Annotated in this window: 48 protein-coding genes, 1 tRNA gene and 1 riboswitch (1 of these 50 cut by a window edge); of the genes, 31 read left to right on the top strand and 18 right to left on the bottom strand. The window is 70.9% G+C overall.

Features of this window, described 5'->3' with window-relative positions:
- A protein-coding gene (locus tag ACIBU0_RS40590; protein WP_398828903.1) for an alpha/beta hydrolase family protein crosses the window boundary here: on the top strand, positions 1-1,127 show its 3' portion. 55 nt of this gene lie to the left of the window's left edge; only the last 1,127 of its 1,182 coding nucleotides appear in the window; its start codon lies beyond the left edge, outside the window; its stop codon occupies positions 1,125-1,127.
- Here ACIBU0_RS40590 and ACIBU0_RS40585 read toward each other — a convergent pair.
- Positions 1,108-2,652, bottom strand: a complete 1,545-nt coding sequence (locus ACIBU0_RS40585; protein WP_398828901.1) for an MFS transporter — start codon at positions 2,650-2,652, stop codon at positions 1,108-1,110. The two genes, ACIBU0_RS40590 and ACIBU0_RS40585, sit on opposite strands and share 20 nt — an antisense overlap.
- A 446-nt stretch (positions 2,653-3,098) precedes the next feature.
- Between ACIBU0_RS40585 and ACIBU0_RS40580 the strand changes: the two genes are divergently transcribed.
- Together ACIBU0_RS40580 and ACIBU0_RS40575 are read left to right on the top strand one after the other, a co-directional pair.
- Positions 3,099-3,887 (top strand): ABC transporter ATP-binding protein, encoded by a 789-nt coding sequence (locus ACIBU0_RS40580; RefSeq protein WP_398828899.1) that lies wholly within the window; start codon positions 3,099-3,101, stop codon positions 3,885-3,887.
- Positions 3,884-6,472: an ABC transporter permease gene (locus ACIBU0_RS40575; RefSeq protein ID WP_398828897.1), complete on the top strand. Its 2,589-nt coding sequence runs from the start codon at positions 3,884-3,886 to the stop codon at positions 6,470-6,472. The genes ACIBU0_RS40580 and ACIBU0_RS40575 overlap by 4 nt, the downstream gene beginning before the upstream one ends.
- A gap of 94 nt (positions 6,473-6,566) precedes the next feature.
- Here the strand turns inward: ACIBU0_RS40575 and ACIBU0_RS40570 are convergent, their stop codons facing one another.
- Positions 6,567-8,033 carry a DUF2079 domain-containing protein gene (locus tag ACIBU0_RS40570; protein ID WP_398828895.1) on the bottom strand — a complete coding sequence of 489 codons (1,467 nt, stop codon included), beginning with the start codon at positions 8,031-8,033 and terminating at the stop codon, positions 6,567-6,569.
- Between the two features lie 405 nt (positions 8,034-8,438).
- Between ACIBU0_RS40570 and mfd the strand changes: the two genes are divergently transcribed.
- Positions 8,439-11,969 (top strand): transcription-repair coupling factor, encoded by a 3,531-nt coding sequence (gene mfd, locus ACIBU0_RS40565; protein ID WP_398828893.1) that lies wholly within the window; start codon positions 8,439-8,441, stop codon positions 11,967-11,969.
- A 33-nt stretch (positions 11,970-12,002) separates the two neighbouring features.
- Here mfd and ACIBU0_RS40560 read toward each other — a convergent pair whose 3' ends face one another.
- Both ACIBU0_RS40560 and ACIBU0_RS40555 read right to left on the bottom strand, forming a co-directional pair.
- The gene (locus ACIBU0_RS40560; RefSeq protein WP_398828891.1) at positions 12,003-12,488 is read right to left on the bottom strand and encodes an SgcJ/EcaC family oxidoreductase; all 486 of its coding nucleotides are present in this window, start codon (positions 12,486-12,488) and stop codon (positions 12,003-12,005) included.
- A gap of 34 nt (positions 12,489-12,522) precedes the next feature.
- On the bottom strand, positions 12,523-13,119 hold the full coding sequence (locus ACIBU0_RS40555; protein ID WP_398828888.1) for a TetR/AcrR family transcriptional regulator: 597 nt from the start codon (positions 13,117-13,119) through the stop codon (positions 12,523-12,525).
- A gap of 115 nt (positions 13,120-13,234) precedes the next feature.
- On the opposite strand from ACIBU0_RS40555, the gene ACIBU0_RS40550 reads away from it, so the two are divergent.
- Positions 13,235-14,116 (top strand): hypothetical protein, encoded by an 882-nt coding sequence (locus tag ACIBU0_RS40550; RefSeq protein WP_398828886.1) that lies wholly within the window; start codon positions 13,235-13,237, stop codon positions 14,114-14,116.
- A gap of 346 nt (positions 14,117-14,462) precedes the next feature.
- Here ACIBU0_RS40550 and ACIBU0_RS40545 read toward each other — a convergent pair whose 3' ends face one another.
- On the bottom strand, positions 14,463-14,645 hold the full coding sequence (locus ACIBU0_RS40545) for an antitoxin (RefSeq protein ID WP_398828884.1): 183 nt from the start codon (positions 14,643-14,645) through the stop codon (positions 14,463-14,465).
- A gap of 202 nt (positions 14,646-14,847) precedes the next feature.
- Between ACIBU0_RS40545 and ACIBU0_RS40540 the strand changes: the two genes are divergently transcribed.
- The 15 genes from ACIBU0_RS40540 (at position 14,848) to ACIBU0_RS40470 (ending at position 31,521) form a co-directional block, all read left to right on the top strand.
- Positions 14,848-15,615, top strand: coding sequence for an HNH endonuclease family protein (locus tag ACIBU0_RS40540; protein WP_398829004.1), 768 nt, complete (start codon positions 14,848-14,850; stop codon positions 15,613-15,615).
- 89 nt (positions 15,616-15,704) lie between these two features.
- A complete protein-coding gene (locus tag ACIBU0_RS40535; protein WP_398828882.1) occupies positions 15,705-16,448 on the top strand; it encodes an N-acetyltransferase in 744 nt (247 codons plus the stop codon).
- A 189-nt stretch (positions 16,449-16,637) separates the two neighbouring features.
- Positions 16,638-17,270 carry a hypothetical protein gene (locus tag ACIBU0_RS40530; protein WP_398828880.1) on the top strand — a complete coding sequence of 211 codons (633 nt, stop codon included), beginning with the start codon at positions 16,638-16,640 and terminating at the stop codon, positions 17,268-17,270.
- Between the two features lie 38 nt (positions 17,271-17,308).
- Complete coding sequence (locus ACIBU0_RS40525) at positions 17,309-18,802, top strand: protein kinase (RefSeq protein WP_398829002.1); 1,494 nt, start codon at positions 17,309-17,311, stop codon at positions 18,800-18,802.
- A gap of 127 nt (positions 18,803-18,929) precedes the next feature.
- Positions 18,930-19,757 carry a glycoside hydrolase domain-containing protein gene (locus ACIBU0_RS40520; RefSeq protein WP_398828878.1) on the top strand — a complete coding sequence of 276 codons (828 nt, stop codon included), beginning with the start codon at positions 18,930-18,932 and terminating at the stop codon, positions 19,755-19,757.
- Between the two features lie 149 nt (positions 19,758-19,906).
- Positions 19,907-20,551, top strand: coding sequence for a SurA N-terminal domain-containing protein (locus tag ACIBU0_RS40515; protein WP_398828876.1), 645 nt, complete (start codon positions 19,907-19,909; stop codon positions 20,549-20,551).
- A gap of 102 nt (positions 20,552-20,653) precedes the next feature.
- Entirely contained in the window at positions 20,654-21,640 is a 987-nt protein-coding gene (locus ACIBU0_RS40510; protein ID WP_398828874.1) for a nucleoside triphosphate pyrophosphohydrolase, read from the top strand.
- Positions 21,641-21,682: 42 nt separating this feature from the next.
- Complete coding sequence (locus ACIBU0_RS40505; RefSeq protein WP_398828871.1) at positions 21,683-24,025, top strand: hypothetical protein; 2,343 nt, start codon at positions 21,683-21,685, stop codon at positions 24,023-24,025.
- Positions 24,022-25,302 carry a cytochrome P450 gene (locus ACIBU0_RS40500; RefSeq protein WP_398828870.1) on the top strand — a complete coding sequence of 427 codons (1,281 nt, stop codon included), beginning with the start codon at positions 24,022-24,024 and terminating at the stop codon, positions 25,300-25,302. Before ACIBU0_RS40505 ends, ACIBU0_RS40500 begins: the two co-directional genes overlap by 4 nt.
- A gap of 273 nt (positions 25,303-25,575) precedes the next feature.
- Positions 25,576-26,634, top strand: coding sequence for a transglycosylase family protein (locus ACIBU0_RS40495; protein WP_398828867.1), 1,059 nt, complete (start codon positions 25,576-25,578; stop codon positions 26,632-26,634).
- A 216-nt stretch (positions 26,635-26,850) separates the two neighbouring features.
- Positions 26,851-27,050: riboswitch (cyclic di-AMP (ydaO/yuaA leader) on the top strand.
- A 4-nt stretch (positions 27,051-27,054) separates the two neighbouring features.
- A complete protein-coding gene (locus tag ACIBU0_RS40490) occupies positions 27,055-27,744 on the top strand; it encodes a transglycosylase family protein (protein WP_398828865.1) in 690 nt (229 codons plus the stop codon).
- A gap of 242 nt (positions 27,745-27,986) precedes the next feature.
- Positions 27,987-29,273 (top strand): phosphopyruvate hydratase, encoded by a 1,287-nt coding sequence (gene eno / locus ACIBU0_RS40485; protein WP_398828862.1) that lies wholly within the window; start codon positions 27,987-27,989, stop codon positions 29,271-29,273.
- Positions 29,274-29,386: 113 nt separating this feature from the next.
- Positions 29,387-29,863 (top strand): septum formation initiator family protein, encoded by a 477-nt coding sequence (locus tag ACIBU0_RS40480; protein WP_398828860.1) that lies wholly within the window; start codon positions 29,387-29,389, stop codon positions 29,861-29,863.
- A gap of 35 nt (positions 29,864-29,898) precedes the next feature.
- The gene (locus ACIBU0_RS40475) at positions 29,899-30,417 is read left to right on the top strand and encodes a DUF501 domain-containing protein (protein WP_398828858.1); all 519 of its coding nucleotides are present in this window, start codon (positions 29,899-29,901) and stop codon (positions 30,415-30,417) included.
- Between the two features lie 132 nt (positions 30,418-30,549).
- A complete protein-coding gene (locus ACIBU0_RS40470; protein WP_398828855.1) occupies positions 30,550-31,521 on the top strand; it encodes an exopolyphosphatase in 972 nt (323 codons plus the stop codon).
- Between the two features lie 92 nt (positions 31,522-31,613).
- Here ACIBU0_RS40470 and ACIBU0_RS40465 read toward each other — a convergent pair whose 3' ends face one another.
- Positions 31,614-31,838, bottom strand: a complete 225-nt coding sequence (locus tag ACIBU0_RS40465; protein ID WP_398828852.1) for a hypothetical protein — start codon at positions 31,836-31,838, stop codon at positions 31,614-31,616.
- 558 nt (positions 31,839-32,396) lie between these two features.
- On the opposite strand from ACIBU0_RS40465, the gene ACIBU0_RS40460 reads away from it, so the two are divergent.
- Entirely contained in the window at positions 32,397-33,776 is a 1,380-nt protein-coding gene (locus tag ACIBU0_RS40460) for an NAD(P)/FAD-dependent oxidoreductase (RefSeq protein ID WP_398828850.1), read from the top strand.
- A gap of 250 nt (positions 33,777-34,026) precedes the next feature.
- Complete coding sequence (locus ACIBU0_RS40455; protein WP_398828847.1) at positions 34,027-35,325, top strand: class I SAM-dependent methyltransferase; 1,299 nt, start codon at positions 34,027-34,029, stop codon at positions 35,323-35,325.
- A gap of 80 nt (positions 35,326-35,405) precedes the next feature.
- Here the strand turns inward: ACIBU0_RS40455 and ACIBU0_RS40450 are convergent, their stop codons facing one another.
- A complete protein-coding gene (locus tag ACIBU0_RS40450; protein WP_398828845.1) occupies positions 35,406-37,940 on the bottom strand; it encodes an ABC transporter permease in 2,535 nt (844 codons plus the stop codon).
- Positions 37,940-38,710: an ABC transporter ATP-binding protein gene (locus ACIBU0_RS40445; RefSeq protein WP_398828844.1), complete on the bottom strand. Its 771-nt coding sequence runs from the start codon at positions 38,708-38,710 to the stop codon at positions 37,940-37,942. The genes ACIBU0_RS40450 and ACIBU0_RS40445 overlap by 1 nt, the downstream gene beginning before the upstream one ends.
- Positions 38,711-39,103: 393 nt before the next feature.
- Here ACIBU0_RS40445 and ACIBU0_RS40440 point away from each other — a divergent pair.
- From ACIBU0_RS40440 to ACIBU0_RS40430, 3 genes are all read left to right on the top strand, one after another.
- Positions 39,104-39,187 (top strand) — tRNA-Leu (locus ACIBU0_RS40440).
- A gap of 147 nt (positions 39,188-39,334) precedes the next feature.
- A complete protein-coding gene (locus ACIBU0_RS40435) occupies positions 39,335-40,510 on the top strand; it encodes a 4-hydroxybenzoate 3-monooxygenase (RefSeq protein ID WP_398828843.1) in 1,176 nt (391 codons plus the stop codon).
- A 214-nt stretch (positions 40,511-40,724) separates the two neighbouring features.
- Positions 40,725-41,618 carry a Bax inhibitor-1/YccA family protein gene (locus ACIBU0_RS40430; protein ID WP_398828842.1) on the top strand — a complete coding sequence of 298 codons (894 nt, stop codon included), beginning with the start codon at positions 40,725-40,727 and terminating at the stop codon, positions 41,616-41,618.
- Between the two features lie 82 nt (positions 41,619-41,700).
- Here ACIBU0_RS40430 and ACIBU0_RS40425 read toward each other — a convergent pair whose 3' ends face one another.
- The gene (locus ACIBU0_RS40425) at positions 41,701-41,931 is read right to left on the bottom strand and encodes a DUF4287 domain-containing protein (protein ID WP_030049879.1); all 231 of its coding nucleotides are present in this window, start codon (positions 41,929-41,931) and stop codon (positions 41,701-41,703) included.
- A gap of 94 nt (positions 41,932-42,025) precedes the next feature.
- On the opposite strand from ACIBU0_RS40425, the gene ACIBU0_RS40420 reads away from it, so the two are divergent.
- The gene (locus ACIBU0_RS40420) at positions 42,026-42,337 is read left to right on the top strand and encodes a hypothetical protein (protein WP_398828839.1); all 312 of its coding nucleotides are present in this window, start codon (positions 42,026-42,028) and stop codon (positions 42,335-42,337) included.
- A gap of 25 nt (positions 42,338-42,362) precedes the next feature.
- Here ACIBU0_RS40420 and ACIBU0_RS40415 read toward each other — a convergent pair whose 3' ends face one another.
- The 3 genes from ACIBU0_RS40415 to ACIBU0_RS40405 all read right to left on the bottom strand — a co-directional run bounded on the left by ACIBU0_RS40415 (position 42,363) and on the right by ACIBU0_RS40405 (position 45,916).
- Entirely contained in the window at positions 42,363-43,145 is a 783-nt protein-coding gene (locus tag ACIBU0_RS40415; RefSeq protein WP_398828837.1) for a hypothetical protein, read from the bottom strand.
- A 296-nt stretch (positions 43,146-43,441) separates the two neighbouring features.
- Entirely contained in the window at positions 43,442-44,662 is a 1,221-nt protein-coding gene (locus tag ACIBU0_RS40410) for an acetyl-CoA C-acetyltransferase (RefSeq protein ID WP_398828835.1), read from the bottom strand.
- A gap of 228 nt (positions 44,663-44,890) precedes the next feature.
- Positions 44,891-45,916 (bottom strand): SGNH/GDSL hydrolase family protein, encoded by a 1,026-nt coding sequence (locus ACIBU0_RS40405; RefSeq protein ID WP_398828832.1) that lies wholly within the window; start codon positions 45,914-45,916, stop codon positions 44,891-44,893.
- A gap of 168 nt (positions 45,917-46,084) precedes the next feature.
- On the opposite strand from ACIBU0_RS40405, the gene ACIBU0_RS40400 reads away from it, so the two are divergent.
- Positions 46,085-47,473 carry a cystathionine beta-synthase gene (locus ACIBU0_RS40400; protein WP_398828830.1) on the top strand — a complete coding sequence of 463 codons (1,389 nt, stop codon included), beginning with the start codon at positions 46,085-46,087 and terminating at the stop codon, positions 47,471-47,473.
- 390 nt (positions 47,474-47,863) lie between these two features.
- On the opposite strand, the gene ACIBU0_RS40395 is transcribed toward ACIBU0_RS40400, so the two are convergent.
- Complete coding sequence (locus ACIBU0_RS40395) at positions 47,864-48,307, bottom strand: hypothetical protein (protein ID WP_398828828.1); 444 nt, start codon at positions 48,305-48,307, stop codon at positions 47,864-47,866.
- 211 nt (positions 48,308-48,518) lie between these two features.
- On the opposite strand from ACIBU0_RS40395, the gene ACIBU0_RS40390 reads away from it, so the two are divergent.
- The 3 genes from ACIBU0_RS40390 (at position 48,519) to ACIBU0_RS40380 (ending at position 51,600) form a co-directional block, all read left to right on the top strand.
- On the top strand, positions 48,519-50,039 hold the full coding sequence (locus tag ACIBU0_RS40390) for an aromatic amino acid ammonia-lyase (RefSeq protein ID WP_398828826.1): 1,521 nt from the start codon (positions 48,519-48,521) through the stop codon (positions 50,037-50,039).
- Complete coding sequence (locus ACIBU0_RS40385) at positions 50,036-50,896, top strand: MurR/RpiR family transcriptional regulator (RefSeq protein WP_398828824.1); 861 nt, start codon at positions 50,036-50,038, stop codon at positions 50,894-50,896. Before ACIBU0_RS40390 ends, ACIBU0_RS40385 begins: the two co-directional genes overlap by 4 nt.
- A gap of 119 nt (positions 50,897-51,015) precedes the next feature.
- On the top strand, positions 51,016-51,600 hold the full coding sequence (locus ACIBU0_RS40380) for a hypothetical protein (protein WP_398828822.1): 585 nt from the start codon (positions 51,016-51,018) through the stop codon (positions 51,598-51,600).
- Between the two features lies 1 nt (position 51,601).
- Here ACIBU0_RS40380 and ACIBU0_RS40375 read toward each other — a convergent pair whose 3' ends face one another.
- From ACIBU0_RS40375 to ACIBU0_RS40355, 5 genes are all read right to left on the bottom strand, one after another.
- Entirely contained in the window at positions 51,602-51,976 is a 375-nt protein-coding gene (locus ACIBU0_RS40375; protein WP_398828820.1) for a hypothetical protein, read from the bottom strand.
- Between the two features lie 13 nt (positions 51,977-51,989).
- Positions 51,990-52,505: a roadblock/LC7 domain-containing protein gene (locus tag ACIBU0_RS40370; protein ID WP_398828999.1), complete on the bottom strand. Its 516-nt coding sequence runs from the start codon at positions 52,503-52,505 to the stop codon at positions 51,990-51,992.
- Between the two features lie 79 nt (positions 52,506-52,584).
- A complete protein-coding gene (locus ACIBU0_RS40365; RefSeq protein ID WP_398828818.1) occupies positions 52,585-53,373 on the bottom strand; it encodes a transcriptional regulator in 789 nt (262 codons plus the stop codon).
- Positions 53,370-53,762 (bottom strand): hypothetical protein, encoded by a 393-nt coding sequence (locus tag ACIBU0_RS40360; RefSeq protein WP_398828816.1) that lies wholly within the window; start codon positions 53,760-53,762, stop codon positions 53,370-53,372. The genes ACIBU0_RS40365 and ACIBU0_RS40360 overlap by 4 nt, the downstream gene beginning before the upstream one ends.
- Before the next feature lie 181 nt (positions 53,763-53,943).
- Positions 53,944-55,323: a diaminopimelate decarboxylase gene (locus ACIBU0_RS40355; protein WP_398828996.1), complete on the bottom strand. Its 1,380-nt coding sequence runs from the start codon at positions 55,321-55,323 to the stop codon at positions 53,944-53,946.
- A gap of 229 nt (positions 55,324-55,552) precedes the next feature.
- Between ACIBU0_RS40355 and hutU the strand changes: the two genes are divergently transcribed.
- Positions 55,553-57,223: a urocanate hydratase gene (gene hutU / locus ACIBU0_RS40350; protein ID WP_398828814.1), complete on the top strand. Its 1,671-nt coding sequence runs from the start codon at positions 55,553-55,555 to the stop codon at positions 57,221-57,223.
- Positions 57,224-57,671 lie beyond the last annotated feature (448 nt).

Below are 57,671 nucleotides of genomic sequence, written 5' to 3'. Positions count from 1 at the left end.
GACCGGCCCTGACCCTCCCGGCCGTCGGCGCGGAGTCCCCCTCCGCCGCAGCCGCTTCCGTCGCCTCCGAATCGTCCGCCTCCTCCGCCGCCGTATCGGCCCGACTGCCCCGACCCACCGGGACGCACGCCGTGGGCCGCACCACCCTCCACCTCGTCGACCAGGACCGGCCGGACCCCTGGGTGCCCTCCGCCGGCGCCCGTCAGCTGATGGTGTCCCTGTACTACCCCGCACGCCCCGGCACGGGCGGACCGACCGCTGCCTACATGACCCTCGAAGAGGCCCGGCACCTGCTGGAGCTGAGGAACGTCGCCGTCCCGCCGGAGACGATCAGCGGCGTCCGTACCTGGGCGCACACCGACGCGCGCCCCGCGCCCGGCAGGTTCCCGCTCGTCGTGCTCTCGCCCGGGTTCACGTTGCCGCGCGCCACGCTCACCGGTCTCGCCGAGGACCTGGCCAGTCGTGGGTACGTCGTCGCACTGGTCGACCACCCGTACGAGAACTCCGGTACGACGCTGCCCGACGGGCAGACGCTGCCGTGCGCCATCTGCGACGTGCCTCCCTCGGACAACGGCTCGGCCGTCGCCGAGAGCCGGGCCCAGGATGTCTCCTTCGTGCTCGACCGGCTTACCGGTCGCCATCCGGCGTGGCGGTACGCGCGCGTGATCGACGCCAAGCGGATCGGCATGGCGGGGCATTCCATCGGCGGCAACGCCGCCGCCGCGACGATGGCCGCCGACGCGCGCGTGCGGGCCGGTGTGAACATGGACGGCACCTTCTTCGCCCCGGTGCCCGCCACCGGTCTCGACGGCCGCCCCTTCCTGATGTTCGGGGCCAAGGACAGGCCACCGCTCGACACGACGTGGGACCAGACCTGGTCCGACCTGGACGGCTGGAAGCGCTGGCTCTCGGTCACCGGGGCCGACCACGGCTCCTTCACCGACGTACCGCTCCTCGCGGACCTGGTGGGCATCCCCGACACCGCACCGATGCCCTATCTGCGCTCGCAGGCCCTCACGCGCGCGTACGTCGCCGCATTCTTCGACCTGCACCTGAAGGGCGTCCCACAGCCCTTGTTCGACGGACCGTCGCCGGACAATCCCGAGGTCAGCGTTCGTCTTCCCTGACGACATCCTCGCTGAGCACCGGGAACCGTCTCGGCGCCAGCAGCAACAGCACCAGGAAGGCCAGCGCCGCCGCGCAGGACGCCCCCAGATACACGGCGTGCACCGCGTCGGCGATGGCCCGCCGGGTGGCCTCCGGGGCCCTGCCGCCGGAGTCCAGGGCCCGGGTGACCGAGTCCAGGTCGCCCGCCCCGCCGAGTCGCGACGCCAGCACGCCGTTCGCGACCGCGCCGAAGAGCGCCGCGCCCACCGTCTGCCCGGTCTGGCGGCAGAACAGCACCGACGCCGTGGTCGTCCCCCGCTCCGACCACCCCACCGTCGACTGCACGCCCACGATCAGCGGCAGTTGGAACAATCCCAGCGCCGCCCCCAGCAACAGCATCAGCAGCGTCGGCTGCCACGCCTGCCCGGGGTAGGGCAGGAACAGGAACGCCAGCAGGATCAGCGACGCCGACCCGACCCCCAGCATCGCGGTGTTCCGGAACCCGATCCTTCGGTACACGTGCTGACTGAACGCCGCCGACACCGGCCAGCTCAACGTCCAGACGGACAGCACGAATCCGGCCGCCACCGGGGCCAGCCCGAGCACCGACTGGGCGTACGTCGGCAGGAACACCGTGGGCGCCACCATCAGCAGCCCCAGCGCGCCCAGCGCGAGATTCACCGCCGCGATCGTCCGGCGGCGCCACACCCAGCCCGGGATGATCGGGTCGGCCGCCCGGCGCTCCACCACCACCACGAGCGCCGCGAGTGCGAGTCCCGTACCGAAGAGGGCGAGCGACGGTCCCGACAGCCATGGCCACGCGACCCCGCCCTGCACCAGCGCCGTCAGCAGCGCGCCCCCGCACGCGAACACCGCCAGCGCGCCCGCCCAGTCCACACGCGCGCGCGTGCCCGTCGTATCCGCATCCTTGCCGGCCGTGTCCCGCTGCGGCTCGTGCAGGTGGCGGACGATCAGCCACAACGCCACCGCCCCGATCGGCAGGTTGATCAGGAAGATCCAGCGCCAGTTCGCGTACGCCGCCAGGACCCCACCCAGGCCGGGGCCGGCCACCGCCGACACCGCCCACACCGTGGACAGCTTGGACTGGATCTTCGGGCGCTCCTTGAGCGGGTACAGATCGGCGGCCAGCGTCTGCACGGTGCCCTGGAGGGCCCCGCCGCCCAGCCCCTGCACGATCCGGAACGCGATCAGCGCCCCCATGTTCCAGGCCACCGCGCACAGCAGCGACCCCAGCAGGAACAGCGCGGCGCCCGCGATCAGCACCGGCTTGCGGCCGAAGGTGTCGGAGAGCTTGCCGTACACCGGGAGGGTCACGGTCACGGCCAGCAGATATCCGGAGAACAGCCAGGAGAAGACCGAGAAGCCGCCCAGGTCGCCGACGATCTGCGGTACGGCCGTGGAGACGATGGTGGCGTCGAGAGCCGCCAGCGCCATCGCGAGCATCAGGGCCGCGACCACGGCCGCGCGGTTGTCGGTACCGGTGTGCTGTGCGGTGTCGCGTATCGCGGGTGTCGTACTGCCCACCGGGTTCCCCTCGTTTTGCTGTCCCCTGCAACTATCTGCCGCGGAACAGCTTCCCACTTGACCCTCACGTTGCGGGAGGGCGGAGCCTGGATGCATCCGAGGGGGGAGACGACCCCTAGGCGGCCTCCACCGAAGGGTGGACAGCCCCTAGGGGGACCTCCGTATCAGGTCTCGGGGAGGGTTGGTACCGGCGGAGGACGAGACGCCAGGGGGGTCGTCCTTAACCTGGCTTCACGCCGCTGGGGGGCGGTTGACCGAACCGGCGGGGGTGGGGTTTTCCCCCGTACAAGACGGGGCTCGGCACCAGCGCGCCGGACCCCTCGCCGACGCCAGACTCAACGACGTACGACGACGTGGCACGACGCACCACTTCGCACGAACGACCGCAGGACGTACCGGCAGACGGCCTCGTACGTCCATCCGCTGACCGACATAGGAGACATACCGTGACATCGGCTGTGACCATTCCCAGGCACGGGGGCACTGGAGGGCGTACGGCCGTTGCCGCGCGGGCGCGGCAGGTCGTCAAGGCGTACGGGTCGGGGGAGACCCGTGTCGTCGCCCTCGACCATGTGGACGTGGACATCGCGCGGGGACAGTTCACCGCGATCATGGGGCCCTCGGGGTCCGGCAAGTCCACCCTCATGCACTGCCTCGCCGGGCTCGACACCGTCACCGGCGGCAAGATCTACCTCGACGAGACCGAGATCACCGGGCTGAAGGACAAGAAGCTCACCCAGCTGCGCCGGGACCGGATCGGCTTCATCTTCCAGGCGTTCAACCTGCTGCCGACGCTGAATGCCCTCGAGAACATCACGCTGCCCATGGACATCGCGGGCCGTAAGCCGGACCGGCAGTGGCTCGGGCGCGTGGTCGACACGGTGGGACTCTCCGACCGGCTCAAGCACCGCCCCACCCAGCTCTCCGGCGGCCAGCAGCAGCGCGTCGCCGTGGCCCGGGCCCTGGCCGCGCGGCCGGAGATCATCTTCGGTGACGAGCCCACCGGAAACCTCGACTCGCGCGCGGGGGCCGAGGTCCTCGGCTTCCTGCGGCGGTCCGTCGACGAGCTCGGGCAGACCATCGTGATGGTCACGCACGACCCCGTCGCCGCCTCGCACGCCGACCGCGTGCTGTACCTCGCCGACGGCCGCATCGTCGACGAGATGTACAAGCCGACCGCCGACGCCGTCCTGGACCGCATGAAGGACTTCGACGCCCGGGGACGTACGTCATGACCGTCGTGAAGACCTCCCTGCGCAACTTCTTCGCGCACAAGGGGCGCATGGCCCTGTCGGCCGTGGCGGTGCTGCTGTCCGTCGCCTTCGTGTGCGGGACGCTCGTGTTCACCGACACGATGAACACCACCTTCGACAAGCTCTTCGCCGTCACCTCGTCGGATGTCACCGTCAGCTCCAAGGACGCCGAGGACGAGGACGACGGCAACGGCACGGGCCGGCCCAACTCCCTTCCCGCCTCGACCGTCGAGCGGGTCGCGGCCGCCGACGGCGTCAAGAAGGCGGAGGGCGCGGTCGCCTCGACGAGCGTGACCGTCGTCAACTCCGAGAACAAGAACATGGGGTCCAGCACGGGCGCGCCCACGTTCGCCGGCAACTGGACCGCCAACGACCTGAGGTCCATGGAGATCACCTCCGGCCACGCCCCGCGCGGGCCCACCGAGGTCATGGTCGACGCGGACACCGCCGACAAGCACGACCTGAAGCTCGGCGACGAACTGCGCACCATCGCCGCCACCGGCGACATCCGCGCGCGGATCGTCGGCATCGCCTCCTGGAAGGTGACCAACCCGGGCGCGGCCGTCGTCTACTTCGACACCGAGACCGCCCAGCGCACCCTCCTCGGCGCCACCGGCCGCTTCACGCAGATCTCCGTCACCGCCGCGGACGGCGTCAGCGACGAGCAGCTCAAGCGGAACGTCGCCGAGGCCCTGAACGGCACGTCCGGAACGACCGGCGCGTACAAGATCCAGACGGCCAAGGAGAACGCCGACGAGAACCGCAAGGACGTCGGCCAGTTCATGGACATCATCAAGTACGCCATGCTCGGCTTCGCCGGAATCGCGTTCCTGGTCGGCATCTTCCTGATCATCAACACCTTCTCGATGCTGGTCGCCCAGCGGACGAGGGAGATCGGCCTGATGCGGGCGATCGGTTCGTCCCGCAGGCAGGTGAACCGCTCCGTGCTCGTGGAGGCCCTGCTCCTGGGCTTCGTGGGCTCGATACTCGGCGTCGGCGCCGGTGTCGGCATCGCGATCGGCCTGATGAAGCTGATGTCGATGGCCGGCATGAACCTCTCCACCGACGACCTGACGGTGAAGGTGACGACCCCGGTGGCCGGCCTCGTGCTGGGCGTCGTGGTCACGGTCCTCGCCGCCTATCTGCCGGCCCGCCGCGCGGGCAAGGTCTCCCCGATGGCCGCCCTGCGCGACGCCGGGACACCGGCCGACGGCAAGGCGGGCCGGGTGCGCGGTCTGACCGGACTGGTCCTGACCGGCGCGGGCGCCTACGCCCTGTACGCGGCCGCGACCGCCGACAAGGCGAGCGACGGTGCGCTCATGCTCGGCGGCGGCGTGGTGCTCACCCTGATCGGCTTCGTGGTCATCGGCCCGCTGCTCGCGGGCGGCGTGGTCCGGGTGATCAGCGCGGTGCTGCTGCGGGCCTTCGGACCCGTGGGCCGCATGGCCGAGCGCAACGCCCTGCGCAACCCGCGCCGTACCGGCGCCACGGGCGCTGCCCTGATGATCGGCCTCGCGCTGGTGGCCTGCCTGTCCGTGGTCGGCTCCTCGTTGGTCGCCTCGGCGACGAGCGAGCTGGACAAGTCGGTGGGGGCGGACTACATCGTCATGGCCCAGCAGCAGCGCATCGTGCCGCAGGCCGAGAAGGCGATGCGGCAGACGCCTGGCCTGGCGCACGTCACCCGCTCCAAGCAGGTCAACGCCAAGCTGACCTCGCCGGACGGCAAGACGGACGACACCGGGCTCACCGCAGCCGACCCGACGTACGCCGAGGATCTTCGCCGTACGACCATCGAGGGCACCCTGTCCGCCGCCTACGGCAAGGACGCCATCTCGGTCGGCTCCGACTACGCGACCGAGCACGGCGTGCACGTCGGCGACACCCTCACCGTCGCCTTCAGGGGCGGCGAGACGGCGAAGCTGAAGGTCGCGGCCGTCACGGACGACGACACCTCCTTCGACCAGGGCGCGCGCTACATCAGCATCGAGACCCTGCGGAAGTACCTCCCCGCCGACCGGATCCCGCAGAGCGACATGATGCTCGCCAAGGCGAAGGACGGCCAGGAGGAGGCGGCGTACGCGGCCCTGAAGAAGGCGCTCGACGAATACCCGCAGTACCAGGTCCGCGACCAGACCGACTACAAGCAGGAGCTCAAGGACCAGATGGGCCAGCTCCTGAACATGGTCTACGGCCTGCTGGCCCTGGCGATCATCGTGGCCGTCCTGGGCGTGGTGAACACCCTGGCCCTGTCGGTCGTCGAACGCACCAGGGAGATCGGCCTGATGCGGGCGATCGGCCTCTCCCGCCGCCAGCTGCGCCGCATGATCCGCATGGAGTCCGTGGTGATCGCCCTGTTCGGCGCCCTGCTGGGCCTGGGGCTCGGCATGGGCTGGGGCGCGACGGCACAGAAGCTCCTGGCGCTGGAGGGCCTGAACGTCCTGGACATCCCGTGGCCGACGATCATCGGGGTCTTCATCGGCTCGGCCTTCGTGGGCCTGTTCGCGGCACTGGTGCCGGCGTTCCGGGCGGGCCGGATGAACGTACTGAACGCGATAGCGACCGAGTAGCCGCCCGGTTGCCACGGCCACCGCAGACGGGGGTTGCGGGGGAGGGCCCGGTCCGCAGGGACGACCTGCGGACCGGGCCCGCGTCCGTTGCCGGCTACTGGCCGCTGTCTGTGCCCTGCCGCTTGAGGAGTACGACGCCGTAGGCGGTGCCGTCGACGGCGTACCGGGCGTCGGGGTGCAGGGCTTTGGCGTAGGCCTCGACGTCGCGGTAGCGCTTGCGGGAGTTGTCCAGGGCGATGAAGTCGGGGTTGATGCCGCGCGCACTGCTGATCCAGAAGACCCGGCACCGTGAGGTGAGGCGGCTGATGGGGGCGATGTTCGCCTCGACGGAGGCCCCGTCCGGAACCTCGGCCAGCAGCCGCTCGATGGCGCTCACGCGCGCGGGCTTGCGATAGATCTCGCTCTCGGCCAGGGCGGACAGCGGCAGCGAGGTGGTCAGCGCGAGGGAGGCGGCGGCGACGGCGGCCGGCAGGTGATGCCCGTACGACCGCAGCCACGCGCGCGTGCTGTTCCGGGTGCTGTCGAGCGCGTCGACGAGCGCGAGGGTCACGACGGGCATCAGGACGGCGCTGTAGTGCCAGTCGGTGCCCCAGTACTGCGGATAGGAGGAGACGAACCGCCATCCCACCGTAGGCAGGGCGATCAGCAGCACCGGCGACCGCAGGGCGAGCAGTCCGCTGGTGGGTATGAGCAGCCAGCCGAGCGTACGGAGCTTGGTGTCGAGGCCGTCGAAGGGGCCGGCGCCGTCCGACTCGTTGACCTTGTTCCAGTAGTCGTAGGTCCCGCCGGCGTTGAAGCCCGGTATGACCAGCAGGAGGGTGACGGCGACGGCCACCACGCCGAAGACGGCGACGCCGAGCGCATACCGGGCCGCCCGCGGGGAGTCACGGCGCGCCCGCAGGGCGACGACCAGGGCGAGGGCGGCGACGGTCATCCCCAGGTCCTCCTTCACGAGGACGAGGGGAAGCGCCCAGAGCAGGGCGGCACGCCAGTGCCGGGCGAGCAGCGCCTCGAGGCTGAAGGCGATCAGCGGCACGGCGAAACAGATCTCGTGGAAGTCGAAGTCGACGGCCTGCTGCAGCCCCCAGGACAGCCCGTACGCGACACCGAGCGCCAGCCCCCGCCGCCGCCCGAGCAGCCGGGCGGCGGCACGGGTGACGGGGACGGCGGACAGCGCGAAGAGCGCGGCCTGCGCGACGAGCAACGTGACCGGCGAGGGGAACACCCGGTACAGCGGCGCGAGGAGCGCGGTCACAGGACTGAAGTGATCGCCCAGGATGTTGAACCCCGGCCCCTTGAGATCGGCGACCGGTGCCTGCAGATGCGCGTAGGCCCGGATGACCTGCTCGAAAATCCCCAGATCCCAGGACCGCTGCCCCAGATGCCGATAACGCCCCACGGACACGACCGCGTACCCCACGAAGAGGCCCACGGCGAGCAGCCACGGATCGCGCCGCCCCGAGCCGGGCTGCTCGGTCCCCGAGGGGCGTGGCGTGGACTGCGCCGGTATGTGGGGTTCGGAGGAGGTGTTCGACGTCGCGGAGGCGGCGGGGGTGGGCATGAGGGGACCTTACGCGGTGTACATGCGTGGCCTTCAATAGACATCTGAGGACGAGACAGCCGTCCCGATCCTCCACCCACCCGCAGGGGGCGGCGCCTCTCGACGCCGGCCCAGGCAATTCAGCCCGTCCGGCGTTTGAGGACGAGGCCCTTTCGGGGCCGACGGGGGTCCAGGGGGCGTCAGCCCCCTGGCGGGGTCGAAGGGGCGGAGCCCCTTCAGGATGGGACGGGTAGGGGCGGCGGGGGCGAGAAAAAGCCGAGCCGAGCCGCAGCGCCGGCGCACAGAGAACGGACGTTATCCACAGCCCCCGGCACCCGCCCGCGCAGCGACGTACGCTGGAACCCCCGGCCCGTACCACGCGCCGGGCCCTTCGCGTTGCCCACCCAGGACGGAAAGCGCCCCCGAATGAGCCTGCACGGTCTGCTCGACGCCGTAGTCAAGGACACCGCCCTCGCGGAAGCGACCAAGGCGGCCGCAGACGGCAACCGCATGCACGTCGACCTGGTCGGCCCCCCGGCGGCCCGCCCGTTCACGATCGCCGCCCTCGCCCGCGAGACCGACCGCCCGGTCCTGGCGGTGACGGCGACGGGCCGGGAGGCCGAGGACCTGGCGGCAGCCCTGCGCTCCCTCCTCCCCCCGGAGGGCGTCGTGGAGTACCCGTCCTGGGAGACCCTCCCGCACGAGCGCCTCAGCCCCCGCAGCGACACCGTCGGCCGCCGCCTCGCGGTGCTCCGCCGCCTCGCCCACCCCCGCCCCGACGACCCCGAGACGGGCCCGGTCTCCGTCGTCGTGGCGCCCGTACGGTCCGTCCTCCAGCCCCAGGTGAAGGGCCTCGGCGACCTCGAACCGGTGGCCCTGAGGACCGGCCAGACCGCCGACCTCAACACCATCGTGGAGGCCCTCGCCGCCGCCGCGTACGCGCGCGTGGAGCTCGTCGAGAAGCGCGGCGAGTTCGCCGTACGAGGCGGCATCCTGGACGTCTTCCCGCCCACCGAGGAACACCCCCTGCGCATCGAGTTCTGGGGCGACGACGTCGAGGAGATCCGGTACTTCAAGGTCGCCGACCAGCGCTCCCTCGAAATCGCCGAGCACGGCCTGTGGGCGCCCCCCTGCCGCGAACTCCTCCTCACCGACGACGTCCGCGCACGCGCGCGTGCCCTCGCCGAACAGCACCCGGAGCTCGGCGAACTCCTCGGCAAGATCGCCGAGGGCATCGCGGTCGAGGGCATGGAGTCCCTCGCCCCCGTCCTCGTCGACGACATGGAGCTGCTGCTCGACGTCCTGCCCAAGGGCGCCATGGCCGTCGTATGCGACCCGGAGCGGGTACGCACGCGTGCCGCCGATCTCGTGGCGACGAGTCAGGAGTTCCTGCAGGCGTCCTGGGCCGCCACGGCCGGCGGCGGCGAGGCGCCCATCGACGTCGGCGCGGCCTCCCTGTGGTCCATCGCGGACGTCCGCGACCGCGCGCGCGAGCTGGACATGATGTGGTGGTCGGTGTCGCCGTTCGCGGCCGACGAGACGCTCGACGCGGACACCCTCAAGCTCGGCATGCACGCCCCCGAGGCGTACCGCGGCGACACCGCGAAGGCCCTCGCCGACACCAAGGGCTGGCTCGCCGACGGCTGGCGCACGGTCTTCGTGACCGAGGCGCACGGCCCGGCCGCCCGCACGGTCGAGGTGCTCGGCGGCGAGGGCGTGCCGGCCCGCCTGGAGGCGGACCTGGGGGAGATCTCCCCGTCCGTCGTCCATGTCGCCTGCGGCTCGATCGAGTACGGCTTCGTCGACCCGGTGCTCAAGCTGGCCGTCCTGACCGAGACCGACCTGTCCGGCCAGAAGGCGGCCGGCCGCGACGGCGCCCGTATGCCGGCCCGGCGCCGCAAGACCATCGACCCGCTCACCCTGGAGGCGGGCGACTACATCGTCCACGAGCAGCACGGCGTCGGCCGCTACATCGAGATGGTGCAGCGGACCGTGCAGGGCGCCACGCGCGAGTACCTCGTCGTGGAGTACGCCCCCGCCAAGCGCGGCCAGCCCGGCGACCGCCTGTACATCCCCACCGACCAGCTGGAGCAGATCACCAAGTACGTCGGTGGCGAGGCCCCCACCCTGCACCGCCTGGGCGGCGCCGACTGGACGAAGACCAAGGCGCGCGCCAAGAAGGCGGTCAAGGAGATCGCGGCCGACCTGATCAAGCTGTACAGCGCGCGCATGGCGGCCCCCGGGCACGCCTTCGGCGCGGACACCCCCTGGCAGCGCGAGCTGGAGGACGCCTTCCCGTACGCCGAGACCCCCGACCAGCTGACGACCATCGCCGAGGTCAAGGAGGACATGGAGAAGTCGGTCCCGATGGACCGCCTGATCTGCGGCGACGTCGGCTACGGCAAGACGGAGATCGCGGTCCGCGCCGCCTTCAAGGCGGTCCAGGACGGCAAGCAGGTGGCCGTGCTCGTCCCCACGACGCTGCTGGTGCAGCAGCACTTCGGGACGTTCTCCGAGCGCTACTCGCAGTTCCCGGTGAACACCCGGGCCCTGTCCCGCTTCCAGACCGACACCGAGGCGAAGGCGGTCCTGGAGGGCCTGAAGGACGGCTCGGTGGACATCGTGATCGGCACGCACCGCCTGTTCTCCTCGGAGACCAAGTTCAAGGACCTGGGCCTGGTCATCGTCGACGAGGAGCAGCGCTTCGGCGTCGAGCACAAGGAGCAGCTGAAGAAGCTGCGCGCCAACGTCGACGTCCTGACGATGTCCGCGACCCCCATCCCGAGGACGCTGGAGATGGCGGTCACGGGCATCAGGGAGATGTCGACGATCACCACCCCGCCGGAGGAGCGCCATCCGGTCCTGACGTTCGTCGGGCCGTACGAGGAGAAGCAGATCGGCGCCGCGATCCGCCGCGAACTGCTGCGCGAGGGCCAGGTCTTCTACATCCACAACCGCGTCGAGTCGATCGACCGTGCGGCCGCCCGCCTGCGCGAGATCGTCCCCGAGGCGCGTATCGCGACGGCCCACGGCCAGATGTCGGAGCAGGCCCTTGAGCAGGTGGTGGTCGACTTCTGGGAGAAGAAGTTCGACGTCCTGGTCTCCACGACGATCGTCGAGTCCGGCATCGACATCTCCAACGCCAACACCCTGATCGTGGAGCGCGGCGACAACTTCGGCCTCTCCCAGCTGCACCAGCTGCGCGGCCGGGTCGGCCGGGGCCGCGAGCGCGGTTACGCCTACTTCCTCTACCCGCCGGAGAAGCCCCTCACCGAGACCGCCCACGAGCGCCTCGCCACCATCGCGCAGCACACCGAGATGGGCGCGGGCATGTACGTGGCCATGAAGGACCTGGAGATCCGCGGCGCGGGCAATCTGCTGGGCGGCGAGCAGTCCGGCCACATCGCGGGCGTCGGCTTCGACCTGTACGTCCGGATGGTCGGCGAGGCGGTCGCGGACTACCGGGCGTCCCTGGAAGGCGGCGTCGAGGAGGAGCCGCCGCTGGAGGTCAAGATCGAGCTCCCGGTCGACGCGCACGTCCCGCACGACTACGCGCCCGGCGAGCGGCTCCGCCTCCAGGCCTACCGTTCCATCGCCTCCGCCAACACGGAGGAGGACATCAAGGCCGTACGCGAGGAACTCGTCGACCGCTACGGCAAGTTGCCCGAACCGGTGGAGAACCTCCTCCTGGTGGCCGGCCTGCGGATGCTGGCACGCGCGTGTGGCGTGGGCGAGATCGTCCTGCAGGGCACCAACATCCGCTTCGCGCCGGTGGAGTTGCGCGAGTCCCAGGAGCTCAGGGTCAAGCGCCTGTATCCGGGCAGCGTCATCAAGCCGGCCGTGCACCAGGTGCTGGTGCCGCGTCCGAAGACCGCGAAGGTGGGCGGGAAGCCGCTGGTCGGGCGGGAGTTGCTCGGATGGGTCGGGGAGTTCCTGGCGTCGATCCTGGGGTCGTGAACCAGTCGGCTCCGAGGCGGGGAGGCTGCTGCTCTAGGCTCCCCGCACCTCCGTGTTCTGGCAGGCGTGCAGCAGCCACCTGCCGTCGGCCTGCCTGGTCATGACGTACAGCGGAGCGCCCTCCGTGTCGCCCTGGGGCGAGTGGTAGACCTGCCGGACCTTCACGGCCGCCACGTCCGGACGCAGGAACTGCGTGTGCGCCACCTCGTAGGTGACCTCGCCGTCCCAGGTCGCGGCGGGCAGCACGGCGCGGGTGAACTCGGCGATCGCGTCGAGGCCTATGAGGACCTTGCCGTGGGCGGTGGTCCAGAGGGCGTCGGGGTGGAAGAGCGCGAGGAAGCCTTCGGGGTCCTTGGCGCGCTGGGTGCGCTCGACGGTCGCGACGACCTGCTGGATGGCCTCGAGGTCCGCCTGCTCGTCGGTCTTGGGATCCGGCTGCCGGTTGGTCCTGAAATCCGTCTGCTGGTCGGTCTTGGGATCCGGCTGCTGGTTGGCCTTGTCTGCGGCTTCGGTGGTCATGCGGACCACTCTCGTATCTCAACCGGGCTTGAGGTCAAGCGTCGTGGCGCGGCTCCCTCCGGAACAGCATCGCCGCCAGCGTCCGGAACACCTCCTCGGGGTCCTCGCCGCCGACCGGTCCGTCGAGGTTGTGGCTGAGGAGCAGCGTGGCGAAGCCGTGGGCCAGGGACCAGGCCGCGATGCCGGCAAGACGGGTGTCGATGCCGAGGCTCTCGGGCCGTACGGCGGAGACCGCGCCGCGGAGCGCGTCGGCGGCGAGGGCGCGGGCCGTGGTCAGTTCGAGGTCGTCGGCGCGCAGCAGCTCGGGGGTGAACATCACCTGGAAGTGGGCGGGGTGCTCGCGCGCGAAGCGGACGTAGCGCACGCCCGCCTCCTTGAGGTCCCCGGCCTCGCGGAGCGTGGCCGCGAGCAGCCCGAACCCCTCGGCGGCGATGGCCGTGAGCAGTCCTGTGCGGTCCCTGAAGTGATGGGCCGGCGCCGCGTGCGAGACACCCGCACGGCGGGCCAGGTCGCGCAGGCTCAGCGCGGACGGGCCGTCGGCGGCGATGGCGTCGAGCGCCGCGGTGAGGATGGCACGGCGTAGGTCGCCGTGGTGGTAGGGGCGGCGGGCGGACGGCTTATCGGGGGTCATGGTCAGCAGGGTACGCGCAATCTAGGCATTGACAAGTTCGGGTCGGCCGGGCAATCTTGTCAGTGTCAAGTTGTGGGTCTCGGGGATCCGCGGCATCGGACTGGGGAGTCGCGTCATGGTGAAGCACGACGATGGTCTGGAATCGGGTCGCGTACGTCAGCTCTGGCACCTGCTGGAGCCCTTGCACGCGGTGCTGTACTACGCGCCGGAGGTCTTCGAGGAGGCGGCCGCGCTCGGTTATGCCACCGAGGAGCGCTGGCCGAGCTACTTCCCGTACCGGGCGGCGCCGTTGGGGGTGGTCGGCGCGGAACGGGTCGCGTCCGCCTTCTACAGCTTCAGCCCCCGCATGGTCGCCGAACACATCGACCCGGCGTGGAAGATCGCCGATCCCGAGGCCCTGTTGCAGGCGAGGCTGCGGGGGATCGACGGGGCCTACCGCGCGATACTCGGCGACCGGACGGACAGCCCCGAGCTGGCGGAAGCCGCCGCCCTCGCCCGCCGTGCCGCCGAGGCGGCCGACACCGCGGGCCGCCCGCTCGCCGCGGCCAACGCCGCCCTGGACTGGCCGCAGGCGCCGCACCTTCAGCTCTGGCATGCGGCGACACTCCTGCGCGAACACCGCGGCGACGGCCACATAGCGGCCCTGCTGGTGGCCGGCCTCGACCCCGTCGAGTCGCTCGTGTCCTTCGCCGCGATAGGTGCCGCATCCGTCGAACGCTTCGAGAGCCGGGGCTGGAGCCCCGGTGAATGGGCGGCTGCCCGCGCCCGCCTGGCCGCCCGAGGTCTGGTCGACGCCGAGGGTACGGCCACGGAGGCGGGCCGAGATCTGCGCCGCACCGTCGAGGAACACACCGACCGGCTCGCCGCCGCACCGTGGCAGGCCCTGACTCTTGAGGAGATCGACCGCCTGGTGGAACTGCTCGGCGAGTTCTGGGTGGCGGTGCTGTCCTCCGGGCTGCTGCCGTCGGAGACGACGCTGGGGATCGGAAAGGTCTGAGCGGGCTTTGCCGGCTCGGCCTGGAGCCGGAGGCGGGCGGCGGACGCCAACTGCGGGTATTCACGGCGCGGTTGAGGGAGCGGTGGGTGGCCGGGAGTGGTGGGCGGTCGGTGGTGCGTAGCCGGTGGTCGGTAGTTCGTGGCCGGTGGCCGGTAGTCGGTGGCTGACAGCACGAAGCCGCCCGCGGTAAGCAGGTCTCCGCGGACGGCCCCTGTTGGCAAGGTGGTTCAGCGAGGCCCGGCCGTGGTGCGGGCGCCGGCAGAGGCGGTGGGGGCGTGCCCTCGCGGGGCTTCCCCGCGTCGGCGCCATGCCCGGCAGGGGTCGTGGTCCTCCGTTGGTTCCGGCCTTACGGCTGCTCGGGCCTGTCGCGGTCGATGCCGAGTTCGCGCTCCATCCGCTGCTGCGCCTCGTCGGTCCGGCCCTCGTACCTGTTGCCCGTCTTCTCGTTGACCTTGCGTTCCGCGGCGTCGGACACGTCCCTGGCCCTGTCCTGCGCCTGACGGTTCTTGAACCTGTCGAAGATGCCCATCCAGAGCTCCTTCCGGAGGTGATTCATCACCGATCACCACCGACGATACGCCCGGGTTGCGAGGTATGCGCGATTAAGACCGTTATGGTCTGGACCTCTTGAATGCCGCCGTGCGCCGGGTCGATACCGTGTCCGCGACCGTGTACCAGGGAAAGCCGCCTGTGCGGGGCGGAACCGGCAGCAAGGGAAGGCGCGCATCGTGATGGGTCTGAGGGGCGGGGCGGCGAGCGCCGCGGCGATGGTGGGCACGGTGCTGGTCCTGGCGGGGTGTGAGAACGTCGACCTGCCCGTGGACGGCGGGCCCTCCGGCTCCGTCGCCGCCACGGGATCCGGCCGCGCCACGAGCCCGCTGGACAACCCCGACGGCACGAAACCGGGTCTGGCGCCCCTCACCTCGGACGCCGACCGGGCCGACGCGCGGGCCCTCATCGAGAAGGTGGCGACGAAGGGCCGCGGACCCAGGACGGGTTACGACCGGGACAAGTTCGGCTACGCCTGGATGGACTCCGCCCCGGGCGGCATCCCGTTCGCGCGCAACGGCTGCGACACCCGCAACGACCTCCTCAAACGCGACGGCGAGGACGTCCGCTTCCGCTCCGGCTCGGACTGCGTCGTGACCTCCATGACCTTGCGCGACCCCTACACCGGCCGGACGATCGAGTGGGCCAAGTCCCGTGCCACGACCGTACAGATCGACCACGTCATGCCGCTGTCGTACGACTGGCAGATGGGCGCCTCCCGCTGGCCGAAGGGCAAGCGCGAGGACATCGCCAACGACCCCCTCAACCTCATACCGGTCGACGGCCCGACCAACGGTTCCAAGGGCGACTCCGGCCCCGCGTCCTGGCTGCCCCCGAACAAGGGGATCCGCTGCTCGTACGCGGTGCGCTTCGCCCAGGTGTCACTGAAGTACGACCTGCCGGTGACGGCCGCCGACAAGGAGATGATGCTGCGTCAGTGCGGCGGGTGACCTCGCGGCGCGACACGGCATCGGGGGTGTCGAGGGGTGCGTCGAAAACGGCTGTCCCGCGCGGCCGTCCCGCGCTTACGGTGACCGGCATGGAATGGAAGGTATCGAGCCTCGCCGAACGCCCCGAGATGCTCGACCGGGTCGTCGGCATGGCCAACACCTGGCCTGAGTTCGCGATCCAGGACCTCGTCGGCGACGCCCACTACGGCCGGATCCCCCGCGAACTCCCTCAGTACGCGCTGTTCGCCGAGGACGAGCACGGCGAGGTCGTCGCCCACGCCTACAGCGTCCCGTTCGCCCTCGCCGCCGAGGGGCGCGGCCGGCTGCCCGCCCGCGGCTGGGCCGAGGTGCTGGTGTGGGCCTTCGCCGACCTGCGGCAGGGCACCCGGCCCGACACGGTCAGCGCCATCTCCGTGGTCATCGCCCCGCACGCCCAGGGCAGCGGCCTGTCCGCCCGGATGCTCTCCGCGATGCGCGACAACGCCCGGGCCCACGGCTTCGGCGAGGTCGTCGCCCCGGTCCGCCCCAACGCCAAGCACCTCGAACCGCACACCCCCATCGAGGAGTACGCCCACCGCGTGCGCCCCGACGGCCTGCCCCACGACCCGTGGCTGCGCGTCCACGCCCGTGCCGGCGCCGCCATCGACTCCATCGCCCCGGCCTCCATGACCGTCGCCGGTTCACTGGAGCAGTGGCGCACCTGGACCGGCCTGCCCTTCGACACGGCGGGCGACATCGAGGTCCCCGGCGCGCTGGTGCCGGTGCGGTGCGAGCCGGAGCGCGACCTCGCCGTGTACGTCGAGCCCAATGTGTGGATGCGGCACCCGCTCTAGGCCGGAAGCCGGGCCTCCGTACCCTGCGGGGTCGTACGAAGTGATCAGCACGACAACGGTTCGGTACAACCGGTGACCGTTTGTCGGTGTCGACCTATACGCTCGAAGCGACAGTCGCACGACCGGGATTGCCCGCACCGGACAGGGTCGGTCGGCCTCGTACGCCCACTTCAGGCATCAGGAGCAGCCATGCAAGGCCACGGCTACACGCAGCCGGTGAAGCAGCCGCCGCCCACCGGGGTGCTGGTCTTCCTGCGCGTGCTCTTCGTCGTGCTCTCGGTGTGCAGCTTCGGCCTGCTGATGTGGACGATGATGCTGCGCCTGGCCATCGTGACCCGCAAGGCGCTGGACTGGTGGCTGTTCGCGGCGTCGATCGTCGTGGAGTTCCTCGGCCTGTACCTGATGGGTTCCGAGCCCGGCGACGAGATCCACACCCCGGGCGGCTGGACGGGTCTCGCCCTCGTCCTGGGCGGCCTCGTGGCCTCGATCGCGTACTACCTCTCCGCGGAGATACGCCACTTCCACCAGCTCGGCTTCCCCGGCTACACCACGCAGCAGCCACCGGCCCCCGCCTACGGCTATCCGCAGCCCCAGTCACCGTACACCGCCACGACCGTGCCGCAGGGATCGCCGATACCCCAGACTCCGATACCCCAGACCCCGGCACCCCAGCCGCCGATGTCCCGGACCCCGGTACCGCCGCCTCCGCAGCGCCCCGCACCCGCGCGCATCGACCAGGTGCGCGCCGAGCTCGACGAGCTCAGTGACTACCTGCGCCAGCACGACACCCGGCAGGACGGCAACCACGAGGGCGGAAGGTGACCGTGGCGGCAGGACGGGTCGTCGCCGGCCGCTATGAACTGTCCACGCTCATCGGACAGGGCGGGATGGGACAGGTCTGGACGGCGTACGACCAGCGGCTCGACCGGCGCGTGGCCGTGAAGCTGCTGCGCCCGGACAAGGTGGCCGGGCAGGAGGCCGACGAGCTGCGCCGCCGGTTCGTGCGCGAGTGCCGGGTGACCGCGCAGGTCGACCATCCCGGGCTCGTCACCGTGCACGACGCGGGCAGCGAGGGCGAGGAACTGTTCCTCGTCATGCAGTACGTCGACGGCGTCGACCTCTCCGCCCATCTCGCCGAGCACACCCCGTATCCCTGGCAGTGGTCGGTCGCCGTCGCCGCGCAACTGTGCGCCGTCCTGAGCGCCGTGCACGCCGTGCCGATCGTCCACCGCGACCTCAAGCCGCGCAACGTGATGGTGAAGCAGGACGGCACGGTCACCGTCCTCGACCTCGGCGTGGCCTCGGTCATGGACGCCGACACGACCCGTCTCACCCACACCGGCACCCCCATCGGCTCACCCGCCTACATGGCCCCCGAGCAGGCGATGGGCGGCGCGGTCGGCCCGTACACCGACCTGTACGCACTCGGCGTACTCCTGCACGAACTGCTCAGCGGCGACGTGCCGTTCTCGGGATCGACGGCCCTCGGCGTGCTGCACCGGCATCTGTACGAGCCGCCGCTGCCCGTGCGCCGCACCCGCCCCGAGGTCCCCGAAGCGCTGGAAGCTCTGGTCCTGCGCCTGCTCGCGAAGGACCCGCAGCACCGCCCCGCCTCCGCGCAGGAGGTGTACGAGGACCTGGCGCGGCTCCTGCCCGCGCGCGGGACACCCACCGGAGCGCCCCTCGACCCCACCCGCCCCTTCCTGCGCCCGCACGCCCCGTGGCCGGACCGCGCCCGCACCCCCGCGCCCCAGCCCGCGCCCGCCACTCCGATCACCCCCGCCGACGACAAGCCGGACGTCGCCCGCGCCGTCGACGAGGTCAAGCGCCTCCTCGGCGAGGGCCGTATCACCCAGGCCGTCGACATCCTCGGCGCGATCCTGCCCACCGCGGCCGAGCAGCACGGCGAGCACTCCCCGGTCGTGCGCACCCTGCGCAAGCAGTACGCGGCCACCCTCATGGACGACGGCCAGTACCGGCGTGCGCTGCCCGAACTGCGCCGTCTCGCCGACGAACGCGCCGCCGAGGCCGGCCAGGCCGACCCGCAGTCCCTGCGCTTCCGCTACGACGCCGCCCAGTGCCTGGAACAGCTCGGCGAACCGGCGGCCGCGCTCGCCGAGTACCGGGCGCTGCTGCCGTACTACGAGAACCAGTACGTCTCCGGCGACCCCGAGCTCGCCCACGACGTCCGCCGCCGCATCGGCCACCTCCTGCTCGCCCTCGGCGACCGCCCCGCCGCCCACGACACCCTGGCCCGCCTGCTGCTCGACGTGGAGCGTCTGCGGGGCCCCGGCCACCCCCTCGCGGGGGAGGTACGGCGCACGCTGCAGTGGCTGGGGCAGGTGCGCGGCTAGATTTTGCCGATCCCTGAGCGACTCTTGTGACCTCGCAGGGCCGGCGTTTCCCGAACGCATGACCGACGCCGGATAGGTTGCGGTTCCTTTTGCCGGGCCATGCACGCAACCAGGGGTGGGGTCATCCATGTCCAGCCATCGTCAGTCGAAGAAGCGCAGATACGTCACCTGGGCGGTGGCCGGAGCCGCCGTCGTCGCCGGAGCCGGCATCGCGGCGCAGACCTCGATGGCCGCGACGACCTGGCCCGCGCAGAAGACGTACACGGGCCGCGCCTTCGACACCTGCGCCGCGCCCTCCCTGTCCGCGATGAAGGCCTGGCACACCGGCTTCTACGGAGCCGCCGCCGTCTACATCGGCGGCAAGAACCGCGGCTGCTCCCAGCCCAACCTCACCGCCTCCTGGGTGAAGTCCGTCAGCACGGTGGGCTGGAAGCTCATCCCCATCTACGTCGGCGCCCAGCCGCCCTGCCAGACCGGCTCCAACCCCGAGAAGCTCACCGCTTCCACGGCCGCCTCCCTCGGCGCGAGCGACGCGGCGGACGCCGTGGCCAAGGCCTCCGCGCTCGGCATGAAGGCGGGCAGCCCGATCTACCTCGACACGGAGCCGTACGACATCACGAACAAGGCGTGCAACGACGCCGTGCTGACGTACGTCCGGGCCTTCGACAAGGGACTGCGCGCCAAGATCTACCGCGCCGGCTTCTACGGCTTCACCAGCTCCAGCGCGAAGGCCGTCGCCACGGCGACCGACAGGACGGACCTGCCCGGCAACCTCTGGTACGCCCTGTGGGACAAGCAGAACACCACGACGGCGGACTGGCCGTGGGGTTCGACCCAGTACACCGGCCACAGCCGCGGCCACCAGTACATGGTCAACAGCAAGGAGACCCGGAACGGCTACACGATCACCGTGGACCGTGACGCGTGGGACGCCCCGGTGGCCATCACCGGCTGACGGACCGACCCGCCATGCGGGCGGCGGGCGGTGCCCGAAGTCCTGATGAATCGTTGGTCGAATGGGTTGGCCAGAGCTTGCCCACTGCCTACCATCGATCACCGCAAGACTTTGTGCACCGTCGCACAAGCTCTCCTCGGGAGGTCTCCTTGCACCGCCGCCGTCGCACCGCGCTCCTCCTCTCCGCCGCGATCGCCGCGGCGCCTCTCCTCACCGCCTGCGGAAACGACGCGCATCCGGGCGCGGCGGCCGTCGTCGGCGGCCAGCGGATCACCGTCGCGCAACTGGAGAACAGGGTGAGCGAGGTGCGCGCGGCCCAGCGCGCTGCCGTGCCGGACGACGCCCAGTACTCACAGGTCGTCGCCAAGTCCGGCACCCTCCCGCGCGACGTCCTGCACACCATGGTCCTCGACCAGGTGCTGCACCGCGCGGCCCAGGACGCGGGCGTGACCGTCACCCGCAAGGAGCTCCAGCGGATGCGCAGCGGCCTGGAAGAGCAGGTCGGCGGGGCCAAGGCGCTGGAGGCGGCCTGGCTCCAGCAGTACGGCATCCCCCCGCAGCGCCTCGACGAGAACCTCCGCCTCCAGCTGGAGGCCCAGAAACTCGCCACCGCGCTCGGCACCGACACCGGCAAGCCCGCCTTCTGGAACGCCCTGTCCGAGGCGTCCAAGAAACTCGACATCGACCTCAACCCGCGCTACGGCACCTGGGACGTCCAGAAGAGCAGCCGGGCCGACGCGAAGACGCCGTGGGTGCGCGAGGTGACGGCGGCGGGGATCCAGCAGCCGATGTGACGGTACGGGCGTCGGCTACTCAGCCTGTGGACAGCCGGTCTGTGGACAGCCGGCCTGTGGATAACTCGGGGTGCCGTCGGCGACGTGGGTTACGTTCGGATCGTGAACGCAACCAGCCCAGAAGCCGCCGAAGCCGCCCCCGGCCGCATCGTCCTGCTCACCACCAGCCACCGCGTGGCCCCCGGCCTGCTCTCCTGGCCCGCGTGGCAGGCGCTGCACGGCGCCGACCGCGTGCTGTGCGCGGACGGCGCGCATCCGCAGCTGCCCTATCTGCGGGAGGCCGGGATAGCCGTCGACGAGGCCGCCCCGAGCGCCGAGGAACTGATCGACGCGTGCGCCGGCGGCCGTACGGTCGTGGTCGTCGCGACCGGCGAGGGCGAGCCCGCCCTGACGGACGGCCTGGCCCGCCTCGCCGGTTCCGGACGCGTCAGCATGCCGGAGCTGGAGCTGCTCCCCGCCTCCTACGACCTGCCCGGCGCCCGTCTCCTCGACCTCGTCCAGGTCATGGACCGCATCCGCGTCGAGTGCCCGTGGTCCTCCCAGCAGACCCACAAGGGCCTGGCGAAGTACGGCATCGAGGAGGCGTACGAACTCGTCGAGGCGATCGAGGACGGCGACCGCGACGAACTGCGCGAGGAACTGGGCGATGTCCTGTTGCAGGTCATCTTCCACTCCCGGATCGCGGAGGAGGACCCGCAGGCGCCCTTCTCCATCGACGACGTGGCCGGAGGCATCGTCGCCAAGCTCATCCACCGCCACCCGCACGTCTTCGGCGACGAGACGGCCACGACCCCCGAGGAGGTCAAGGCGCACTGGCTGCGCACGAAGGCCGTGGAGAAGCAGCGGGAGTCGGTGACCGAGGGCATACCCCTGGGCCAGCCCGGCCTCGCCCTCGCGGCGAAGCTGGCGTCCCGGGTCCGCACGGCGGGACTGGAGGTGCCGCTGCCGACGGGGGAGGGCATCGGGTACGAGCTGCTCGCGATGGCGGTGCGGGCGGAGGCGGCCGGGGTCGATCCGGAGGCGGCGTTGCGGGTGGCCGCGCGGGCCTACCGGGACGCCGTGCGGGCTGCTGAGGGAGTGTCCTCTTAGTACCGTTGGGGCAACGGGCGGGTGCGAGGTGTGGGGGCCGGTGTGGCAAGGGAGTTGGAGGAGCTGCGGGACGCGCTGGTGCGTGCCATGGGCGACGCGCCGGGCGCATCGCGCCGGCTCGTGGAGGTCCTGGACCGGACGGGTGTCCCCGGCGCGGTGGAACTCTGGTTCCGGACACCGGGCGGGGGAACCCTGGACAGCTCGGTCGCCCGCGACTGGGTCAGGTTGCTGTCGACCCTGCGCAGAAACCATCCCAAGGAGTTCTCCGACCTCCAGGCCATAGCCGCCGAGCCCGCCCCCGCCACGACACCTCCACCGCCCGGCACCACCCCCGGCGTCACGGCAAGCGGTCCTCGTTCCATCGCGGCGGGCGGTGATATCGGCTTCGCGATGACCGGCGACAACGCGCGCCTGGTGACCGGCGGCATCACCCACCACATCGCCGGTGACCACATCGACTTCCGCGACTCCACGTTCCACGACCGGGTCGTCGGCGTGCAGCACAACCACTACGGCGCCGTGCCCCCGCCGGCGCAGTGGAGGCCGGTCGGTGAGGTGAGCCCGCTGGAGTTCGGCGTACGCCCGACCCGGCCGGTGCCCGGGCTGCCCGACGTACCGCCGTATGTGCCGCGCGACTGCGAGGAGGGGCTACGGGCCAGGCTGGCCGACAAGGGCCTCGTGCTGATCCTCGGCGAACCGTGCGTGGGCAAGTCGTACACCGCATGGCACGGCGTGCGCTTATTGGAGGGCCACCGCCTGTACGCCCCGGACCCCGGAGAGGACCTGCGGCCTCTGGTCGCCGCACTGCAGGGCAACCCCGGCGAGTACGTCGTCTGGCTGGACGAGCTGACCGGCCATCTCGGCGCGGCGGGCGGCCTGGATCTGCGGCTGCTCGGGCGGCTCAGGGATCTCGGCGTCGTCGTGCTGGCCACGATGAGTCCTGCCGAGTACTACCGGCGCCGCACCGGGACCGCCCCCGGCGACCGGGTCGTCGCCGCGGCGCGCACGGTGGAGCTGGCGCGCGAGTGGACCGAGAACGAACTGGCACGGCTGGCGGCGCTCGACGATCCGCGGGCGTATCCGGCGTACATGTGGAGCGGCCGGGAGGGAGTGGCCTCGTACTTCGCCGTCGGGCACCACCTGTACGACGAGTGGCGCCGCGTGGGCACGCAACTGGAGCACCCGCGCGGGCAGTTGCTGGTCCGGGCGGCCGTCGACCTCGCCCGGTGCGGCGTCACCGGAGCGGTGCCGGCCGAGTTGCTCGGAAGGGTCCAGGAGCAGTACCGGCCGGAGGACCGGGAGTCGTTCGAGGACGCCCTCACCTGGGCGAGGGCACCGATGTTCGGGGTGTCGGGACTGCTCGTGGCGGGCGAGAAGGACGGCACCTGGCGGGCGTACGGGGCGCTGGTTGCGGAGGCACTGCGGTCGGGCGACCTGGAGCCGGTGCCGGACGAGGTGTGGTGGACGCTGCTCGACGCCGCCCGGGAGCCGGGCGCTGCGCTGGATTTCACCGCTGTCCTGGAGGCGGCCCGCACTGCGTTGCAGGACCGCGTGGAGTCGGGTGACGCGGTGGTGGCGCTCGGGTTCGCGCGCCACACCGAGGGCGACGAGCGCGAGGGGTGGCTGCGGCGGGCGGCGGATGCGGGGGATGCGTGGGCGGCCGTGGAGCTGGCGGACGTCCTGCGGGACCGCGGGGAGGCGGGTGACGCGCTCGACTACCTGGAGCAGGTGGCCGAGGCAGGCAGCGCCGAGGCCGCGGCGAGGCTCGGCAGCCTGTTGCGGGAACGGGCCGAGTACTGGCTGCGTACGGCGGCCGAGGCGGGAGACGGCGCGGCGGCGCACGAACTGGGTGACATGCTGGTAGGGGCGGGGCGCGAGGACGAAGCGGAACGCTGGTACCTCAAAGCTGTGCACGTAGGACACCATGAGGTCGCCGCGAGTATGGGCACCCTGCTCAGCAGCTGGCGCCATCCCGAAGCGGAGGTCTGGCTGCGCTACGGGGCTGAATGGGGTGACCCGCGTGCCGCGGCTGAACTGGCTTTTTACCTCTCGTGTCAGACCGAGCACGACAAGGACGAGGTGGATCGCTTCTACCGGCAGGCGGCAGAGAGCGGAGACGCGAACGCGGCGCGTGCACTCGGCGCGTCGATGGAGCGTCAGGGCCGCTTCGACGATGCAATGGCCTTGTACCGCCAAGCCCTCGGAGGGGACACCCCGGGTGCTGCGAAGGCCATCGGGCTGCTGTTGAAGAAGCAGGGCAAGTCGGCGGAGGCCGATGAATGGCTGAGCAAGGCCGACACCGCCGACTCCGCCGACCTCCTCAAAACGCTCCCGCTGCCTCCCCGCAGCACTCACACCGCCCCTCCGGATACCGTCGAGGAGTGACCAACCAGCCCACCCCCGCCGGCCCCACCCCCGCACCCCCCGACCTCTTCACCTGGGAGTTCGCCACCAACCCCTACCCCGCCTACGCATGGCTCCGCGACCACGCCCCCGTGCACCGCACCCGCCTGCCCAGCGGCGTAGAAGCCTGGCTGGTCACCCGCTACGCCGACGCCAAGCAGGCCCTCGCCGACAGCCGGCTCTCCAAGAACCCGGCCCACCACGACGAACCCGCGCACGCCAAGGGCAAGACCGGTATCCCGGGTGAGCGCAAGGCCGAGTTGATGACGCACCTGCTCAACATCGACCCGCCCGACCACACCCGGCTGCGCCGGCTCGTCTCCAAGGCCTTCACGCCCCGCAGGGTCGCCGAGTTCGCCCCCCGCGTGCAGGAGCTCACGGACCACCTCATCGACGGGTTCGCGCGGAAGGGGAGCGCCGACCTGATCCACGAGTTCGCCTTCCCGCTCCCCATCTACGCCATCTGCGACCTGCTCGGCGTCCCCCGCGAGGACCAGGACGACTTCCGGGACTGGGCGGGCATGATGATCCGGCACCAGGGCGGCCCGAGGGGCGGTGTCGCGCGGTCCGTCAAGAAGATGCGCGGCTATCTGGCCGATCTCATCCACCGCAAGCGCGAGGCGCTCCCCGCAAGCCCCACCCCCGGCGAGGACCTCATCTCCGGCCTCATCCGCGCCTCCGACCACGGCGAGCACCTCACCGAGAACGAGGCCGCCGCCATGGCCTTCATCCTCCTGTTTGCCGGATTCGAGACGACCGTCAATCTCATCGGCAACGGCACCTACGCCCTGCTCGCCCACCCCGAGCAGCGCACCCGCCTCCAGAAGTCCCTCGCCGCCCAAGAGACCGCCCTCCTGGAAACCGGCATCGAGGAACTCCTCCGCTACGACGGCCCCGTCGAACTCGCCACCTGGCGCTTCGCCACCGAACCGCTCACCATCGGCGGGCAGCACATCGCACCCGGCGACCCCGTCCTGGTCGTCCTGGCCGCCGCCGACCGGGACCCCGAGCGGTTCGCCGACCCCGACGTCCTCGACCTCGGCCGCCGCGACAACCAGCACCTCGGCTACGGCCACGGCATCCACTACTGCCTCGGCGCCCCGCTCGCCCGGCTGGAGGGCCAGACCGCCCTCGCCGCGCTGCTCACCCGTCTCCCGGATCTGGAACTCGCGGTGGACCCGGCCGAGTTGCGGTGGCGAGGCGGCCTCATCATGCGCGGACTGCGCACGCTGCCCGTCCGGTTCACGCCGGTTTCGTGAGCGCAGTGCCGTCGCCTTCGCGAGCGCAGTGCCGCCGTCGCACTTCACAGCCGCCCGGTCACTGAACGGAGCGAAACGCTCCACCTACCCCGCACAGCCCTGTCGCACACCAGGAGATGAGAAGCCCTCAAGTCTGTGATCTTCACGTGATCTACGCGGCATTAACTTGTGACAAGTGATCGACTGCCGATACGTTCACGGATCAGCGCGGCCCCTGCATCACCCGGCATCACCCGTCGCGCCGGTCCCTGTTGTCTCGCGAAAGGTCCCCGCATGCTCTCCGGGAACGGTCGTCACCGTCGCCCCCGCCAGGCTCCGGCCCTCATCGTCGCGGCCGGAGTGACCGGCTCCGCCATCGCCATCCCGCTGCTCGGCGCCACGGGCGCGAGCGCCGCCGAGGGCACCGTGTGGGACAAGGTGGCCGAGTGCGAGAGCGGTGGCTCCTGGAGCGCCGACACCGGGAACGGGCAGTACGGCGGACTGCAGCTGACCCAGGGGGACTGGGAGAAGTACGGCGGTCTCGACTACGCCTCCAGCCCCGACCTCGCGAGCCGCTCCCAGCAGATCGCCGTCGCTCAGAAGATCCTCGAGGACCGGGGCACCAGCCCTTGGGGTACCTGCGCCGTGCTCAACGGGCTCACCAAGGAGTCCGGTTCGGTCGACCTGGACACCGGCGTCGCGGAGGACTCGCCGTCGGAGGTGTCCGGATCCTCCGGATTGCTGGATTCGTCCAACTCGTCCGGCTCATCTGGTTCATCCAATTCCTCCGGCTCGTCCGGTTCCTCGTCGCCCTCGGGCTCGTCCGGCGACTCGTCGGACTCCTCGAGCTCGCCGAGCGGCTCTCCCGGCGGTTCGTCCGAATCGTCCCAGGATTCCTCTTCTTCGCCCTCTTCTTCCTCTTCGGCGGACGGTTCCGCGAAGTCTGATACGTCACCCTCCGCAAAGGCTTCGAAGTCGTCCGGCGACCCCGCCACGGAGACGCCCGGGAGCGGCGACCGGGACAACTCCGGGCAGGACGTGGGCTCCTGGGGCCTCGCCGACACCGGGGCGATCTATGCGGGAACGGCCGACGCGGCGGCCGACGCCACGGCCGGCTCCGGGCGTCACCGCGGTGACAGTGCCGACGAGAGTGACGTCGCCGACAGGGCCGCCAAGCCCTCCGGCCGCCACGCCTCGTACACCGTCCGCGCCGGCGACACTCTCGCGTCCATCGCCGACTCCCTTGACCTCGACGGCGGATGGTCCGCGCTGTACGACGCGAACAAGAACGCCATCGGCACTGACGCCAACCACATCTTCCCCGGTCAGACCCTGAAAGTCCCCGCCGAATAAGGGGCGAACAGGGGTCGAACAGGGCGAAAAACAGTGGGAGTTCGCGTCACGGTTCGCGTTGAATGTCCGTTTTAAATGTAGTGAGAGATAGATCTCAGAAGCCCTGATCGTCTTTGAAAATCCGGGATTCGGGTGTCTACGGTCGTGATCGCTCGGCAATCCGAGCCCCGGCTGCCGCAACGCCGAATCCTGCCAGCGGCCGCACGGGAACAGTCGTCGCGTCAAGCGCCGTAGGCAGGAGCGGGGGACCCAAGGTAGGCGCCGGGTCCGGCAGTTGAGGCCCTTCGGGGTCGCACGGCCGGACTCGGCTAGGGGTGAAGCCGCGCAACGGGAGCCGAGAGGCGACCGTGCGTGGCCGGGCAACTCAACCGGCCCGAACCCGACAGCTCACCTCGCAGGCGTCGGTGAGGGGATCTCTCCATGCTGTTTTCCAGCAAGGGCAAGCACCGCCGTCCGTCCAAGGCCGCTCGCGCCATCGCCGTCGTCGGCGTCACCGGTGCCGCCGCCGTCGCCGCCCCGCTGATGGCGGCCGGCAGCGCCTCCGCCGCCACCGCGTCCGAGTGGGACGCCGTCGCCCAGTGCGAGTCCGGCGGCAACTGGTCGATCAACACCGGCAACGGCTACTACGGCGGCCTGCAGTTCTCCGCCTCCACCTGGGCCGCGTACGGCGGCACGGCGTACGCCTCCACCGCCGACCAGGCCACCAAGGCCCAGCAGATCCAGATAGCCGAGAAGGTCCTCGCGAGCCAGGGCAAGGGTGCCTGGCCGAACTGTGGCACCGGCCTGTCCGGCGCCGCCTACAACGGCTCCTCGGCGAGCGGCTCCTCGCAGAGCACCGGGACGACCACGCGCTCCACCGAGCAGCAGTCGGCCTCCCGCTCCACCGACCGCCCGGCCGCCAAGAAGAGCACCAAGACCGTCACCACCCCGACCGGCAAGAAGGTCAAGAAGGGCGACGGCGAGTACAAGGTCGTCAAGGGTGACACCCTCAGCTCGATCGCCGAGAAGCACGACGTCAAGGGCGGCTGGGAGAAGCTCTTCCAGCTGAACAAGGACATCGTCGAGGACGCGAACCTGATCTACCCGGGTCAGCAGCTGCACCTGAAGTAGTCCCCGCAAGCTCCCCGCTCCGGTGCGTGTTCCCCCGTACGCACCGGGGCGGGGTCTTTTGTGCGGGGTGGTTTTGTGGCGGAGTCCTTTTGCGCACGGGGGTTTTTGTTCCGTTCGGAAACAATTTACTCTCGGTTCTGTCCACGGGCCGGTCGACCGCTGGCCGATCGGCGTGAGCCGGTTAGGCTCGTCTCGCAGTACCCACCACGGTCTGCGTACCCGCGTCACATCCCAAGAAGGAGATGCTCGTGCCGTCCATCGACGTCGTCGTAGCCCGGGAAATCCTGGACTCCCGAGGCAATCCCACGGTCGAGGTCGAGGTCGGCCTCGACGACGGCAGCACGGGTCGTGCCGCCGTCCCGTCCGGCGCCTCGACGGGCGCCTTCGAGGCCATCGAGCTCCGCGACGGTGACCCCAACCGCTACCTGGGCAAGGGCGTCGAGAAGGCCGTCCTCGCCGTCATCGAGCAGATCGGCCCGGAGCTGGTCGGCTACGACGCCACCGAGCAGCGCCTGATCGACCAGGCCATGTTCGACCTGGACGCCACCGACAACAAGGGCTCCCTCGGCGCCAACGCCATCCTCGGCGTCTCGCTCGCCGTCGCCCACGCCGCCTCCGAGGCCAGCGACCTGCCCCTCTTCCGCTACCTGGGCGGCCCGAACGCGCACCTGCTGCCGGTGCCGATGATGAACATCCTGAACGGCGGCTCGCACGCCGACTCCAACGTGGACATCCAGGAGTTCATGATCGCCCCGATCGGCGCGGAGTCCTTCTCCGAGGCCCTGCGCTGGGGCACCGAGGTCTACCACACGCTGAAGAAGGTCCTGAAGAGCAAGGGCCTGGCCACCGGCCTCGGTGACGAGGGCGGCTTCGCCCCGAACCTCGGTTCCAACCGTGAGGCCCTCGACCTCATCCTCGAGGCGATCAAGGAAGCCGGCTACGCGCCCGGCGAGCAGATCGCCCTCGCGCTCGACGTCGCCGCCTCCGAGTTCTACAAGGACGGCAAGTACCTCTTCGAGGGCAAGGAGCGCTCCGCCGCCGAGATGACGGAGTACTACGAGGAGCTCGTCGCGGCCTACCCGCTCGTCTCCATCGAGGACCCGCTGTTCGAGGACGACTGGGCCGGCTGGAAGGTCATCACCGACAAGCTCGGCGACAAGGTCCAGCTCGTCGGCGACGACCTGTTCGTCACCAACCCCGAGCGCCTGGCCCGCGGCATCGAGGACGGCGCCGCCAACGCGCTGCTCGTGAAGGTGAACCAGATCGGTTCGCTCACCGAGACCCTGGACGCCGTCGAGCTCGCCCAGCGCAACGGCTTCAAGTGCATGATGTCCCACCGCTCCGGCGAGACCGAGGACGTCACCATCGCCGACCTGGCCGTCGCCACCAACTGCGGCCAGATCAAGACCGGCGCCCCGGCCCGCTCCGAGCGCGTCGCCAAGTACAACCAGCTGCTGCGCATCGAGGAGATCCTCGACGACGCGGCGGTGTACGCCGGGCGCAGCGCGTTCCCGCGCTTCAAGGGCTGACCGTAGAGCCACAGCCGTAAAGGGTTAAGGCTTAGCCAGGCATACGTACGTCCCCGTACTCGGTCCCGTACCGTGTGCGGGGACGTACGCGTGTGAAACGGGAGGCGGGGAAGATGGCCGTGAAGGACCGGGACCGGTTCTCCACCGCGACCAGGATCCGGTTGCTCGGCGAGCAGACGGCTGCCCGGGTCTACCGCTCCCAGACCAAGCGGCAGGCCCGGCGCTCCAGGCTCACCGGACGGGCCGCGCTGCTCGCGCTGGTCGTCTGCTCCATGGTGGTGGCGCTGGCCTACCCGATAAGGCAGTACGTCTCCCAGCGCGCCGACATCGCCGATCTGCAGCGGCAGAAGGAAGAGGCCGCCCAGCGGGTCGAGCAGCTGCGCGACCTCAAGGCACGCTGGCAGGACGACGCGTACGCCGAGCAGCAGATCCGGCAGCGGCTGCACTATGTGATGCCCGGGGAGACCGGTTACATCATGGTCGACCCGGACGCGGCCAAGCAGGCACGGGCCGATGTGGACGCGGCCGACCGGCCCTGGTACTCGAACATCTGGGACGGGGTCGACAAGGCCGACGCCTCCGATCAGTGAACCGACAGACACCTCAGAGAGACTTTCGTACAGGCATGGAAACGCCCCCGCCCGCCACCCCGCGCACAGAGCCGACCGACTCGGACATCGAGGCCTTCAAGCAGCAGCTCGGACGCCCGCCGCGCGGGCTGCGCGCCATCGCGCACCGATGCCCGTGCGGTCAGCCGGACGTCGTGGAGACGGCACCGCGGCTGCCCGACGGCACGCCCTTCCCGACGCTGTACTACCTGACGTGCCCGAAGGCGAACTCCGCGATCGGGACGCTGGAGGCGAACGGGGTGATGAAGGAGATGACGGCCCGGCTGGAGACGGACCCGGAACTTGCTGCCGCCTACCGTGCCGCCCACGAGGACTACATTCGGCGCCGGGACGAGATCGAGGAGCTGACCGGGTTTCCGAGCGCGGGTGGGATGCCGGACCGGGTGAAGTGCCTGCATGTGCTGGTCGCACACTCGCTGGCCGCGGGGCCGGGGGTGAATCCGCTGGGGGACGAGGCGATTGCGATGCTGCCGGAGTGGTGGAGCAAGGGGCCATGCGTGGTTCCTGGCGAGTGACCTCGCCCCCGCCAGGAGGCTCCGCCCCCTGGACCCCGTCGGCCCCGAAAGGGCCTCGTCCTCACACACCAGACGGGCTGAATGCAGCTGACCGGTGCCGAGAAGTTCACCTGACCACAGAAGGGCCCCGCCATGACCCGCGTCGCCGCCATCGACTGCGGTACCAACTCCATCCGGCTCCTCGTCGCCGACGTGCACCCGGAGAGCGGTGAACTGGTCGATCTGGACCGCCGGATGACCATCGTGCGGCTCGGGCAGGGCGTCGACCGGACCGGCCGGCTCGCTCCCGAGGCGCTGGAGCGTACCTTCGCCGCCTGTCGTGAGTACGCGGCGATCATCAAGGAGCACGGCGCCGAGCGGCTGCGCTTCGTGGCCACGTCCGCCTCCCGGGACGCCGAGAACCGGGACGAGTTCGTGCGGGGTGTCATGGACATCCTGGGTGTCGAGCCCGAGGTCATCACGGGGGACCAGGAAGCCGAGTTCTCCTTCACGGGCGCGACGAAGGAGCTGGCGGAACACGACCACCTCCCCAAGCCCTACCTGGTCGTGGACATCGGCGGTGGCTCGACCGAGTTCGTCGTCGGTGAGGAGCACGTCCGCGCGGCGCGCTCGGTGGACGTCGGCTGTGTGCGGATGACCGAGCGTCATCTGGTGGAGGAGGGGGTCGTCTCCGATCCGCCCGCCGCGGAGCAGATCGCGGCGATGCGGGCCGACATCGAGGCGGCGCTCGATCTCGCCGAGGAGACGGTGCCGCTGCGTGAGGCGCGCACGCTGGTGGGGCTCGCCGGGTCCGTGACCACCGTGTCGGCGATCGCGCAAGAGCTGCCCGAGTACGACTCGACCCGCATCCACCACTCGCGGATCAGCCACGAGCGGGTCCGGGAGATCACCGAATGGCTTCTGCGCTCCACCCACGCGGAGCGTGCGGCCGTACCGTCCATGCATCCCGGGCGAGTTGACGTCATCGCCGCGGGCGCGCTGGTCCTGCTCGCCATCATGGAGCGGATCGGCGCCGAGGAGGTCGTGGTGAGCGAGCACGACATCCTCGACGGCATCGCCTTCAAGGTGGCGGAGGACGCGGACGAGGGCAGGCGCGGCGACTGAAACGCGGTGGCTGACGCGCGGTGACATGGAATGGCCCCGGTACCTCCCACGAGGCACCGGGGCCGTTTGCCGCAACCCGTGCAGGGCGTCCGTCAGTTGCAGATGAGGACGAGCAGGCCTACGCACCCGTCGTCGCCACCGCCGTGGTGGCCGTGATCATGACCGCCCGCGGCAGCCATGGACTTGACGGGGGAAGCGGGTGCAGCGGCGGCGGTTGCGGCCGTCGCGGCCCCTGCTGCGAGAGCGATGCCGAGGGCAGCGCTGACCGACACTATTCGAGCGGTGGCCCGCTTGAGGGCCTTCTGTGGAGTGATCATGGCTGCACGCTATGCACACATTTGTCCACGCGCGCGCGGAATGTGGCTGACGGGTGAACGGTGATCCAGGCCGCCGTCGGAGGGTGGTCCGCGTCTCGTTTGTTACTGGATGGTAGCCACGGTTGAGCAGGTCGGTTAGCGTATGAGCGCTCTCGAGAGGGACCCTCTGAGGCCCTTTCCGGGCCGTGTACGACCCCTTCGCGGCGCCCGCCGAAGAAAGTTCGTGAAGTTCTTCACAAGGAATTCGGCCCTGGAGAGGTGCGGACAGGGGTCGGTTGGCCCTTCCGAGGGGTGAACAGGCCCTTGAACATGTTCAGATGGACGGTGTAAGAGAGCTTCGAGGAGTCGTCGACGGAAGGTGTTTCCGCCCGCTCACAGCAGGTCCGCCGAGCCAGAGAGGCAGCTCACGCGGCATTGACAACGGGTCGTGCCGGAGCCGGGTTCCCGATTGTGACCATGACCTGCGTCACGCGGGCCGGGGAGTGTAGCACAGGGCCTGCAAGAGCTTGTGAAGGGGCGCACGAGCGACCCCCCTGAGGCGGGTGGATACTCGATGGCATGAGCACCACGGAGCGTCCCAGGATCCTCGTAGTAGGCGGTGGGTACGTAGGCCTGTACGCAGCTCGGCGCATCCTCAAGAAGATGCGCTACGGCGAGGCGACCGTCACGGTCGTCGACCCCCGGTCGTACATGACCTACCAGCCCTTCCTCCCCGAAACCGCCGCCGGCAGCATCTCCCCGCGCCACGTCGTCGTCCCGCTGCGACGCGTGCTGCCCAAGGCGGAGGTCCTCACCGGCCGGGTCACCACCATCGACCAGGACCGCAAGGTCGCCACGATCGCCCCGCTGGTCGGCGAGGCGTACGAGCTGCCCTTCGACTACCTGGTCATCGCGATGGGCGCGGTCTCCCGCACCTTCCCGATCCCCGGCCTCGCCGAGCAGGGCATCGGCATGAAGGGCATCGAGGAGGCCATCGGCCTGCGCAACCACGTCCTCGAGCAGCTGGACAAGGCCGACTCCACGACCGACGAGGAGATCCGCCGCAAGGCGCTCACCTTCGTCTTCATCGGCGGTGGCTTCGCGGGTGCGGAGACCATCGGTGAGGTCGAGGACATGGCCCGCGACGCGGCGAAGTACTACACCAGCGTGTCCCGTGAGGACATGCGGTTCATCCTCGTCGACGCCGCCGACAAGATCCTGCCCGAGGTCGGCCCGAAGCTCGGCCAGTACGGCAAGGAGCACCTGGAGGCCCGCGGGGTCGAGGTCTACCTCTCCACCTCCATGGACTCCTGCGTCGACGGCCACGTCGTGCTGAAGAACGGGCTCGAGGTCGACTCCAACACCATCGTGTGGACCGCCGGCGTCAAGCCCAACCCGGCGCTGTCCCGCTTCGGCCTGCCCCTCGGCCCCCGCGGTCACGTCGACTGCGAGCCGACGCTCCAGGTCAAGGGCACCGACTACATCTGGGCCGCCGGCGACAACGCCCAGGTCCCGGACCTCGTCGGCCGCAAGGCGGGCAACGAGAACGCCTGGTGCCCGCCGAACGCCCAGCACGCGCTGCGTCAGGCGCGCGTCCTCGGCGACAACGTGATCTCCGGCATGCGGGGCTTCCCGCAGAAGGACTACGAGCACGCCAACAAGGGTGCGGTGGCCGGTCTCGGCCTGCACAAGGGCGTGGCGATGATCGTCATGGGCAAGATGAAGATCAAGCTCAAGGGCCGTCTCGCCTGGTACATGCACCGTGGTTACCACGGTCTCGCGATGCCGACGTGGAACCGCAAGATCCGCGTCTTCGCCGACTGGACGCTCGGCATGTTCCTCAAGCGCGAGGTCGTGGCGCTGGGCGCCCTCGAGACTCCGCGCGAGGAGTTCTACGAGGCGGCCAAGCCCATGCCTGCGGCGCCGAAGCCGGAGAAGACCGAGGCGAAGGCCTCCTGACCTTCTCCGGTCGCTGAACTGACCGAAGGACCTTCCGCCATCCGTGGTGCGGGAGGTCCTTCGGCCTTCCCGGACGCGGTGGTTGCCGTCCCTGGGGGGCTGCGCCCCCAGACCCCCCTTCGGCCCAAGGGCCTCGTCCTCAAACGCCGGACGGGCTAAAAGCATGCGCGTGGGGGACTGTATCCGGGCCCCTCAGATGTTTACGTGGTGTTGGACATTCCGGGATCTCCTCTCCACGGAGGTGTGCGCCATGGCCGACGCCGCGGTGCGACTGAAGGGTCTTCTCGAACAGGTGCTGGGAGCCCCGCTCCCGGTGCGCATCCGCGCCTGGGACGGTTCGCAGGCGGGGCCGCCGGGCGCGCCGACCCTGGTCGTACGGAACCGGCGTGCGGTGCGCCGGCTGCTGTGGAAGCCGGGTGAGCTGGGGCTCGCCCGGGCCTGGGTGGCCGGGGACCTCGACATCGAGGGGGATCTGTACGCCGCCCTCGATCTGCTCGCGGGACTGGTGTGGGAGCGGGGTGAGGACGCCCGCGGGCTGGTGGAGTCCCTGCGCGACCCCGAGGTGCGGGCCGGCGTCCGCGGGCTCGTCAAGCTCGGCGGACTTCCCCTGCCGCCCGCACCGCCCCCCGAGGAGGTCCGCCGGCAGCGCGCCCATCTGCACACCAAGCGCACCGACAAACGCGCCATCAGCCACCACTACGACGTCGGCAACGACTTCTACGAGATCGTCCTCGGGCCGTCCATGGTGTACTCCTGCGCCTACTGGGCGGCGCCGCCCCCGCACGGCACCCTCGAAGACGCCCAGCGCGACAAACTCGACCTCGTCTGCCGCAAGCTGGCCCTCCGGCCCGGCGCGCGGCTGCTCGACGTCGGCTGCGGCTGGGGCTCCCTGGCGATCCACGCGGCCCGTGAGTACGGCGTGAGCGTCGTCGGTATCACCCTCTCCCAGGAGCAGGCGGCCTACGCCCGCAAGCGCGTCGCCGACGAGGGGCTCACCGACAAGGTGGAGATCCGCGTACAGGACTACCGGGATGTCACCGACGGACCGTACGACGCCATCTCGTCCATCGGCATGGCCGAACACGTCGGCGCCGAGCGGTACCTGGAGTACTGCGATGTGCTGTACCGGCTCCTGAAGCCCGGGGCCCGGCTGCTGAACCACCAGATCGGGCGGCGGCCGCAACGGGACGAATCCTCCTACCGGGTCGACGAGTTCATCGACTCCTACGTCTTCCCCGACGGCGAACTCCAGCCCATCGGCACGACCGTCGCCCAGCTCGAACGCGCCGGCTTCGAGGTGCGCGACGTGGAGGCGATCCGTGAGCACTACGCCCTGACCCTGCGCCGCTGGGTCGCCCGCCTGGAGGCCGACTGGGCCCGGGCCGTCAAGCTCACCAGCCCCGGCCGCGCCCGCGTCTGGCGGCTCTACATGGCCGCCTCCGCGCTCGCGTTCGAGCGCAACCGCATCGGGGTCAACCAGGTGCTGGCGGTCAGAACACCCGAATCCGGTGACTCGGGGATGCCGCTGCGGGCCCGTACCTGGGGCTGAGACGCCAGGGGCCCCGCTCCCTCCCGGGAACGGGGCCCCTGTTCTCGTACGGCTGTTCTTCTACGGCTGTTCTCGTACGGCTATTCCGCCTTGATCGCGTTCAGCATGTTCAGCTTCGCGGCGTTGCGGGCCGGCCACATCGCGGCCAGGACGCCCACCAGTCCGGCCAGGATCAGGAAGATCCCGATCCGGTCCCAGGGCAGGACCAGTGCGTAGCCCGGGATCTGGTCCGCGAAGGTCTCGCCGATCGCCCAGCCGAGGAACGAGCCGAGGCCGATGCCGATCACCGCGCCGAACACCGAGATGACCACGGCCTCCAGCCGGACCATCCGCTTCACCCGGCGCCGGTCGAGCCCGATCGCACGCAGCATGCCGATCTCCTGCTGCCGTTCGAAGACCGACATCGCGAGGGTGTTGACGACGCCCAGCACCGCGATGATCAGGGCCATCGCCAGCAGGCCGTACATGATGTTCAGCAGGGTGTTGATGGCGCCGCCGAACTCGTTGCGGATGTCCTGCCGGTCCATGACCGTGATCGCGGGGTTGTCGCCCAGCGCGTCGAGGAGGACCTTCTCGTTCGCCGAGGACTGGCCGCCGTCGACCTTCACGAAGATCTGCCGGATGGACGGCTTCACCTCGTGCGGGTTCACGACCTCGGTGTCGACGAGGACGGGCGAGAGGAACTCGCTGTCCTTGAAGACGGCGCCGACCGTCAGCGTGCCCTTCTTCTCGTCGCCGAAGGTGACGGGGACGCTGTCGCCGGGCTTCCAGCCCTTGTTCTTGGCCGTCTTCTCGGCGACCGCGATCTGCCCCTTGGCGAGCGAGTCGACGTTGCCGCTGACGACGTCGACGGTCAGGACCTGCTCGATGTCGTGCGGTGTGACCGCCGAGGCGGACACGTAGTCCTCGTCACCGACCTGGAAGTAGACGTCCTGCTGCGGCGAGACCGCCGAGACGCCCTTGGCCTTCTCCAGCGCGGTCAGCGCGGACTGGTCGAGGTCGCCGCCGTTCGCCATCGAGACCATGTAGTCGGCCTTGATGTTGTCCGTGGTCATCTTGTCGATGGCCGTGCCGACCGTGATGCCGAGCACCGACAGGCCGGTCACCAGCGTCAGTCCGATCGCCAGCGCCGAGGCGGTGGCGCCGGTGCGGCGCGGATTGCGGACCGCGTTCTGGCCGGCGAGCTTGCCGGACACCCCGAAGGGGCCGACGAGCAGCGGGCGGACGAGTGCGATCACGGGCCGGGACAGCAGCGGGATCAGGATGATCACGCCGATCAGCGCGAAGAACGCGCCCGCCCCGATGTACATCCGGCCGTCGTCGCCGCCGGCCGAGGCACCCAGCACGATCCCGGCCGCGCCCAGGGCGGTGACGGCCGCACCGATGGAGTTGCGCACCACCAGCGACTTGGTGGTGGCGACCGCGTGGACGCTGTTCATGGCCGCCACCGGCGGGATCTTCGCGGCCCGGCGGCCGGGCAGCCAGGCGGCGAACACCGTGATCAGCACACCGACGCCGATCGCTGCGATCACCGGCGTGGCGGAGATGATCAGCGGGCCGCCCGGAATCTTCATGTCGAACGCGGCCATTCCGGAGCGCAGACCGACCGCGAGGCCGATGCCGAGCACGAAGCCGATCACCGAGGCGACCAGGCCCACCACCGCGGCCTCGGCGAGCACCGAGCGGGTGATCTGCCTGCGCGAGGCGCCGACGGCGCGCATCAGGGCGATCTCCTTCGTGCGCTGGGCGACCAGCATCGTGAAGGTGTTGGAGATCAGGAAGACCCCGACGAAGAGCGCGATGCCCGCGAAGCCGAGCAGGACCTGCTTGAGATTGCCCAGACCCTGCTCGATCTGCTCGGCCTGCTCGTCCGCGAGGGCCTGGCCGGTCCGGGCCTCGGCGGTGTCCGGCAGCAGCGGCTTGACCGCGTCCAGGATCTTCGCGTCGGACGCGCCGGGGGCGGCGGCGACGGTGGCGCTCTCGAAGTACCCCGGCTTGAGGTACTGCTTCTGGGCGACCGCGGTGTCGAAGAGGACGAGGCTGCCGCCGGCGTTCACGGCGCCGTCCTCGGTGGTGAACACGCCGCTGAGGGTGTACTCCTTCACCGGACCGTTGGTCGCGACCCGGACCCGGTCGCCGACCTGGTACTCACCCTTGGCCGCGGACTCCTTGTCCAGGGCGATCTGATCGTCCTTCACCGGGCCCGAGCCGTCGGTGAAGGTGTAGGCGGGGTCCTTGCCGTCCTTGCCGGGGGCGAAGTTGGAGCCCTTGTTGGACCAGCCGACGCCGATCAGCTTCCCGTCGGGGTCGGCGACCCCCGCGAAGCCCTCGACGCGGCCGTACGCGCCGGCGACGCCGTCCACGGCGGAGATCCTGTCGAGGGTCCTGCGGGAGAGGCCGGGCTCTTCCTTGGCGTTGTCGGGGTCGGCGTGCGAGGTGACGGCGACGGCGACGTTGTCGTAGCTCTTCGCCGACTGGTTGCGGAAGGCGTTGGAGAGGGTGTCGGCGAAGACCAGGGTGCCGGAGACGAACGCGACGCCGAGCATCACGGCGAGCACGGTCATCAGGAGCCGGGCCTTGTGCGCGAGTACGTTGCGCAGGGCTGTGCGGAACATCAGCTGGTGCGGCCCTTCGCGTCGAACTGCTTCATGAAGTCCAGGACGTTGTCCGCCGTCGGCCGGTACATCTCGTCGACGATCCGGCCGTCGGCGAGGAAGACCACGCGGTCCGCGTACGCCGCGGCGACCGGGTCGTGGGTCACCATCACCACGGTCTGCCCCATCTCCCGTACGGAGTTGCGCAGGAAGCCGAGCACCTCGGCGCCCGAGCGCGAGTCGAGGTTTCCGGTCGGCTCGTCGCCGAAGATGATCTCGGGCTTGGAGGCGAGGGCGCGGGCCACGGCGACGCGCTGCTGCTGCCCGCCGGAGAGCTGGGCGGGGCGGTGGCTCAGCCGGTCGGCCAGGCCCACCATCCGGATGACCGAATCCACCCACTGCTTGTCAGCCTTGCGGCCCGCGATGTCCATCGGGAGGGTGATGTTCTCCAGCGCGGTCAGCGTCGGCAGCAGATTGAACGCCTGGAAGATGAAGCCGATCTTGTCCCGGCGCAACTTGGTGAGCTGCTTGTCCTTCAGGGAGCCCAGTTCGGTGTCGCCGATGCGCACCGAACCGGAGGAGAAGGTGTCCAGGCCGGCCACGCAGTGCATCAGCGTGGACTTGCCGGAGCCGGAAGGGCCCATGATCGCGGTGAACTCGGCCTGCCTGAACTCGACGGAGACCCGGTCGAGGGCGACCACCTGGGTCTCGCCCTGTCCGTAGATCTTCGACAGATCCGTGGCACGCGCGGCCACGGCGGTGGCCCGGCCGGCGATGGATGCGGTGGTCACGAGAGAAACGCTCCTGAAGGACGACGGTGTGTTCGAAGGACGTCATCCATCGTCCTGGCCGAGGAGCGCCGTGTAGTCAGTCGCTGTTCCGGTTCCGAAGGCAGACTGCGGATGGACCGGACAGGCCCGTGTCATACCTGAGGATGACGGAGGACCCTGACGGGTGTTCACGTCGGGAACAGGTGGAGCGTCCTTGTTTGGACGGTGAAATTCCGTCATTCCGCATGCGCCGCCGACCGTCGCACGCAAGGCTATTGGCAAGTGCGGATGGCCCGTTCCATGGGCTGATGCACCCTCAGACGTCAATAAAATAAGACAACATCGGTCCGCCCGTCCGCTGTTCGGGGGAAGCATCCCGATAGGCTCGGAACCTCGATGCGGAGCCCATGGCCTGCCCAGATGGTGGAATGCAGACACGGCGAGCTTAAACCTCGCTGCCCCTTCGCGGGCGTGCCGGTTCAAGTCCGGCTCTGGGCACTTCCGACGTTCGTCCACCCTTCAAGAGTTCGCGTACAACCGTTGACACCAGGGGTGCGCGGCCCGAGACTCACGTCAGGAAGTGGTGAATAAAACTTCACCATGCGAACGTGAATGACGGGTCAGGCGAACGAAGGGAAACGACCGATGCGCACCACCGTCGGCATCATCGGAGCGGGCCCCGCCGGCCTCCTCCTCGCCCGGCTGCTCCACAACGCCGGCATCGACTCGGTCGTCCTGGAGAGCCGCGACCGCGCCTACGTCGAGCACCGCCAGCGCGCCGGAATCCTGGAGCAGGGCACCGTGGACGTGCTGCGCGCGGCCGGCGCCGGGGAGCGCATGGACCGCGAGGGCCTGCGCCACGACGGCATAGAGCTCCGCTTCGACCGGAAGCGCCACCGCGTCGACTTCCCCGCCCTCACCGGCGGCCGGTCGGTGAGGGTCTACGCCCAGACCGAGGTCTGCAAGGACCTCATCGCCCTTCAACTCAAGGAGGGCGGCCCGCTGCTGTTCGAGGCGGAGGCGCTGGCGGTGGAGGGCGCCGACACCGACAGCCCGCGCGTTCGCTTCCGGCACGAGGGGCGCGAGGACGTCCTGGAGTGCGACTACGTCGTCGGGTGCGACGGGTTCTGGGGTGTCTCCCGCAAGGCGATACCGGCCGAACTCACCCGGGTCTTCGAACGGACGTACCCCTTCGGCTGGCTCGGCATCCTCGCCGATGTCGCCCCCTCGCACGACGAGCTGGTCTACGCCCGCCACGACCGGGGCTTCGCCCTGCTCTCCATGCGTTCCCCGTCCGTCTCCCGCCTCTACCTCCAGGTACCGGAGGGCACGGACGCGGACAGCTGGAGCGACGACGAGATCTGGGACGAACTGGAGCGCCGCTTCGAGACCGCCGACGACTGGCGCCTGGAACGCGGCCCCATCACCCAGAAGTCGGTCACGCCCATGCGGTCGTACGTCCATGAGCCCATGCGGTACGGCCGCCTCTTCCTGGCCGGTGACGCCGCGCACATCGTGCCGCCGACGGGTGCGAAGGGGCTGAATCTGGCCGTCGGCGACGTCGTCACCTTCGCGCGGGCGCTGATGTACGAGAAGGAGACGGGGTCGGCGGAGCTCCTCGACGCCTACTCGGAGACGTGTCTGCGCCGCGTCTGGCAGGCCGAGCGGTTCTCGTACGACATGACGACACTGCTGCACCGCGCCCCCGACGTCACGCCTTTCGAGGACCGGATCCAGCTGGCGCGTCTGCAGCGGCTCGCCGGGTCGACGGCGGCCGAGACGGACCTCGCCGAGGGGTACACGGGGTTCCCGTTCGGGTGACCGTAGGTGTGGCGTAAGGGAGTGATCTCCGGCTGGTTCCGGCCACGTTCCAGGTTGGTCATGAATGAGCCCCTCCGTGGCCGGGAATCACCCGGCCGCGTAGCGTGTTGCGCAGCACGACGAGGGAAAGATCCTCCCCAGGTACTAGGGTCAATCCTTTGCCTATCTATTACTCTTGAGCCAAGGTCACGCACGGTGGCCATGGAGGAGTGAAATGAGGAGCAGCAACCCGGTCTTCTCGCGACGGGGGTTCAGCCGCGACAACGGCTACGCGGGCTTCAACACCGCGCCGCAGGCCGGGGGCGCCGCTGTCGGCACGCAGGGCAACCCGTATGCCCAGCCGCAGGCCGGCAACCCGTACGCGCAGAACCCTTACGCCCAGCAGGACCTGCAGTACGGCGCACCGCCGCAGGCCCCGGCCACCACCGGCCGGATGACGATGGACGACGTCGTCCTGCGCACCGCCACCACGCTCGGCACGCTGATCGTCACGGCCGCGCTCGCGTGGTTCCTGCTGCCGGTCGACGCCGAGAACATCAACCGGTCGTACGGCATCGCCATCGGCGCCGGTCTGGTCGGCATGGTGCTGGCGCTCGTGCAGTCCTTCAAGCGCAAGGCCTCCCCGGCGCTCATCCTGTCGTACGCCGCGCTCGAGGGTGTCTTCCTCGGCGTCGTCTCCAGCGTCGTCGACGAGCACATCGCCAGCGGCGCGGCCATGCAGGCGGTGCTCGGCACGATGGCGGTCTTCACCGCCGTGCTGGTGGCGTACAAGGCGGGCTGGATCCGCGTCAACCGGCGCTTCTACGGCTTCGTGATGGCGGCCGCGCTCGGCTTCATCCTGCTGATGGCGGTCAACCTGCTGTTCGCCGTCTTCGGCGGCGGTGACGGCCTCGGCTTCCGCAGCGGCCCGCTCGGCATCGTCTTCGGCATCGTCGGCATCCTGCTCGGCGCCGCCTTCCTCGCCCTGGACTTCAAGCAGGTCGAGGACGGCATCGCCTACGGTGCGCCGCGCGAGGAGGCCTGGCTCGCGGCCTTCGGCCTCACGATGACGCTGGTGTGGATCTACATGGAGTTCCTGAGGCTCATCTCGATCCTCAACAACGACTGATCTCCGACGGCCGTAGCGCGGTCGTAAGCAGTCGCAAGCGAAGGGCCCCGGGTTCCCGGGGCCCTTCGTCGTCTGTGCGCGCCTAGAGGAATTTGCGCGCCGCCCTCCTCAGGTCGTACTCGTGGACGATCGCCTTCGCGTGGCCGTACGCGAGGTCGTATTCGTGCCGAAGCCAGCTGACCTTCTCCTCGAAGCGGACGAGAGCCGGGCCTTCTTCTACGGTGCGGAGCCAGTCGGAGACTTCACGACCGGTGCAGTGGGGGATGCGGGCGAGCATGTTGCGGTGGGTCTCCTCGGAGAGGACGTGGGACATCGGCGCCTCCGGACGCAAAGGGGATGTAAGCCGGTCCTTCAGGTCACCGTGCCTGAGCGTTCGCCCGTTGGCAACAGTCGCGTACGCTCACGGCGTGGTTGATACGACGCGTCTGACCCAAGCCGTAGATCACTTCGCCGACCGGTTGCGGGCGGCGCCGCAAAGCCGGCTGCAAAGAGGTGCGGCGTCGGAGGCGCTGGGACTGGCCAGAGAGTTGGCACGTCGGGCGCAGATGCTGGAGGCGCCCGGGGCGGAGCCCCGGGAGATGCCGGACGCCGGGATGTTCGCCGCCGCGGACCAGATCACCGTCGCTGTGCATGACTTGGCCCTCGTACTCACCGACGAGGGTGAGGTCGAGGACGCGTTGAGGCTGGTGGCGGAAGCGCAGAAGCGGGCCGGGGTGTGAACCCCGAGCCGGGTGGGTGTGATCCCTAGAGGGACGCTATGACCCGGTCGGCCAGGATGTAGACGCTCTCCTCGCCGCACGCGAACGTCAGGGTGTACGCACCCGACACTCCCGAGCCGCCCAGCAGCACCGGCGTCTCGCCCGCACGCAGGGCCGCCGCCAGGCGATCCGCCGTCTCCCGGTGGCCCGGCGTCATGCACAGGGTCGTGCCGTCGGCGAAGACATAGACGTCGAGGGTGCCCAGAGGACCGGGGCGGACGTCGGTCAGTTCGGTGGCGGAGGCGGCCAGTTCCTCAAGGGTGGCCACCGTGCGCTCGTGATCGTTCACGGCCGGTGAGGAGACCGGGACGAAGTCCGGGTGGGAGGGGTGACGGCGGCGGGCCGCGGCGAGCTCGGGGGACTCCCCGGCGAACTCATCCACCTCCGCGGTCGGCTCGGTCACCGGCTCCAGATGCTCCAGGCCCGAGAAGTCGGCCTGGCGCGGCAGGAACAACTCACTGTCGGACAGACCCAGCAGCGTCGGCGCGTCGGAGGCGTCACGGGTCTCCTGGGCCGCCCAGAAGGCGCGCGCCTCGGCCAGCTCCCGCTCGCGTTCCTCGGCGAGCGCCTCGGCCACCGCGGCGCGTATCTCATCGGCGTCGGCGGAGAGGCGGGCCGGCGGGACGAGGCCGCGGGCCGCGCTCGCGTTCTTCTGTGCCAGCTCGGTGTGCAGGGCCGCGACCTGCCGGCGCAGCACCATGAGGGTGCGCAGGACGGCGACGCCCACGGCGCCGGTGGCGGCCGTGGTGAGCAGCAAGGCGATCGGCATGGCGCTCACTGACGTACTCCCGGTTCAAAGTCGACCCCCGACTTCCTACATCAGCTTGAAGGGCGGACTATCCAGCTGTCAGTGCGTAACGTCACGAAACGGACAGGTCTTTGGGCCTGGGGTTTGGTGGTGCAACGGCTCTGAGCTGCGCAAATCCCTCAGCAGAGGGAGATAGGTCACATCCTGGGGGAGATTGGATCACAAATCGGCCCAGAACCTTGGAGTTTCCCGGGTTCTGGGCCGAAGGCTCACGCAGGGTCGTGAGGTGACTACTCAAGAGGGTGGGGCCGGGGGCTTCAGCTCAGGCGCTCGATGACCATCGCCATGCCCTGGCCGCCGCCGACGCACATCGTCTCCAGGCCGAACTGCTTGTCGTGGAACTGGAGGGAGTTGATGAGCGTGCCGGTGATGCGGGCGCCGGTCATGCCGAAGGGGTGGCCGACGGCGATGGCGCCGCCGTTGACGTTCAGCTTGTCGAGGTCGATGCCCAGGTCGCGGTAGGAGGGGATCACCTGGGCGGCGAACGCCTCGTTGATCTCGACGAGGTCGATGTCGTCGATGGTCAGGCCGGCGCGGCGCAGGGCCTGCTGGCTCGCCTCGACCGGGCCGAGGCCCATGATCTCGGGGGAGAGGCCGGAGACGCCGGTCGACACGATGCGGGCGAGCGGCGTCAGGCCGAGCTCGCGGGCCTTGGTGTCGGACATGATGACCACGGCCGCGGCGCCGTCGTTCAGGGGGCAGCAGTTGGCGGCGGTGACCAGGCCGTCGGGCCGGAAGACGGGCTTGAGGCCCTGGACGCCCTCCAGGGTGACGCCGGCGCGGGGGCCGTCGTCCTTGCTGACGACCGTGCCGTCGGGGAGGGTCACCGGGGTGATCTCCCGCTCCCAGAAGCCGTTCTTGATGGCTTCCTCGGCGAGGTTCTGCGAGCGGACGCCGAACTCGTCCATGTCCTGGCGGGTGACGCCCTTCCAGCGGGCGAGGTTCTCGGCGGTCTGGCCCATCGCGATGTAGGCGTCGGGCACGAGGCCGTCCTCGCGCGGGTCGTGCCAGGTCGTGCCCTCCTGCTCCGCGACGGCCGCGGTGCGGGCCTCGGCCTCGGCGAAGAAGGGGTTGTGCGTGTCGGGGAGGCTGTCGGAGTTGCCCTTGGTGAAGCGGGAGACCATCTCCACGCCGGCCGAGATGAAGACGTCGCCCTCTCCGGCCTTGATGGCGTGCAGGGCCATGCGGCTGGTCTGGAGCGACGAGGAGCAGTAACGGGTGATCGTGCAGCCCGGCAGGTGGTCCATGCCCATCTGTACGGCGACGACGCGGCCGAGGTTGTTGCCCTGCTCGCCGCCGGGGAGGCCGCAGCCCAGCATCAGGTCGTCGATGTCCTTGGGGTCCAGCTCGGGGACCTTGGCGAGGGCCGCCTGGATGATCGTGGCGGTGAGGTCGTCCGGGCGCAGGTCCTTGAGGGAGCCCTTGAAGGCGCGGCCGATGGGGGAGCGGGCGGTCGAGACGATCACGGCTTCGGGCATCACGGCTCCATTGACATACCAGGGGGTCGGGCAGGGCTGTCAGGGAAGTTACCCGTACGTACGTACAGGGTCACGCTTGTGGCGGTGTGACCCTGACCGCAATTTTCTAAGCGCTTGCTTTCCTCGCTCCCGCCAGGGGGCTCTGCCGCCGAAGCGGGGGTCTGGGGGCGGCAGCCCCCAGGGATGGGACGGGTAGGGGCGGCGGGGGCGGAATCTCGCCTGCCCCCCTCACGGGGACGGCGTCACCGGTGCCCGGTCCGGCTCGGGGACCCTGCGGCGGCGGCGCCTCTTCAGAAGGGCCCATGGGCCCTTCGGGCCGGTCGGCATGGCTGCCGTGACCTCCGTGCCCGCCTCCGACGCGGCCTCGGCCGCCGCGCGCGCCACCGGCAGGAAGCCCTCGCGCCGGGTGACGTCGGGGCGCTCCTCCTCCGCGGGCCAGAGGCCGAGGGCCGCGCAGACCGTCGGCAGGACGGCCATCGCCGCCGTGGCGTACCCCTCCGCCGAGGGGTGGTAGTTGTCGGGGCCGAAGAGTTCCCGCGGGTTCGCCGCGAACTCAGGGCCCAGCAGGTCGCCCAGCGACACCGTGCGGCCGCCCTGTTCGACGACGCCGATCGTCTGGGCGGCCGCCAGCTGGCGGGAGGCCCGCCGGGCCAGCCAGCGCAGGGGCTGCTGGACGGGTTCGATGGTGCCGAGGTCGGGGCAGGTGCCGACCACCACTTCCGCACCGGCCGTGCGCAGGCGCCGTACCGCGGCGGACAAGTGGCGGACCGAGCGCGTCGGCGGCATGCGGTGCGTGACGTCGTTGGCGCCGACCATGATCACGCAGATGTCGGGCACGAGGGCGGGATCGGCGAGCACCAGGGCCACCTGGCGGTCCAGGTCGTCCGAGCGGGCACCCGGCAGCGCCACGTTGCGCAGGACGACCGGACGCTCCGCCACCGCCGCCAGGCCGGAGGCCAGCAGGGCACCCGGTGTCTGCCCCGCTCGGTGCACGCCCTGCCCCGCAGCCGTCGAGTCGCCCAGCAATGTCAGGCGCAACGGCGCCGCACCGGGGGTGTCGTACGTCCGGCCGTACCGGCCATCGGCGTTCGGGACATGGTTGTCCGTGCCGTTGCCCACGTGGCGCTTGGCGAACTGGACCTCGGCGAGGAGCAGACCGACGGCCGCCGCGCCGGCCAGACCGATGCCGCCTCCGCCGTACGCGGCGCCCGCCGCGATCCGCCGGGCCACTCGCGCCCTCGACATGCTCGTCATGCGTCGCCGCCACCTCCTCCTAGCCGAAACAGCCGTACATCAACTGCTTGCCCCGCACGGACCGTGGCCCAATCCCAACGGGGAGTGAACGACCTCCACGGGCCCCGTGCAGGCCATAGGCTGGCGGAACCACTACGACCACACCTTTTGCAGCATCCGGAGACAACGGTGCAATTCCACGACTCGATGATCAGCCTCGTCGGCAACACCCCGCTGGTGAGGCTCAACAACGTGACCACGGGCATTCGGGCGACCGTCCTGGCCAAGGTCGAGTACTTCAACCCGGGCGGTTCCGTGAAGGACCGCATCGCCCTGCGCATGATCGAGGCCGCGGAGGAGAGCGGTGCGCTCAAGCCGGGCGGGACGATTGTGGAGCCGACCAGCGGCAACACCGGTGTCGGACTTGCCATCGTGGCCCAGCAGAAGGGGTACAAGTGCATCTTCGTGTGCCCCGACAAGGTCAGCACCGACAAGATCAATGTGCTGCGGGCCTATGGGGCCGAGGTGGTCGTGTGCCCCACCGCAGTGGATCCCGAGCACCCGGACTCCTACTACAACGTCTCCGACCGGCTGGTGCGCGAGACGCCGGGCGCGTGGAAGCCGGACCAGTACTCCAACCCCAACAACCCCCTTTCCCACTACCACTCGACCGGCCCCGAGCTGTGGGAGCAGACCGAGGGGAAGATCACCCACTTCGTGGCGGGCGTGGGCACGGGCGGCACCATCTCCGGCACCGGCCGCTATCTGAAGGACATCAGCGACGGCAAGGTGCAGGTCATCGGCGCCGACCCGGAGGGCTCCGTGTACTCCGGCGGTTCCGGGCGGCCGTATCTCGTCGAGGGCGTCGGTGAGGACTTCTGGCCGACCGCCTACGACCGGACCGTCGCCGACGAGATCGTCGCCGTGTCCGACAAGGACTCCTTCCAGATGACCCGGCGCCTGGCCCGCGAGGAGGGCCTGCTGGTCGGCGGCTCCTGCGGTATGGCCGTCGTGGCCGCGCTGCGGGTCGCCGAGCGGCTCGGGCCGGACGATGTCGTCGTCGTGCTGCTGCCCGACAGCGGGCGCGGCTACCTCAGCAAGATCTTCAACGACGAGTGGATGGCCGACTACGGCTTCCTGGAGGACGAGGGCCCGAGCGCGCGCGTCGCCGACGTCCTCAACGACAAGGAAGGCGGCCACATCCCCTCCCTCGTCCACATGCACCCGGACGAGACGGTCGGTCAGGCCATCGAGGTGCTGCGTGAGTACGGCGTCTCGCAGATGCCGATCGTGAAGCCGGGCGCCGGCCACCCGGACGTCATGGCGGCGGAGGTCGTCGGGTCCGTCGTCGAACGGGAGCTGCTCGACGCCCTGTTCACCAAGCGGGCCTCGCTCGACGACCCGCTGGAGAAGCACATGTCGGCCCCGCTGCCGCAGGTCGGCTCCGGTGAACCGGTCGGCGACCTGATGTCCGTACTGGGCGTGGCCGACGCGGCGATCGTCCTCGTCGAGGGCAAGCCGACCGGTGTGGTCAGCCGGCAGGACCTGCTGGCCTTCCTCGCCAAGGGCGGAAAGTGACGGCAAACGTCCGGTGAACTGACCGTGTCCGCGGCGAACTTGCGGTGACCGGGGCCGCTCGCGCTGTCGTGGAACTGGTACGAGCGCGTCACGTTCACGCAGCACCCGCTTAACACGGGTCCGGCACATTAGTGGATGTCGGCAGGGCGGGAGCGGCTCCCCGCCCCAGCCGGCGCCGAACGGCGCCAAGGACCTCCGGAGCGGCTCCCGGACCTCCATGGACGCCATGGACGCGTAAGCCCGGCCCTGACCCGGCCCGCGTCCCTCGCGGGGACCGCCGTCGTCCCGCCCCCCGGCAACGGGGGTGCGGCGGTCCCCGCCATATCTCTTCTGCCGACGGTCGGTCGGCTGTACGAAGAGCCCCGGGGACTGGAGAGTCCCCGGGAATGCTCAGTCCTCCCAGCGGTCCTCGTCCTTGGCCGACTTGTGGCGCCCCCAGCCGCGGAACAGGCCCGGGTTGGTGCGCACCGCCTGGACGACGTTCACGCCGACGATGCCGATCCAGGTGACGAGCAGGCCGCGGAGGCCGGCCACGCCGCCGCCGATGCCGGACAGCGGGATCGCCGCGACCAGCGTGACGATGCCGAAGCCGAAACGCTCACCGAAGGAATCCGTCGGTTTCGGCGACCGGGCGTCCCGGGCCACCACCATCTGCTGCTCGGCCAGCTGCCGCCGCAGCCGGCGCTCGACCGCCCCGTCGATGCGCTGGTCGACCTTCTCCAGGAACGAGTCGACCAGCGCGGACTCGTACTCCTCGCCCAGTTCCCTGCGGGCCTGCAGGGTGGCGTTGAGCTCCTTCTTGAGCTCGGTGTCCCGCGCTTCGATTCCGGTCATACGGCCCACGGTAGGCAGCGGGGCCGACGGCCGCACTGGGGTTAGCCCCCCTGTTCGTGCTGGGGTGCGCCGGGAGGCGCCCGCGGCTGAGCAACCCGATGTCTCTTGCCCGGCTGTATGACGTCATGCAGAGTTCATGGTGTCTGAATAGATCGGGTGACTGAACAGGTCGACACGGATCGACTGTCCGGAGTGAGGGGTGTGTGGGCTCATGCCGTCTCGGACCATCGCGGACGCGCCGGGCGCCGTGCCCTCCGGGCACCCCGGCCTCGTCGTCCTCGACGGAATCGGGCTCGGCGTCGAGGACGTCGTACGCCTCGCCGACGGGACCGCGCGGCCGGTCCCCGCGGCCGACGCGATGAAGCGGGCCGAGGAGTCCTGGGACGCCGCCCGCCTCATCGCCGCGACCGGACGGGTCTACGGCCGCTCCACCGGCGTGGGCGCCAACCGGAACGAGGACGTGCCCACCGAGGCCGCCGCCGAGCACGGCCTGCGGCTGCTGCGCAGCCACGCCGGCGCCATCGGCGAGGAACTGCCCGCCCGGCAGGTGCGGGCCATGCTCGCCGTCCGCGCCAACCAGCTGCTCGCGGGGGGCGCGGGCCTCCGGCCCACCGTCGTCACGGCGCTCTGCGAGGCGCTGGAGAGCGGGGCGCACCCGGTGGTGAACGAGTTCGGCTCGGTCGGCACCGGCGACCTCGCGGCGCTGGCACAGGCCGGCCTGGCGCTGGCCGGCGAGCATCCCTGGCGCGGCTGCGGCGCTCCTGAGCCGCAGCCGCTCGACAACAACGACGCCCTCGCGTTCATCAGCAGCAACGCCCTCACCCTCGGCCAGGCGGCCCTCGCCCTGCACGAACTGCGCGGACTCGTCGCCGCCACCCAGGTCGTCGCCGCCCTGTCGCTGGTCGCCGTCGACGGCTCCCACGAGGCGTACGCCGCCCCCGTGCACGCCGCCCGCCCGCACCGGGGCAGCGCCGAGGTCGCCCGCCGGATGCGCGAGTTGCTCGGTGCCGAGGACCGGCCGACCCCGCCGCTGGGGCGGATCCAGGACCCGTACGGCTTTCGCTGCCTGCCCCAGATCCACGGGCCCGCCCACGACGCGGCCGACGCCCTGGAGGAGGTGCTCGCGGTGGAGATCAACGCGGCCGCCGAGAACCCCTTCATCTCCCCCGAGGACATGGCCGCCTACCACCACGGCGGCTTCTACCAGGCCCAACTCGCCCTCGCGCTCGACCACTTCAGGCTGGCGCTCACCCAGGTCGCCCGGCTGTCGACATCCCGCCTGTCCACCCTGAACGAGCCCGCCTACACCCGCCTCAAGCCCTTCCTCGCCGACCACGAGCCCGCCTCGTCCGGCGTGATGATCCTCGAGTACGCCGCCGGCGCCGCCCTCGGCGACCTGCGCGCCTTCTCCGCCCCCGCCTCGCTCGGCCACGCCGTGCTCTCCCGGGGCGTGGAGGAGCAGGCCAGCTTCGCCTCGCTCGCCGCCCGGCAGACACTGCGCGCGTGCGGCGCGTACCGTCTCGTCGTCGGCTGTGAACTCGTCGCCGCCGTACGGGCGTTGCGCCTGCGCGATCTGAGGCCCGACCCCGCGCTTCCGGTGGGCCGGGCGCTGGCGCTGGCCGAATCGGTGCTCGACGACGACCTGGCCGACCGGCCGCTCACCGATGATGTGACGGCGGCGGCAGCACTGCTGGACCGGTTCACGGACATCTGGAGGGGGAGCGCGGCATGAGCGCGGACAGGAACACCGGCGGGACGGACAGCCCCGCCGCGCGGTTGCAGGCGCTGTTCGAGGGGCACCGGCTCACGCCGACCCAGCGGCGCATCGCGCACAGCATGGTGCGGCGGGCCGCCGACGTGCCGTTCCTGTCCAGCGTGGAGCTGGCGGAGCTCGCCGGGGTCAGCCAGCCGTCCGTGACCCGTTTCGCCGTCGCCCTCGGCTTCGACGGCTACCCGGCGCTGCGCCGGCACCTGCGCGAGGTCGCGCCCGCCGAGCCGGCCGCGGACGCCGCCTCGTACAACGAGTACCAGCAGGCCGTCGAAGCCGAGATCGAGAACCTGCGGCACCTGGCGGAGGCGCTCGCCGACCCTCGCCCGGTGCAGAAGGCCGGACGCCTGCTCGCGGCCTCCCGCCCGCTCCCCGTCCTCGGGCTGCGGGCCGCGGCCTCCCAGGCGTACGGCTTCTCCTACTTCGCCGCCAAGGTCCACCCGGACGTACGGCTGCTGGACGAGGGCGGCACGATGGTCCACGACCGGATCGACGCCGCCGTACGGGCCGGGGCGACGGCCCTGCTCTGTTTCGCGCTGCCCCGGCATCCCCGCGAGGTGATGGACACCCTGGCGTACGCCAAGGAGGCCGGGCTGACGGTGGTGACGGTGGCGGACTCCGCGTTCGCGCCCGTCGCCAAGGTCTCCGACCTGCTGCTGCCCGCCGCGGTCGGCACGGGCCTCGCCTTCGACACGGCCTGCGCGCCGATGCTGCTGGGCCGGGTCCTGCTGGAGGCCATGTGCGACGACCTGCCGGACGCCCAGGCGCGGCTGGAGGAGTTCGACGCGCGGGCGGCGGCGCGGGGGCTTTTCGTGGAGTGAGAGCGGCTTGCGCGCAGTGGCTGTGCGCAGGGGGAGCCGCTTTTTAAGACTCGTCTCACGATCCTTCACTAACCTGCCCGTCCGACGGGACTGTGCCAAGGACGACGAGGAGGCGGAACGTGGCACGCGGAGGTCAGGGGCTCGCTCGGGTGGCCGTCGTTGTACGGGCCGGGGCGGCGCCGTTGTGGTGGCTCGGGGTGTTGGCGGCGGGTGTCGGGGTGCTGGTGCCGGGACTGACCGGGCGCCGGATCGGGGTGCTGGCGGGGGCGGCGCTGTTCATCGTCGCGACGGCCGTGGTGGCGTATCTGCGCCGCAAGCGCTACACCGTCCTGATCCGCTCGGCCGCCCGCGCCGGCAAGCACGATGTGCTCCAGGACCGTGCGGTGGCCGTCCGCACCTGGCGCCGGGGCCACCGCTGGTGGCTGCTCCTGGCGTTCCTCGCCGCGCTGGGCAGCGCGTTCGCGGTGCCGGCGGCGGGCGGGATGCTGCTGGCCGGGTGCGGGGCGGGACTGTGGCTGAAGGCGGCCTGGCTCGGTCGGCGCGAGCGGGCCGAGAACGCCCTGTTGTGGGTGCGGGTCGACTGGCTCGACGCACGGGGTGGCCGGCCGGCGGGCAAGGCGGTGAAGGCCTTCCGCAGTACGGGCATCGCCGCGGGCGACGCGGCCCCGGGCGGGGCCCGCCGCCGCACCGCGGCGCTGGTGTAGGTCAGACCTCGAGGTTCTCCTCGATCTTCTTCAACTGGTGCCGGGCCATCGCCAGGTTGGCGCGCTTGGCGTCGAGGACCAGATAGAGGAAGAGACCGTTGCCCCCGCGCCCGGTGATCAGCCGGATCAGGTGGTACTGGTCGGTGAGGGTGATCAGGATGTCCTCGATGCCGCCCTTGAGGCCGAGGTGCTCCATCGTGCGCATCTTGGCGCGGACGACGTCGGTGTTGCCGGCGGCGGCGACGTTGAGGTCGAAGCTCTTGCTGCCGCCCAGGGTGCCCAGCGCCATGCCGCTGGTGTAGTCGACGAGGGCGGCTCCGGTCGCGCCCTCGATCGAGGCGAGGCATTCCTTCAGCGTGGTCTCGGTGTTGGCCATGCGTGTGTTCCTCTCAACTGTCCGTAGCGGTACGTGGGTTGGCAGTGGTGGTGGTGCGTGCGGCGCGCGGGGTTCTCGTGCGGGTGGGCATGGAGGGGGCCGGCTCCTTGGCAGGACTCTTGGCGGAACTCTTGGCAGGGCTCTTCCCGGGAGGTGCCGCCTCGGCGTCGACGAGCTCTCCGATGCGGGCGCCGGCGCGGCGGCCCTCCAGGTGCAGCCGGCCGACGTTGACGTTGTCCTGGGCGAGCAGTGTCAGAACGGCGGTGCGGCCCGCGGCATACGTCGCCACATAGCCGTTCGCCCCGCGCACGAGCAGCTCGCGGAAGCCGCCCCGGCCCGTCGCGTCCGTCACCCGCACCGCGACGCCGAGCGCGGCGGCGGTGAGTGCCGCGAGGCCGTCCGGTTCGACGCCGGGAGTGTCGTGGGCGAGGACGAGGCCGTCCACACCTGCCGCGAGCGCGCCGGTCAGCTGGGGCACGCGGGCTCTGAGCCGACGGAACTCGTCGAGCAGCGGGGCCTCGGCCGCCATCAGGGCTCTCCTCTCGGCGCGGGACCGCTGCGACGGGTGCAGCACCTCGGAGGGGTCGCGGTCCTCGATCGGTTTGCGGTCAAAGGGCCTCCAGCGCATCCCTGACCCTCTTCAGCAGCGCGATGTAGGGATCGGCGGCGTCGGGCGGGTGGTCGTCGGCGGGCGGGGGCTGCGACGCCACGAGGCCCGCCGCGGCCAGCCGCCTGAGGTGCACCAGCGTGTGGAACGCCGGTCTGCCCAGCTCCCGCGCGATGTCCGCGGCCCGCCGCACGCCGTCCACCCGGGCGAGTACGGCGGCCTGCCGGGACGGCACCGCGGGGGCCGCGACCGGGTCGGCCCGGATCAGGGGCGCGGCGTCCGTCGCCGGGTCGGGCCAGATGCGGCGCAGCAGGGCGCGGCGGCGCAGCGTCTCGCGTTCCAGCGCGGCGACCGCCACGGGATGCACGCGGGCGAGCCAGTGCGCGGGCCCGTAGCGGAAGCGGCCGGGCGTGCTGCTGGGGGCGAGGGCGAAGTACGCCGCGTCGTACAGCGCGCTCACCTGCGCCAGTTCCAGCGCGCCCGGGGTGAGGCCCCGGCGCAGGAGACGGCTCTCGTCGGCGCTGTCCTCGGCGTCCCGCCAGGCTCCGGCGTCGAGTGCGCCGTGGGCCGTGAGGAGCACGCCGAGGCCGGGGGCGAGCGGGCTCTCGGCGTGCACGACCCGGCCTTCGACGAGGTGGAGCGTGCCGTGTTCGCGGACCAGGACGCCGGTGGCCCGCTCCTCGGCGAGCCGGGTCAGCATCGGCGAGACGCCGCCCCGGGCCCGCTCGCCGGCCGTCGCCCGGTTGCGGACCGGCAGCCGGGGCGGTGGCGTGGCTTCGACGACGGTCATGCCAGCACCAGCCGTTCGGCCATCTCGCCCAGCCGGATACGGGCCAGCGCGAGGTTGCCGTCCGTGCGGGCCAGCCACAGATACAGCACCAAGCTGCTGTCGAAGGCCGTCGGCACGAACCGCAGCACGTGGTAGCTGTCCCGGTTGCTGAGGATCACGTCCTCCACGGGGGGATCCGCCGCACCGGCTTCGCCGTCGGGCCCGAACGCGTGCTGCTCGGCGGCCAGCCGCGCCAGCTCCGCCGTCTCGGCGGCCGCCGCCTCGTGGTCACCGCCGGGAGGGTCGCCCACGGTGCCCAGGGCCAGCCCGCTCGTCCAGTCGACCAGCGCGGCGCCCCGCGCACCGGGCAACCGCATCGTCTCCAGCAAGCACTCGTCGATTCCGGGCACCGTCGCTCCCCTCCCGCCTGGGGTTCGCCTGAGTGACGTAGAAACTACGCAACGTGTGTGCGGCGAGTGAGCGTTCGGGCATTTTCCGGTGGAACATGCCACCGAGTGGCTAGGGTGGGTCAACTGAGCCCGTTTTCAGGCAAGTTGATCAGCCATGGCTAACGGTCCCCGTCGGCCTGCGTCAACGGCGCTGAGACGCGGGCAGGGTGGCGAGCGAGGTGGCGTGCGCCCCGCCGGATTCGGCCACGATCTCGTCGAGCGACTGCGGCTCGCGCACGGTCGCGAAGGCGATGCCCCCGGCCCCGTCCGGAGCGAAGCCGTGGATGCCGGGCCGGGCAAGGGAGTTGTACGCGTAGTGATGCGCGAAGTAGTACGCCCCCGTGTCCAGCGCCGCCACGACGTCGCCCTGCTCCAGCAGCGGCAGCGCACACCCCTCGGCCAGCAGGTCACCCGAGAAGCAGGCCGGTCCCGCCACGTCCTGCACCACGGTGGGGCCCTCCTTCGGGCGCCCCTTGCCGTCGTACGCGGCGATCCTCAGCGGCCAGCTCCCCGGCGCGTACACCGTCCGCGTCGCGACCTGCACGCCCGCGTGCGTGACCGCCACCGGGCGCCCGCCCGCACGCTTGGCGTACTCGACCCGCGCCACGACCGTCCCGTGCTTGGCCAGCAGTGACCGGCCGAACTCGGTGACCAGCCCGTACCGCCCGTCGAACAGCCCCGGCACCGCCTCGCTCAGCAGCCGCGCGTACTGCGCGTACGTCGGCGTGGTCGCGTCCGACGCGAAGTTCACCGGCAGCCCGCCCCCGATGTCCAGCGTGTCGATCTGCCGCCGCCCGATCCGCCGGTTGATCTCCTCGGCAAGGGCATACGCCTCCGCGACCCCCCGGGCCATCAGCGACAGCGGAATGCCCTGCGAGCCGGTATGTGCATGTAGCCGGGTCAGCCACGGGCGGTCCTGATACGCCCGTACGACCCACTCCCGCGCCCCCTCGTCACGCAGCGCCACCCCGAACTTCGACGTCGCCGTGGCCGTGGACGTCGCCTCGATCGAACCCCCGCCGACCTGCGGATTCACCCGTATCCCCAGCGGGGAGCGGCTGGCGGCTGACCTCATCATGCCGTCGATGCGGTCCAGCTCCTGCGGGTTGTCGGCGTTGACGGCGATGCCCAGCGCCAGCGCCTCGCGCAGCTCGGCCGGGGTCTTGGCGGGCGAGTCCAGGACCGTCATCTCCGGGCGCAGGCCCGCCGCCCGCGCCAGTGCCAGCTCGCCGGGGCTGGCCACCTCCGCGCCGATGCCCTCCTCGCGCAGCAGCCGCAGCACCGGCACCAGCGGGGTCGCCTTCACCGCGAAGGCGTGCAGCACGGGTGTGCCCGGCGCCACCACCGCGTCGAAGGCCGCCCGCAGCGCCGCCGCCGACTCCCGGATGCCGGTGACGTCCAGCAGGCCGACGATGGGGGAGCCGGGCCCGAGCAGCCCCTGCTCCACGGCGGCCCGCACCGCCTCGTCCCGCCGGGCGGCCCGGTCGGCGTCATACGCCGGGATCCCGGTCCCGCTGTCCATTCGGTCGCTCACCACGTCCCCCGTCATGTCGTCGTCCCCCGTCATGTCGTCGTACGAGCCCATGCATCCAGCCAAACACCCGGGACGCGCCCACGCTGGACCACGGACGTATTGACTAGTTCTATTCAGGCGGCCAGGATGTGAATATCCACCTCAACAGTCGCAGTCGAAGTTCGCAGCCGAAGTTCACAGTCGAAGTTCGCAGCCACAGTCCGCTGGGAGGCAGACCATGTCAGGACCCGGACCCCGCCCCGTCCGAGCGCCGCGCGGTACGGAACTGAGTGCCCTGGGATGGCAGCAGGAAGCCGCCCTGCGGATGCTGCAGAACAACCTCGACCCCGAGGTCGCCGAGCACCCCGACAAGCTCGTCGTCTACGGCGGCACCGGCAAGGCGGCCCGCGACTGGCGCTCCTTCGACGCCATGGTCCGCACACTGAGGACGCTGAAGCAGGACGAGACGATGCTCGTCCAGTCCGGTCGCCCCGTCGGCGTCATGCAGACCCACGAGTGGGCCCCGCGCGTCCTCATCGCCAACTCCAACCTCGTCGGCGACTGGGCCAACTGGGAGGAGTTCCGCCGCCTGGAACAGCTGGGGCTGACCATGTACGGCCAGATGACGGCCGGCTCCTGGATCTACATCGGCACCCAGGGCATCCTCCAGGGCACCTATGAGACGTTCGCCGCCGTCGCCGCCAAGAAGTTCAACGGCACCCTCGCCGGGACGATCACCCTCACCGCCGGTCTCGGCGGCATGGGCGGCGCCCAGCCGCTCGCCGTGACCATGAACGACGGCGTGGCCCTCTGCATCGACTGCGACCCGCGCGCCATCGAGCGGCGCATCGAGCACCGCTACCTGGACGTCAAGGCCGACAGCCTGGACCACGCCCTCCAGCTGGCGACCGAGGCCCGTGACGCCCGGCGCCCGCTGTCCATCGGCGTCCTCGGCAACGCCGCCGAGCTGGTCCCGCAGCTCCTGGCCATGGGTGCACCGATCGACATCGTGACGGACCAGACGTCCGCCCACGACCCGCTCTCCTACCTGCCGCTGGGCGTGGACTTCGACGAGATGGCGTCCTACGCGGCGAAGGACCCGGCGGGCTTCACCACCCGGGCACGGGAGTCGATGGCACGGCACGTCGAGGCCATGGTCGGCTTCATGGACGCCGGTGCCGAGGTCTTCGACTACGGCAACTCGATCCGCGGCGAGGCCCGGCTCGCCGGATACGAGCGGGCGTTCGCCTTCCCCGGCTTCGTGCCGGCCTACATCCGCCCGCTGTTCTGCGAGGGCAAGGGCCCCTTCCGCTGGGCCGCCCTCTCCGGCGACCCCGCCGACATCGCCAAGACCGACAAGGCGATCCTCGACCTGTTCCCCGAGAACGAGTCCCTCGCCCGCTGGATCAAGATGGCGGGGGAGCGGGTCCACTTCCAGGGCCTGCCCGCGCGTATCTGCTGGCTCGGCTACGGGGAGCGGGACAAGGCGGGCGAGCGGTTCAACGACATGGTGGCGAGCGGGGAGCTCGCCGCGCCGCTGGCCATCGGGCGCGACCACCTCGACTGCGGGTCCGTCGCCTCGCCGTACCGCGAGACCGAGGCCATGCTCGACGGCTCCGACGCGATCGCCGACTGGCCGCTGCTGAACGCCATGGTGAACGTGGCGTCGGGCGCTTCCTGGGTGTCCCTTCACCACGGTGGCGGTGTGGGCATGGGCCGGTCCATTCACGCGGGTCAGGTGACGGTGGCCGACGGTACGAAGCTGGGTGGGGAGAAGATCCGGAGGGTGCTGACGAACGACCCGGGCATGGGCGTCATCCGGCATGTGGATGCGGGGTACGACATCGCGGAGTCGGTTGCCGACGAGCGCGGTGTGCGTGTGCCGATGCGCGAGGGTGACGAGGCGTGACCCAGAACGAAGGCGGGCGCAGCGGCAACTCTCCGGTGGGGGCTGAGGTCTCGTCGCCGGGTGCGGGTTCGGCTGTGCCCACCCGTTCCGCCCTGCGGAACGACTGCCCACAGCCTGGGCCGACTGGCGGCTCGCAGCCCGGCCCGGTGGGCGGGTCGCAGCCTGGGCCGACTGGCGGGTCGCGGTCTGGCCTGGCGGGCGGGTCGCAGCCTGGGCCGACTGGCGGGTCGCGGTCTGGCCCGGTGGGCGGGTCGCAGCCTGGGCCGACTGGCGGGTCGCGGTCTGGCCTGGCGGGCGGGTCGCGGCCTGGGCCGACTGGCGGGTCGCGGTCTGGCCCGGTGGGCGGGTCGCGGCCTGGGCCGACTGGCGGGTCGCGGTCTGGCCCGGTGGGCGGGTCGCAGCCTGGGCCGACTGGCGGGTCGCGGTCTGGCCTGGCGGGCGGGTCGCG

Origin of the sequence: Streptomyces sp. NPDC049627 (assembly GCF_044465645.1) — a bacterium.
GTDB lineage: Bacteria > Actinomycetota > Actinomycetes > Streptomycetales > Streptomycetaceae > Streptomyces.
Note: the sequence above shows the minus strand (reverse complement) of the source record. Positions and strands in the feature narration are given on the sequence as shown.

Coding starts and splice junctions, on each gene's coding strand:
- ACIBU0_RS40575 (WP_398828897.1), top strand. CDS start 3,884: ATGACCGTCGTGAAGACCTCCCTGCGCAACTTCTTCGCGCACAAGGGG.
- ACIBU0_RS40570 (WP_398828895.1), bottom strand. CDS start 8,033: ATGCCCACCCCCGCCGCCTCCGCGACGTCGAACACCTCCTCCGAACCC.
- mfd (WP_398828893.1), top strand. CDS start 8,439: ATGAGCCTGCACGGTCTGCTCGACGCCGTAGTCAAGGACACCGCCCTC.
- ACIBU0_RS40560 (WP_398828891.1), bottom strand. CDS start 12,488: ATGACCACCGAAGCCGCAGACAAGGCCAACCAGCAGCCGGATCCCAAG.
- ACIBU0_RS40555 (WP_398828888.1), bottom strand. CDS start 13,119: ATGACCCCCGATAAGCCGTCCGCCCGCCGCCCCTACCACCACGGCGAC.
- ACIBU0_RS40550 (WP_398828886.1), top strand. CDS start 13,235: ATGGTGAAGCACGACGATGGTCTGGAATCGGGTCGCGTACGTCAGCTC.
- ACIBU0_RS40545 (WP_398828884.1), bottom strand. CDS start 14,645: ATGGGCATCTTCGACAGGTTCAAGAACCGTCAGGCGCAGGACAGGGCC.
- ACIBU0_RS40540 (WP_398829004.1), top strand. CDS start 14,848: ATGGGTCTGAGGGGCGGGGCGGCGAGCGCCGCGGCGATGGTGGGCACG.
- ACIBU0_RS40535 (WP_398828882.1), top strand. CDS start 15,705: ATGGAATGGAAGGTATCGAGCCTCGCCGAACGCCCCGAGATGCTCGAC.
- ACIBU0_RS40530 (WP_398828880.1), top strand. CDS start 16,638: ATGCAAGGCCACGGCTACACGCAGCCGGTGAAGCAGCCGCCGCCCACC.
- ACIBU0_RS40520 (WP_398828878.1), top strand. CDS start 18,930: ATGTCCAGCCATCGTCAGTCGAAGAAGCGCAGATACGTCACCTGGGCG.
- ACIBU0_RS40495 (WP_398828867.1), top strand. CDS start 25,576: ATGCTCTCCGGGAACGGTCGTCACCGTCGCCCCCGCCAGGCTCCGGCC.
- ACIBU0_RS40490 (WP_398828865.1), top strand. CDS start 27,055: ATGCTGTTTTCCAGCAAGGGCAAGCACCGCCGTCCGTCCAAGGCCGCT.
- eno (WP_398828862.1), top strand. CDS start 27,987: ATGCTCGTGCCGTCCATCGACGTCGTCGTAGCCCGGGAAATCCTGGAC.
- ACIBU0_RS40480 (WP_398828860.1), top strand. CDS start 29,387: ATGGCCGTGAAGGACCGGGACCGGTTCTCCACCGCGACCAGGATCCGG.
- ACIBU0_RS40475 (WP_398828858.1), top strand. CDS start 29,899: ATGGAAACGCCCCCGCCCGCCACCCCGCGCACAGAGCCGACCGACTCG.
- ACIBU0_RS40470 (WP_398828855.1), top strand. CDS start 30,550: ATGACCCGCGTCGCCGCCATCGACTGCGGTACCAACTCCATCCGGCTC.
- ACIBU0_RS40465 (WP_398828852.1), bottom strand. CDS start 31,838: ATGATCACTCCACAGAAGGCCCTCAAGCGGGCCACCGCTCGAATAGTG.
- ACIBU0_RS40460 (WP_398828850.1), top strand. CDS start 32,397: ATGAGCACCACGGAGCGTCCCAGGATCCTCGTAGTAGGCGGTGGGTAC.
- ACIBU0_RS40455 (WP_398828847.1), top strand. CDS start 34,027: ATGGCCGACGCCGCGGTGCGACTGAAGGGTCTTCTCGAACAGGTGCTG.
- ACIBU0_RS40450 (WP_398828845.1), bottom strand. CDS start 37,940: ATGTTCCGCACAGCCCTGCGCAACGTACTCGCGCACAAGGCCCGGCTC.
- ACIBU0_RS40435 (WP_398828843.1), top strand. CDS start 39,335: ATGCGCACCACCGTCGGCATCATCGGAGCGGGCCCCGCCGGCCTCCTC.
- ACIBU0_RS40430 (WP_398828842.1), top strand. CDS start 40,725: ATGAGGAGCAGCAACCCGGTCTTCTCGCGACGGGGGTTCAGCCGCGAC.
- ACIBU0_RS40425 (WP_030049879.1), bottom strand. CDS start 41,931: ATGTCCCACGTCCTCTCCGAGGAGACCCACCGCAACATGCTCGCCCGC.
- ACIBU0_RS40415 (WP_398828837.1), bottom strand. CDS start 43,145: ATGCCGATCGCCTTGCTGCTCACCACGGCCGCCACCGGCGCCGTGGGC.
- ACIBU0_RS40410 (WP_398828835.1), bottom strand. CDS start 44,662: ATGCCCGAAGCCGTGATCGTCTCGACCGCCCGCTCCCCCATCGGCCGC.
- ACIBU0_RS40405 (WP_398828832.1), bottom strand. CDS start 45,916: ATGACGAGCATGTCGAGGGCGCGAGTGGCCCGGCGGATCGCGGCGGGC.
- ACIBU0_RS40395 (WP_398828828.1), bottom strand. CDS start 48,307: ATGACCGGAATCGAAGCGCGGGACACCGAGCTCAAGAAGGAGCTCAAC.
- ACIBU0_RS40390 (WP_398828826.1), top strand. CDS start 48,519: ATGCCGTCTCGGACCATCGCGGACGCGCCGGGCGCCGTGCCCTCCGGG.
- ACIBU0_RS40385 (WP_398828824.1), top strand. CDS start 50,036: ATGAGCGCGGACAGGAACACCGGCGGGACGGACAGCCCCGCCGCGCGG.
- ACIBU0_RS40375 (WP_398828820.1), bottom strand. CDS start 51,976: ATGGCCAACACCGAGACCACGCTGAAGGAATGCCTCGCCTCGATCGAG.
- ACIBU0_RS40370 (WP_398828999.1), bottom strand. CDS start 52,505: ATGGCGGCCGAGGCCCCGCTGCTCGACGAGTTCCGTCGGCTCAGAGCC.
- ACIBU0_RS40365 (WP_398828818.1), bottom strand. CDS start 53,373: ATGACCGTCGTCGAAGCCACGCCACCGCCCCGGCTGCCGGTCCGCAAC.
- ACIBU0_RS40355 (WP_398828996.1), bottom strand. CDS start 55,323: ATGGACAGCGGGACCGGGATCCCGGCGTATGACGCCGACCGGGCCGCC.
- hutU (WP_398828814.1), top strand. CDS start 55,553: ATGTCAGGACCCGGACCCCGCCCCGTCCGAGCGCCGCGCGGTACGGAA.